Genomic DNA, 57,198 nt, shown 5'->3' with positions numbered 1-57,198 from the left:
GGCACTACCCGACAGGCCACGGTTGATGCGCTGGGACGCTACAGCGTGAAATTTACTGGCGGTGTACTGACTGCGCTGAGTCTCAACAGTATCGTTGCGGTGGCTGCCGTCGATCCAGCCGGTAATCAGGTGTCCACCAGCACCACACTGCTGTTGGGCTCGCTGTTGCCGACAGCATCGGCAACAGCGCTGCTGGCGATGGTGGCCGATGATGCAGGTGCCGTTGCTGCGACGGAAGCCCGGACCAGCAGCGGTGAGGAAACCAACGGTATCATCGTGCAGGCGACGACGGTGGATTCAACGCTGGTTACCGGCAGCGACACTCGTGCTACCGATACGGCCACCAAAGCAGCGGCTACCGCTGAAGAGAGCGTCAGCAGCGGAACGACGCCTGCGGCAGTGGATGACGGAGAATACAGCATCGGTGGGCTGGTCATTATGCTGGCAGATGGGCAAAGCGTGGAGGGTGCTTCAGTAACCGGCAGCAGCGGCGAAGATCTGGTGATGCTGAACACACTTAATTTTGACCATATTGATGGCGGAGCCGGTACCGATACGCTGATGCTGACCGGAGATAACATGGTGCTGGATCTGACCTCGCTCGGATTAAAAATCGAGAATGTTGAAATCATCGACCTGGGCAACGCCGGGAACAACAGTATCAAGCTTGATCTCTACGATGCGCTTAACCTCACCGATAACCCGGAAGAGGATCTCATGATCAAAGGGGTCACAGGCGATCGGGTCACGTTAACTAACGGCGATGAGGGCGTCTGGGCGACGGCAGGGCAGCGTACGGTCGACGGTCAGGTTTATGACGTTTACCACAACTCGGCGCTCTCCTCTGACAATACGCTCGGCGACGTGCTGGTCCAGCATAATCTCCAGGTTCATGTGGTGTAGGGATAATTTCCCCCTGCTGGCGAAGCAGGCTGACAGGGGGATAATTGTTTAGTATGTGTTATGTTTATGCGAGGTGGGACGCAGTCCTTCCGGAAAACAGAGGTGAAAAATGATCGTTCAGCAGACGCTAAAGTGTTATCAGCATTACTTATGTAAATAATCGCATCTGGAAACTGTTTTCCAGATAAATCCGGCTGGTAAATCGCGGGCGCGAAGCATAGCGTAGCTCTCGTCAGCGCCTGCGATAATCCTGTTAATTTTACTTAACATGCTGATTAAAAGGTGAATGGTTGAATTGTGGATCGACTGTGTAAAAGAAGGGTAAGGGCATTTTTTGCCCGTTATGGTTTTTATCACTGCCTGGCTTCTGCCGTTTATTTACTGGATTTTTCTTAACCCATTATCTTTGCTGTGGATTATTTTTTAATCCATTGTCACCGGTTCAGGCTCGAATGCCGCTCCGGCGCTGGCTAACGGACGATTGTAAAAGGTAAAGCTGTGCTTTCCTTTTTCGGCGTCAATTGATTTCTATCCGGTGCATAAGGGGATGACAATGGCAGACTCAAATCTGAGCTATCTTGATAACGCAACACGGGCAAGCGGTAAACCGCTAGATCACTCACAGTCTGCCTCCGTGCAGACGGGACTTAATAGCCAGCCTGTCACCGTCGGGCTGACGGACAATCTGGTGCAGGTAGCAGCGTATCAGCAGCAGGGCGAAGGTCAGAGCCTGGCGTCTGTGGGAGAAGTGCTGCCCAGCGACAGCAATGCTGTTCAGTTTGCTGCCACCGCCATCGCTGAACAGAGCGGCACGCTTTTCACCCAGTCCAGTGTCACTACTGCTGGGCCTGCGCTGTGCGTGAGTGCGCTTTCTGGCGATGACAAACTCAATATGCGTGAGGCGATATATGGGCTGGAAATCCACGGCAAATCCAGCCAGCTGGCGGCAGGCACCCTGATCGACCTGACGCTGGATGGGAAAACCTTTACCGGGATGGTGACGGATAACGCGGGCAACTGGGAGCTATTTCTGGACTCGACCGACGTGGAAGCTATTGCGGACGGCAAGCATACCCTGACCTTTTCGGCACAGGATGCGAACGGCAATACGGTCGTTGCTTCCCGCGATCTCTGGATGATTACGCACCCCGGCAGCGAGCCGCAGTTCATCGTGAATGAGGTCACGCAGAATGATGTCTCTACAGAGAACGGCATCGATTACATCACGCTTTCCGGTACGCTGCTGGGGGATTTCCCGATTATCGCCGCCACGCTCAACCCCTACGACTATCCTCTTTATGACTTTACTGTCGCTGAGGATGGTACCTGGAGTGTAAAAGTGGCCCAGGGCGATCTCGCCACGACGGACGGCTATAACATGATGCTTTTCACCGTTGCCGATATCGCAGGAAATTCATATGAGGTGATGGAACAGGTGGAAATTCATCTGGACCCCACCCTCGCCAACAGCTTCAGGTTAGCGGAAGGCGTCAGCGAGCTGGATTTATCTCTGCTGGGCCTGAATGCAGAGGAGATGACGGAGGAAGCTTCGCTTAGCGCCAGCGCGGAGAGCAAAGGCAGCGCAGCGCTGGCTGAGGTCAACAGTGAGTCTCTGACTACGGCAGATGGTCAGCTTATCAGCCTGAGCACGGTGGATGGCGGTGTCTGGAACGAAACGGCAATCCGGGCACCGGCAGGTGAGCCTGAAGATAACTATGCTTATGGTTATGCCAGCCAGGACAATACGCTGGCGGATTTGCTGGCGCAGCACAACTTACAGGTACAGACAACCTGACATGGATGACCGGGGCGGTGGACGCCGCCCCGCGTTAACAGAGCAAACCGATGATGGAAACAGTGGTGTTTGAATGAAAAAAGTGTGGGTTTCCCTCTGCTTCACGGCATTGTGCGGCGTGGTGGGACAGAACGCGCTGGCAGCGAAAGAACCAAAAGCCGAATTTAACTGGCGGGCGGCGCCTGGCGAGGAGCAGATAGCAACCTTAACCCTGCGCGATGCCATATTACGCGCCTTCGCACGTAACCCTAAGATTTCCGAAGCGGCGGCGCAGATCCGCGTCGGCGTGGCCGATCTGGATGCGGCTAAAAGCGCCTGGTATCCCCAGATCTCCCTTCAGGCTTCCGGGGGACGATCTCATCAGACCGACTCTTCCGGCAGCCTCGATAACAATGGCTCAGGCGGTATCACGCTCAGCCAGCTCCTCTACGATTTTGGCCGGACCGGCAGCGCCATTGACGAACAACATAAACTTTCGGAAGCCTACCGCTACTCGCTCTTCGCCACCATGACCACCGTGGCGCAGGACACCTTACGGGCCTATCTCGAAGTGAAACGCTATCGCTCGCTGGTGGAGGCTTCCCATGCAAATCTCGCCTCGCTTGAGCGGGTGCGGGATATTGCCAGACTACGCGCCGATGCCGGGCTGAGTTCCGACTCCGACGTATTGCAGGCGCAAACCCGAATCGCGGGGATGCGCGCCACGCTTGAGCAGTATCGCGCCCAGGCGCGCTCCGCACAGGCCCAGCTGACCGTACTGACGGGCGTTGTCTCAGATGAACTCCCTGAGTTGCCTGAATCTCTGCTCAATCAGCAAATCACGCTGGACAAGATCGCCTATGAAAACAGCTCGGCGGTGCGCAGCGCTCAGGCAAAGCAGGAAGCGGCGCTGGAGCGGGTTCGTCAGGCGCAGTCCAACCACTGGCCCACCATCCGGGTAGAAGCGGGACGGACGCGTTATGAGAACAGCAGCCGCTCTTACTGGGATGATGAGCTTCAGCTGCGGGTGGAAGCGCCGCTCTATCAGGGCGGACTGGTGAATGCGAGAACCCGGGCGGCGGAAGGCGATCGTGAAGCGGCGGTGGCTGCTATTCAGCAATCAAAACTGGATATCAACCAGCAAGCTTCAACCGCCTACGCTGATATGATCGGCGCCCAGCAGCGGCAGACGGCGGGGGAACAGCAGTTTAACAGCGCCGTGCATACCCGATCGGTCTATGCGGATGAATACAAATTAAATAAGCGCAGCCTCAACGACTTACTGAGCGTGGAGCAGGATGTCTTTCAGGCTGACAGCAGCCGCCTGATGGCGCTGTATGACGGCTGGGACGCCACCGTTCGCTATGCCGCCGCGGTGGACAATTTACTGGACATTATGGGCATCGATCGCCAGGCCACGGCGGGCGAGACTCTGCCTTCGCTCTGACGGCGGCGTAAGAAAACAGCATAAGGCAGTACGATGACAAAAAAAACGGCAAGTACCAAAAACTGGATCGATGCAATGCTTCGTGTGGCGGCGCGTTTTGGCAAACCGGCGGATGGCGCCACGCTTCGCCAGCAGATGCGCTGGTTTGAACATTTGCCCGCCGATAAACAGCTTGACCGTTTAGCCGGTCTGCTGGGGCTTCATCTGATGATGGTGCCGCGAAACAAGATCCGCTGGCGTCAGGAAGTGACGCCGGTGGTGCTGCTGATGGAAAACGGCAGCGTGGTGGTGGTGGAAGCGATTGACGCCGACAACCATGCCCGCTACTGGCTGAGCGACGGCGGCGACGTGGTACGCGAGAGCGATCTGGCTCCGCTGCTGGCGCAGAGCCAGGAAGAGGTCGGTATTATTGGCGTGGCGGCGCGCGGACGCGATGCGCGTATTGATGAGTTTGTGCAGCCTTATAAAAAACACTGGTTCTGGCATAACTTTCGCGGCATGGGACGGCGGATCATGGAGATTTCGCTCGCCTCGGTGGTCGGCAACGTGCTGGCGCTGGCGGGCATTCTCTTTTCCATGCAGATTTACGACCGGGTGATCCCCGCCCAGTCTGAATCCACGCTATGGGTGCTGTTTGTCGGCGTGCTGATCGCGGCGGCTATCGAATACCTTATCCGCCTGATGCGTACTCAGGTCTCCGATATGATGGGAAAACGTATCGATCTGAACGTCTCCTCAATGCTGTTTGCCCGCGCCATGAATATCCGCAATGAAGCGCGGCCGAAATCGACCGGTTCCTTTATCTCACAGCTTCGCGAAATCGATCAGGTCCGGGAGCTTCTGACGTCGACCACCGTGGGCGCGGCGGCAGATATGCCCTTTGTCATTCTGTTTCTCTTTATCATGGCGTTTATCGGCGGACCGCTGGTGATTATTCCGCTGCTGGCGATCCCGCTTATCGTCATCCCTGGCCTGCTGGTGCAAATCCCCATGGCGAAGCTGGCGAAAGAAGGACTGCGCGAAGGGGCGCTGCGTAATGCGGTGCTGGTGGAAACGATTGAGGGGATTGAGGATATCAAATCCCTGCAGGCGGAGCCCTATTTTCAGCGGCAGTGGGAGCAGACGCATGAAGTCAGCGCCACCATCGGCATGCAGCAGCGTCTCTGGGGCGCCAGGCTGACGGGCTGGGCCTCCACCGTCCAGCAGCTGACCTATGCGGGCATGCTGGTTTTCGGCGTCTATCTGGTACTGAACGGTGATATCACTACCGGTACGCTGGTGGCCAGCAGCCTGCTCTCCTCGCGGACGCTTGCGCCGCTGATGCAGCTGACCATGGTCTTTTCGCGCTGGCAGCATGCGAAAAGCGCCATGACCGGACTTGACGAACTGCTGAAGAAGCCGCTCGATCAGCCTGAGGAAGGCGAGATGGCACACTGTCCGACGCTGACGGGCCATTACGATCTGAGAGGGGTGCAGTACAGCTACGATGAAGAGAACGTAAAAAACGTGATTACCGTCGGCCAGCTGCAAATCAAACCCGGTGAGCGTATCGCCATTCTCGGCAAGGTTGGCGCCGGCAAATCAACGCTGCTGCGGCTGCTGGCCGGTCAGGCATTGCCGACCCAGGGGAAAGTTATCGTCGACGGGGTCGATATGCGCCGCATCGACCCGGTTGACCTGCGCCGCCAGCTGGGGTGGCTCTCCCAGGACTCGCGCCTCTTCTTTGGCACGCTGCGGCAAAACCTGATGCTGGGTAATCCGCATGCCAGTGAACAGGAGATGCTAGAGGCGCTGCGCGTCAGCGGCGCGCTCAGCCTCGTTCAGCAGGACGCCGCCAGCCTCGATCGCATCATTAACGAAGGCGGCAGGGGATTATCCGGCGGGCAACGGCAGATGGTGATGCTCAGCCGGATGATGCTGCGCCAGCCGCAGGTCGTGCTGATGGATGAACCGACCGCCTCAATGGATGAGCAGCTTGAACAGCACGTTATCCGGCAAATGCAGGGCTGGCTCACTGGCCGTACGCTGGTACTGGTTACTCACCGGCCAGCACTGCTTAAGCTGGTGGACAGGATCGTGGTGATGGACAATGGCCGGATCATCGCTGACGGCGCACGTGATGAAATCCTCAAGTCCGCGACGGCGCAGACGGCGAAGCAGAACGCGGCGCGGGGAGATGCAGCATGAGCCTGTTACTGATCGACCGCAGCCTGAAGAAGAATGAGCGCCGTACCTCGGCGATCATCTGGCTCTGTACGGCCGCCCTGATCCTGTTTTTTGTCTGGGCGCATTTCGCCATCCTCGATGAGGTGACCGTTGGCACGGGAAAAGTTACGCCGCTAAGCCACGCTCAGGTGATTGAAAGTCTCGACGGCGGAATAGTCAATGAGCTGAACGTTCATGAAGGCGACATTATCGAAAAAGGGCAGGTTCTGGCCAGGCTGGATCCTACCCGTTTCCAGTCCAGCTTTGGCGAGGCGGCCGCGCGGGCGCGTACGCTGCGCGCCTCGGCGGAGCGGTTACGGGCTGAGCTGACCGGCGCACCGCTGAAATTCAGTGCCGAAACGCTCAAAGAGCCTGAACTGGTCGCCAGAGAGACGCAGCTTTACGAGTCGCGACGGCGTAATCTGAGTGAAACGGTGAGTAATCTCAAACAGTCGATGAAGCTGGTTCAGGATGAGCTGCGTATGACTCAGCCGCTGGTTGCGAAAGGCGCGGCGGGAGAAGTGGAAGTGATCAGGCTTCGTCGTCAGGTCAGCGAGCTTCGCGGGAAAATTGACGAGGCGTTAAATGCCTATGCGGTCAGGGCGCGTGAAGAACAGGTCAAAAATAATGCCGATCTGGACGCGCAGCTTCAGGTAATGACCGGAAAAGAAGATCAGTTAACCCGCGCCACGCTCTACTCGCCGGTGCGGGGTATCGTCAAGGATGTGCAGGTGAATACGGTAGGCGGCGTAGTGCAGCCGGGCGGCAAACTGATGGAAATTGTCCCGCTTGAGGATCAGCTGCTGATTGAAACCCGGATTAATCCCCGCGATATCGCCTATATACGGCCTGGCCTGCCCGCGACGGTAAAAGTCACGGCTTATGACTCCTCGATTTATGGGGATCTTGAAGGTCAGGTGGAGACAGTTTCACCGGATACGCTTCAGGATGAGGTGAAGCGCGACCAGTATTATTATCGCGTTTATGTCCGCACCGAAAAGGCGGAGCTGAGCAATAAAGCGGGCAGGAAATTCCCCATTGTGCCGGGCATGGTGGCGAATGTGGAGATCAAAACCGGACAGAAATCGGTGATGGATTATCTGATCAAGCCGCTAAACAAAGTGAAAGAGTCGCTGCGTGAGCGTTAAGAATCAAAGCCGTCTGCGAATGACGCTAATTACCTGCGAAAGTAATCGTGGTTATTTAGCGTTATTTTTTAGCAAATAGTGCTTATTGCTGCCGGAATAAGCTTAGCGGTGAAGATCAGATCGGGGTGGCCGCCTTTACCTGCGGTATAAGTGCAGCGAATAGCGAAAAAAAAAAAGCCGAACACAAGGTCCGGCGGGAAATAGGGATAAAACGGATCATTCAGGATGAATGAAGGTAATAATGAAATAAAATGATGATAGCGGGAGTGATTATATTCTCAGATGACCCGTTTTTTTTATCATTGAGTGCTCAGGGTTTTTATATTTACTTAACTTGATGAAAATAAGCATTTTTTGATAATTTTGACATTTAGTGCGATAATTTTTATCTCTGCGTGCTGTCCAAAAGTTCCCCGTAAGTTACATTTACCTAAGTCTATTTTTCATCCTGAAACATATTCGGAAATTTAGTATCATTTTCTTTATAGATTATTACCCGCCGCGCACTAGTATGGAGTTGCTGAGTGAATATTCGACATTCAAAAGCAGTGGCATATAAAACATAATTAGAGGGTAATAACATGAAACTTCGTCTTCTATCCTTACTGGTGCCCGCGATGCTGATCGCCGGTTCCGCAGGCGCAGCGGAAATCTATAACAAAGATGGCAATAAACTTGACCTCTTTGGCAAACTCGACGGCCTGCACTATTTTTCCGATAACGACGGCTCAGACGGTGACAAGTCTTACGTCCGTTTTGGCTTTAAAGGCGAAACCCAGATCAGCAATGAGCTGACCGGCTACGGTCAGTGGGAGTATCAGGCCGCGCTGAATAACTCTGAAGAGGAAGGCACCGCCGACAGCTTCACCCGCGTGGGCTTTGCCGGTATCAAGTTTGGCGATGCGGGCTCATTCGATTATGGCCGTAACTACGGCGTGGCTTACGACATCGGTGCGTGGACCGACGTGCTGCCTGAGTTCGGTGGCGATACCTACGGCGCGGATAACTTTATGTTCCAGCGTGGTAACGGTATGGCGACTTACCGTAACAACAACTTCTTTGGTCTGGTTGACGGGCTGAACTTTGCCGTGCAGTACCAGGGCAAAAATGATAATCCAACCGAATCCGCCTCTGGCCGTGATGTGCTGGGCGAGAATGGCGACGGCTGGGGTCTGGCGACCACTTACGATCTGGGTTCCGGTTTTGGTATCGGTGCGGCCATGTTTGAATCCGATCGTACCAACCGTCAGAACGCCGGTACGCCTGGCTCTGCGGATATTCTCGGACGTGGCGACAAGGCTTCTGCCTATACGGGCGGCCTGAAATATGACGCGAATAACATCTATCTGGCGGCGATGTATACCCGTTCTTACAACGCAACGCGCTTCGGTGATAGCGATGCGACCGCATACGGCTATGCCAACAAGGCAGATAACTGGGAAGTGGTGGCGCAGTATCAGTTTGACTTCGGCCTGCGTCCGTCTCTGGCCTTTGTCAGCTCACGCGGCAGCGATATCGAAGGTTACGGTTCTCAGAACCTGAAAAAATATATCGATGTAGGCGCGACTTACTACTTCAATAAAAACATGTCCACCTATGTGGACTACCAGATTAACCTGATGGATGACAACAACTTCACCAACGCGACCGGTATCAACACCGATGACGTTGTGGCGCTGGGTCTGGTTTACCAGTTCTAATCCACGCCGGGAGCGCCGCGCCGCTGCGCTCCCCTGTTTCTCTTCCTCTCCTGCTTCCCTTCCCGCGAGCCTTTGGTCTTATCCTTTTCTACCTTGAAGACTGTCGACGATGTGGACGATAGAGCTGTCGGGTGTGAGTGTGCTTGTAATGCTTATAGCCTGAAAAGATAATCAGCCCGATACATACGGCAACCAGCAAGTAGTAGATCATGCTCAATCTCCTGCAAATTTAGGGGAAGGCGGCCTCTCAGTGAGGTGCGAATAGTGACATCCTGGTGAGTGTTGCAGGTAAGATCAAGCGCCCTTATGCGCTGAAAAATGGTAAAAAAGCGCGTTTCCGGACCAATATTTATTACAGGTGAAGTGGCTCTAATGAAGAAGATTTTGCTGTACTGCGTTAATTTGGCAGCATTTATTACCCTGATGGGCTGTGACAATCATAACCAGAGTCCGCGTGATGCCGCGCTGGTGCTGGAAGGACGCACAATGGGAACATTCTGGAGGGTCAGCCTCGCCGGCGTGGCGCCAGAACGTAAGGAAAGTCTGCAAAACGCGATCCAGACGCAGCTTGATGCAGATGATAAAGAGCTGTCCACCTGGAAATCCGATTCGGTACTCTCCCGCTTCAATCAGTATCAGGGAACGGAGCCGCAGCCGATTAGCGACAATATGGCCGATATCGTCACTCTGTCGCTGCGCATCGCCAGAAAGACCGACGGTGCAATGGATATCACCGTCGGCCCGCTGGTCAACCTGTGGGGATTTGGCCCCAACAGGCAGCCGGTAAAAACCCCCACTCAGGGCGAGATTGATGCCGCCAAAGCGCTGACCGGCTATCGTCATCTCTGGGTGACGGAACGGGGAGAGCGCGCCTGGATGCAAAAAGATTTGCCCAGTCTCTACGTTGACCTCTCGACCATGGGAGAAGGGTTTGCCACCGATCATCTGGCGAGGCTGATGGAAAAAGAGGGCATCAAAAGTTATCTGGTCTCCGTTGGCGGCGCCGTGCTGACGCGCGGGCAAAACGCCAGTGGACAGCCCTGGAAGGTGGCTATTCAGAAGCCCACAGACAAGGAAAACGCGGTGCAGGCGGTGGTCGATCTTCAGGGACACGGAATCAGCACTTCCGGCAGCTATCGCAACTATTATGAACTTGACGGCAAGCGCATCTCTCACGTTATCGATCCGGCAACCGGACGGCCGATTCAGCACCGGCTGGTCTCCGCCACGGTGATTGCCACCACGGCGCTGGAAGCGGACGGCTGGGATACCGGACTGATGGTGCTGGGCGAAGAAAAAGCCAAAGCGCTGGCGCTGCGTGAAAAGCTGGCGGTCTATCTCATAATGAAAGAGAACGACGGTTTTACCAGCTGGATGTCACCACAGTTTAAAGCTTTTATTCAACAGCAATAGGGCAGGGTACTGCCTTCAGGAGCCATTATGCTCGATCTGTTTAGTGAAGAAGCCCCCTGGTCAGAACCGCTGGCAGAAGGTGCGGTGATCCTGCGTCGTCGTGTAAGGGACGAGGCGGATGAATTAATGACGCTGGTGGAAGCGATTGCGTCGCAGAATCCGTTTTATCACCGTATTACGCCCGGTGGTCACCGTATGTCCGTTGCCATGACCAACTGCGGCGATTTCGGCTGGTCCACGGATGCCAGAGGCTACCAGTATAGCGGGCGGGACAGCGTGACCGGCAGACGCTGGCCGCCGATGCCTGACCGTTTCCGGTCGCTGGCCGTGGCCTGTGCGCAGGAAGCGGGTTTTACCGGTTTTCATCCGGACGCCTGCCTGATTAACCGCTATGAGCCAGGTGCGAAACTGTCTCTTCATCAGGATAAGGATGAAGAAGATTTTAATCAGCCGATCGTCTCTGTTTCGCTGGGTCTGCCCGCTGTGTTCCAGTTTGGCGGTTTTGAGCGCGGTGAAGCGACCCAGCGCGTACTGCTTGAACATGGTGACGTGGTGGTATGGGGCGGGCCTTCGCGGCTGCGCTACCATGGCATTCTGCCGCTGAAGCCCGGTATCCATCCGCGCACCGGCGGCTTTCGCTTTAATCTGACCTTCCGGCGCGCCTTTCGCTGACGGATTGAACGTTAAATGGGAATTATTATTGATATCGCCCGCTGTCTCATTACACTGCTTGCTGCATTGATACAACCAGGGTGGTTTCATGGAGTTGCTTCGCGTCGTATACCGTCAGTACCGCTGGCCGTTTGTGCTGGTAATTTTACTCAGCCTGCTCAGCGCTGCCTTAGGCATTGGGCTGATTGCCTTCATCAATCAGAAGCTTATCGTTACCCTTAACGCCTCACTGAGCGTGTTGCCGCAGTTTCTGGGATTATTACTGCTGCTGATGGCGATCACGCTCGCCTCGCAGCTGGCGCTGACCCAACTGGGCCATCATTTTGTTTACCGCCTGCGCGGCGAATTTATTAAGCGGATACTGGATACCCGGGTTGAGCGCATTGAGCAGATTGGCAGCGCTCAGCTGTTAGCGGGATTGACCAGCGACGTGCGCAGCATTACTATCGCCTTTGTCCGGCTGCCTGAGCTGATTCAGGGCATTATTCTCACCCTCGGATCGGCAGCTTATCTTGCCTGGCTCTCGCCGGAAATGCTGCTGATCACCGCCGCCTGGGTCGCGATCACCATCATTGGCGGCTGGCTGCTGGTGTCAAAAGTCTATCGTCATATGGCCGTACTGCGCGAAACGGAAGACCGGCTCTACAGTGACTACCAGACCATTATCGACGGACGGAAAGAGTTGGCGCTTAATCGTCAGCGCGCCCAGCTGATTTTTGAAACCGTCTATGAGGAAGATGCCCGTACTTACCGCCACCATATCGTACGGGCGGATACCTTTCATCTCAGCGCCGTCAACTGGTCGAATATTATGATGCTGGGCGCGATAGGCCTGGTCTTTTTTATGGCTAACAGCCTTGGCTGGGCAGATACCGCCGTCGCGGCAACCTACTCGCTGACCTTATTATTCCTGCGTACGCCGCTGCTTTCTGCCGTTGGCGCCTTGCCGACGCTGCTGAGCGCCCAGGTTGCGTATAACAAGCTCAATACTTTTAAGCTTGCAGACTATCAGCCAGCCTTCAGCGTGCCCGTTGCCGTCCGTCACTGGCAGACGCTGGAGCTACGCGATCTTGTTTTCCACTACGGTGATAACGGTTTCGAAGTGGGCCCCATCAATATGACCCTCAGGCGCGGTGAGCTCGTGTTCCTGATTGGCGGCAACGGCAGTGGGAAATCGACGCTGGCGATGCTGCTGACCGGGCTCTACCAGCCAGTTTCGGGTCAAATCCTGCTTGATGGTAAGGCGGTGAATGCCGATAGCATGGAGCAGTACCGTTCCCTGTTTTCTGCCGTGTTCACCGATGTGCACCTGTTTGACCGGCTGATTGACCAGCGCGGAGAGCCTGCCGATCCGGCCGCGGTACAGACGTGGCTCGAAAAGCTGAAAATGCAGGATAAAATCAAACTTGAAGGCAACAAGGTCCTGAATCTGAAACTCTCCAAAGGGCAGACCAAGCGCCTGGCGCTGCTGCTGGCGACCGCGGAACAGCGCGATATTCTGCTGCTGGATGAGTGGGCCGCCGATCAGGATCCGCATTTCCGTCGAATCTTCTACCGTGAGCTGCTGCCCTGGCTGCAGGGAATGGGGAAAACGATCCTGGCGATCAGTCACGACGATCACTACTTTCTCCACGCCGATCGCCTGCTGGAGATGCGTGAAGGGAAGCTGAGTGAACTGACCGGCGAAGAGCGTGAACAGGCGACGCTGGATGCGGTGAAACGTACCGACGTGCTGGCCTGATTATAGGGCGACGGCCCGGCACGCTGTCGGGCCGTTTACAGCGGAACCACCACCCAGCTGAGCAGCTCGTGTGGGCTGTGCCTGCAACCTCCTGTAAATTCCCGTCCCGCCCTGAAATTCGCGGAAAAGTCCCGGTTCAGCCGCAGTACCAGCTGTTCAGCCTCAGGCGCGCAGTGAACAATTCCGGCATCCGCAAAATCCATAAACTGCCCCAGTTGAGGAAACAGCGCCTTGTAAAGGCTCTCTTTCACTGAGAATGCCGCCGTCAGGCCCGTGGCAAACGGCAGGCCGCTTTGCTGTAATGCCCGGCGTTCCTCTTTATCAATAATATGGCTTTGCAGATCTTCTGCCCGCCGATTTTTGAGAACCTTGTTCAGATGCAGGGGAGGGGGGATAGCCATAGCATCAAACAGCGCTTCGCTGTAATAATCCGCGTTATAACTGGCACGAAAAAGAAAAACATCGGGATGTTCAGGAAGCGGGCAGGCGTCTATTTCGCTCAGAAAATGGTGCGCTGGTACGGAAGGGAATAAGGGATCTGACGATCCTGAGGAAGCAAGTGCTACGCGCGCTGTTATATCAATATTTCACCCAATCTGCGTGCCTGTTGGCGGGCGATTTAAGCAGGTTGGGTGAAAAATCGCAAAGGTTCTGCGTTAACTACTCATTGGAAGGAACAGAAAAACCTTTAAGCGAAACAATAAAATGATCGCTGCCGCGGGAGATTTTAGCGCCGCGATCGCACCAGTGGCTGGCCAGCCTGAAGAAATCATCACTGCCGATATCATAGGCCAGCTCGACCTTACTGATGCCGGAATGCAGCATCTCATCTGCATCCTTAAAATTTTTTGCTTTAATCGTCGCCATTTTTTAACCCTGATGATGTGTGGTTATGCGCCAAAAGTGTAGCGACAGAGTATGTTAGCTATATGACGTTTTTGTTACAGCGCTCAGGATTGAGATTTTCGCCACTTTTAGCAAGGCCAGCCATTAATCAATGGCGGTAGTATTAATTCACCCTGTAATACTATGTAGCGAGGAAAAGCGGGAATAGTGCACTGGCTTTCAGTGGCTTAACGATGGCAGATCGGCCAGGCACGTTAACGGCGGCGTCAATGCCTGCCTCAGGGGAGACTGTTACGCCATAATCATAAAAGCGATTAACAGTTTTTTAGCGCAATGAATAAAGTAATAATAGTCAACATCACTGTTAGTTAGCCTCTGCGAACCGGTCAACTATTTTCAGTGAATACGATGGTATTCCGCTTCTCAGTATAAACAGTGCAGTTATCGGGAATGTTTTTATTGATAAATGACATTGCGCCAATCGTGACATTATTGCCAATAATAAGATCGTTGCCGATAATACATGAGCTTGCCCCCACCGTGACATTATCCCCTATCACGATTGTGGTCCAATCGCCTCTGGATTTTGTGGGATTTCCTGGAATACCAATAGTGGTGTTCTGCCTTATTTTAAAATTCTCGCCAATGCGGGTACTGCCGTTAATAACGATACCGTAATGGTGTGAAATGGTCATCCCTGCGCCAATACGCGCCCCTAACTGGATTTCCGTGCCATACTTCAGGGTGATTTTACGGTTAATGCGCTTTGCTAACTTACGGGAATACGGCCTTCCGGTCTGGTAGAGATAAGCGGCAATACGCCACCAGAAAAGATAACGTCGCTCAGGACATTTAACCGCCTTATGCAGCACCTTCCGCCATGAAAAAGGACGGTCTGACATCATCACTTCACGCCTGAGGCACGCTTTCAGATGTTCCAGTAAATCAGCCTGATGCATTCTCACGATCCTTATCCGCTTATCCTCAGTAAACTGACGGAATCTTAACAGATAGGGGGATGAATAAACACGGGCTGTTATGGCGTAGAGCGAACAACGCTATCAGGTGTCGGGCTTTATATGAATTAAAACTCGTCTTGCTGCCTGAAGCGCAGAGGAAGACAATTATAACAACCGTTATTTTGACAAATGTCGTGGTAATCACGGCAGGCGAAGGGCAATTATCCCGGCCATGGGCGCTGCTGACTATACAGGTGCCCATTTTCTGACAATAAGGTTTAAAAATGAAAAAGATAACGATGTTAGCAATTGTTCTTATTTCCGGATGTTCCACCCAGGCTTCACATATGGCCGATTGTGAGGCTCAGGGGGTTAGTCGGGATGCCTGCTATATCTCTGAGCAAAACAGGCAATCGACAATCCGCGCCGCTGCTGAAAAGCAGGCACTGGAAAATGCCCAGACGCAATTTGCCCAAGCAGTGAAAGAAAAAGCCCACACGTGGAAAGGGTATGACGTGGAAGTTAAGCGCGACAGCTTAGGTATAGTGACGCTCGACGGTAAACCCGCCGTTCAGAGCGAAGTCACAGACAAAGCGACAGCCTACCAGCAGGGATTGTTCACCGTCATTTTCTATAAAACCGGCAAAGTTGCATTAATGAAGGAAGGTCAGTTTGTCGGTTATTTGAAATAAAATTTATACCTATCAGTGTGATACCTCACCCCCTGGCCTCGGGCGAGCCTGCTTTAGGCTAGGGAGTGCCTCAACTCAAAAACCACAAAAAATAAATCTGCATTAACATATCCAATATGTGATTAAGATCACTTTAATTTAACAAAAATAAACATTCGTTTAGGCGTCATTGAGATTGATTTGAATCAATATTGCCAAATAGGGGAAGCGTATAAATACGGCGACTTAATTTGGATTGGAAATTAACATGAAGCTCAAGATGAGCCTTGTGGTTGTGCTGCTGTAGCGTTAAAGCAGAAAAGGAGCACGACATAATGACAGTTCCTCCCGCTGCCAGACCGTCTGCCTCTTTTACGCCTGCTTTAACTCCCTCCGCTGCAAGCACTGCCTGGCCCATAGGGTTTCTTCACTGAGAAATAAATAATGAAAATTTCGATGATAGCCTTATCAGTGTGCGCGTTAACCTCGTTATCTGCTACCGCAGATGAATCATTCGGCATCATGAATGACCGGTTAGGCTCAGCGATTCAGGACAATGCAAACAATAATAATGACGGTACACATCAGCTCGTTAATGACGCCTATGACGCTGCAAAACTTTCCCGTCCCAACGGTAAACACAGCGCCTACTGCGACACAAGACGTTTCTGGCCAGGCCGTGCCTTCGCATACTGTGCCATCACAGACAGCGCAGCTGACGCCGCAGATCGCCCCGGCCAAACAGGCCGTGCCTTCTCACACCGTGCCTTCTCACACCGTGCCTTCACAGACAGCGCAGCTGACGCCGCAGATTGCCCCGGCCAAACAGGCTGTGCCTTCTCACACTGTGCCTTCACAGACAGCGCAGCTGACACCGCAGATCGCCCCGGCCAAACAGGCTGTGCCTTCTCACACAGCCCAGCTGACGCCGCAGCTGACGACGGTTAAGCAGGCAGTACCTGCTGCGATCCCTGCGCGGCCACAGTTGACGCCGCAGCGCACGCCGCAGCTGACGCCGGTTAAACAGGCAGTACCTGCTGCGATCCCTGCGCGGCCACAGTTGACGCCACAGCGCACGCCGCAGCTGACGCCGGTTAAACAGGCAATGCCTGCTGCCATCCCTGCGCAGTTACAATTGACGCCACAGCGCACACCGCAACTGACGCCAGCTAAACAGGCAGTACCTGCTGCCATCCCTGCGCGGCCACAGTTGACGCCGCAGCGCACGCCGCAGCTGACGCCGACTAAACAGGCAGTACCTGCTGCGATCCCTGCACAGCTACAATTGACGCCACAGCGCACGCCGCAGCTGACGCCGGCTAAACAGGCAGTACCTGCTGCGATCCCAGCGCGGGCACAGCTTACGCCACAGCGCACGCCGCAGTTGACGCCGGCTAAACAGGCAGTACCTGCTGCGATCCCAGCGCGGCCACAGTTGACGCCGCAGCGCACGCCGCAGCTGACGCCGGTTAAACAGGCAGTGCCTGCTGCGATCCCTGCGAGGCCACAGTTGACGCCACAGCGCACACCGCAGCTGACGCCACAAATTACGGGTGCTTCTTATCGTGCTCAGGTAACCCAACTGCAGGCAGCAGCGAACAAGCAAGCTGTTACTACAGCGGCTTCAGCTAAACAGCCTCAGATTACAGGCGCTTCTTATCGCGCTCATGTAACGCAACTTCAGGCAGCAGCGAACAAGCAGGCTGTAACTACAGCGGCCCCGGCTAAACAGCCTCAGATTACAGGCGCTTCTTATCGCGCTCATGTAACACAACTGCAGGCAGCAGCGAAGAAGCAGGCTGTAACTACGGCGGCACCGGCTAAACAGCCTCAAATTACAGGCGCTTCTTATCGGGCACAGATAACGCAACTGCAGGCAGCAGCGAAGAAGCAGGCTGTTACCACAGCGGCACCGGCTAAACAGGCTCAGTTCACGGCTACTTCTTATAGTACTTATACGACTCAACTTCAGTCGAACTCGACTATCAACGTAGCCGCGGGAAGCCTGAAACCTTCTACACAGGTGCATGTAACAGAGAATGGTGTTACCAAAACCACCACGGCTGGTGCAATCGCTGCGGTTAATCCAACACTACAGATTGCCGTTGCGCATACTCCCGCATTCCAGCGTAATCACACTGGCAACAGCGGCGGTCGTAGCCATGGCGGATCTGTGCATGGGTCAATCGATAACAATGGTAACCAAAACGAACACGACCACGCTATGGGACGTGCTAACGGCGTGGGCGGGCATTCCGAGTTCAGATAATGCCGTTCTGGATGTTGTTCTCTGTGGGATCGCCAGTGCTGCTGCTCTGCCTGGCGATACTGATACTGTTCTTTATGCTGGGATAGTTTTGAAACGAGCATCAAAGTGAAGGGTAAACCCGTAGACATTCTGTGCTGATGTGTATGGCCTGCTTTAGTTGTTGAAGCTTTTGATTATCGTTGCCAGCGTGAAGCCAGCCTCTGGGCTGGCTTACTTTTATCAGTCAGACAGCGATGCCTCATGGAGAATCATTTGCCGTCTATGGGAAACTGACAACCCCATCAGGGAAGGCGTTATGCCGCTTAAGATTAACGCAGCCTTTTACCGGAGTCGCAGTCGCCTTGTGAAAATTTTGGTAGAGCCAGCGATGCGACCGGATGATTCACTTTAATAATTACTTTTCGGGAGATTCAGAATGAAAAAAATGCATGTAACCGGCATCGTATTAGGTGCCTGCCTGGTGATTAGCGGTGCGGTTCCTGCAACTGCTCACACCACGGCTGAACATCATAAAGGCCAGGATGCTACGGTAACGGCAGGCAAGAAAGCACCCAAGCAGTGGAAAGGTTACGGTGTGACGGTCAAACGGGATAGTTTGGGACTCATTACCGTCGATGGAAAACCGGCGGCGCAGGAGGAAGTGACGGAAAAAGCGACAGCCTATCAGCAGGGACTGTTCACCGTCATCTTCTATAAATCAGGCAAAGTTGCGCTGATGAATCAGGGGCAGTTCGTTGGCTATCTGAAATAAGCAGGCATGAATAATATCATCAGCCATTTGGCGGGCTTGCTAATTTGCCAGTCTGGAAAAATCTCATATTGATGTACTACGTGGTGTACATATTGAATTCTGCCTTTAACGGCAGCGTGAGAAACGGGTGTAAACAGACACTTTCAGAGGTAGTTGGCGCATAAATAAAGGGGCTAATCTTTCGATCAGCCCCTTTATTTATCGGAGTAGTTTGGTCGGCACGAGAGGATTTGAACCTCCGACCCCTGACACCCCATGACAGTGCGCTACCAGGCTGCGCTACGTGCCGACATATGGGAGCTTATACTACGCATTTTCACTTGCATTGCAAGCGGCTAAGGCATTGACTGCTCTGAATTTATACAATCGGCTTCAGTTCGCGATAAAGCGCTTCTCTTCCGTCAGCACCTCAAGCAGGAGTGCCAGCTGAGGCTTATGTTCTTTCAGCTCACTCCCTTTACTGTCCCAGACCTGATAGCTGCCGCTGTTATCGAGCGCCAGCGTAACGTCCGGCGTGGTGATAATCAGCTGGCGATCGTGCACGCTGGCCACCCAGTTATGGCGGCGTTTGGCGGCGAACAGGTCTTCGCCTTGCGAATAATCCGCCGGCGCGGTACTGACGTGGAGCAGGCGCTGCATCAGAGTCGTCATAACGTCCTGATGATTTGTCAGCTTATTCACCTGCTGAGCAGGCGTGTCAGGCCAGTGCACCACCAAAGGCACCTGAAGGTTGGCGCGGTTGCCCATGCTGTTATTGTTATCCAGCGCGATACCGTGGCGGGCGGTCACGACCACCACCGTATTGTCGAGCAGGCCCCGCTCCTGCAGGGTCGTCAGGATACGCGAAATTTGCATATCAATATCAGAAGCGTTGCGCGCGTAGCGGCGTGAGGTTTCGCCGGGCTTATCCGTGTTCATACCGGAAAGCGAAAGCCAGGAGAACCACGGCGCCTGATTATTTTTCTGGCTTTCAAGCCAGCGCTGCCACTGCTGCGTGGTCTGCCCGTTGGGCTGATTATGGGGAACCGGCAGTGAGAAATCAGCCAGTAGCGCCTGACGATAGAGTGATGAACTGAAGCCATCAGACGCAAAAAGCCCAAACTGATAACCCTGTTTACCCAGGGCATTAATCAGCGTGGAAGGGATACGTGAAGAGAGCACGCCATCCATATAGCTGGGGGAGATGCCGTAAAACAGGCCAAACAGGCCATCTTCACTGCCGCTGCCTGCGCTGAAATGCTGGGTAAAGTTCACGTTTTCCCCGGCAAATTGTTGCAGCGTTGGCAGGGATTTTGCCATGGAGGCGGCATTCAGACCGTCGACGGTGACAATCAGCAGATTGTTACGCGTACCCGCATCACGGAAGGTAATGTCATTGAGAGGGTAGGCGACCGATACGGCTTCGGGATTTCCACGCTCTGTCAGCTGGCGTTGATAAGCCTGAGCGTCCAGCAGGCCATATTTCTCTAAGAAGCGTCGCGCCGTCATCGGATAGGAGAGCGGCAGGTTAGCGCGCTGCATGGTCACTGGACGGTAGAAGTTAGCATCCGCCCAGATATACATAATATGGCTGGTGAGGAAGGCAAAGATAAAAAAGAGCGCCAGCGGCTTACCGAAGCTGCGTCGGTTCAGGCTGCGCAGCTTCTGCCAGCTCCAGGTAGCAAACAGCATCTCTACCAGGAAAATCGCCGGCACGCTGATAAACATCAGCTGCCAGTCACGCGCCATCTCGCTCTGGTCGGGGTTAACCACCAGCTCCCATACCACCGGGTTAAGGTGCAGGTGGAAACGGTTAAACACCGCGCTGTCGACCAGCAGCAGCGTCAGCCCCGCCGTGGCGACAATCGCTGAGAGGAAGCGCAGCAGCCTCTGGGACATGACCACAAAGGTGAGCGGGAAGATAATCAGCAGATAGGCCGCAAATACCAGGAAGCTGAAATGGCCGATCCAGCTGGTAAAGGCGTAGATACGCCCGGCCAGCGAAGCCGGCCAGTCGGAAACAAACAGGTAACGGCTACCCAGAATAAAAGCGAGGATGATATTAAAGAGGGCGAACCAGTGCCCCCAGCCAATCATCTGGGAGACTTTTTCACGGTAGCGCTGCCGGTTTGTTACCATAACAGAGTCAATTTCATCTCATTAATGCGCTTTATCATCGCGCACAGAGGCCTGAAGCGCCTCGGCGAACGAACGCGCCAGCGTATGACGCTGTGCGGGTGAAACGCTGGTGTTAATCAAATTGGTCACCATATTTCCCAACACCATCAGGGAAAGATCGGTGGGGGCCTTGTCTTTTTCAAGCACGTTGACCATTTCGGCGAGGAGTTTCTCCACGCGGTCGTCGCTGTAGCGGGATGATTGCGGCATAAGAGTCGAATTTATTCACTATTAAAGGGCGATAGCTTACCGTAAAAGCGCGGTTTTTTCTGCACTTTTATCTTCCGTCCGGCGTTAATGTTACTGCCTGTTGATCGCAGCGGCGCTCGGTGATTGAATACGCGCCTACGTTAAAAGGAGAGTCTACCATGAGTCTGGATATTGACCAGATTGCCCTGCATCAGATGATCAAGCGTGACGAACAGACGCTGGAACTGGTGCTGCGTGAATCGCTGCTGCCCGCCAACGCCCCGGTAACGGCGATGATGGAAGAGCTTCACCGCGTTTACAGCGCTAAAAACAAGGCGTACGGCCTGTTTAACGAAGAGAGCGAACTGGCTGAAGCGCTGCGCAACTGCCGTAAAGGCGAGGATGATTTTCTGGCCTTCAGTCGCGCCGCCACCGGTCGCCTGCGCGACGAGCTGGCAAAATATTCTTTTGCCGAAGGGGGGATTGTCCTGTTCGGCCACTACCGTTATCTGGCGGTAGAGTATTTATTGATTGCGGTGCTGAACAGCCAGAACAGTATGCGCGTGAATGAAGAGTTGGATATCAGCAGTACGCACTATCTGGATATCAACCATGCAGATATTGTGGCCCGTATCGATCTGACCGAATGGGAAACCAATCCCGAGTCCACACGCTATCTCACCTTCCTGAAAGGGCGGGTAGGCCGGAAGGTTGCGGACTTCTTTATGGATTTTCTCGGCGCAAGCGTCGGGCTGGACACCAAAGCGCAAAACCGCGGTCTGCTTCAGGCGGTTGACGACTACTGTCAGGAAGCCAGCCTGGATAAAAACGAGCGGCAGAACTACCGCAAGCAGGTCTACAGCTACTGCAACGAACAGCTTCAGGCGGGCGAAGAGATTGAGTTGAAAAGCTTGTCTGAAGAGCTGGCGCCGCTGGGGGAAAAAACCTTTGAGGCTTTTACTCAGGAGCAGGGTTATGAGCTGGAAGATCGCTTTCCCGCCGATCGCAGCACGCTACGCCAGCTGACGAAATTTGCTGGTAGCGGCGGCGGAGTGACCCTTAATTTTGATGCGATGCTGCTGGGTGAGCGGATCTTCTGGGACCCGGCAACCGACACGCTGACCATCAAAGGTACGCCGCCCAATCTGCGCGATCAGCTTCAGCGCCACAGCGGCGGTAAATAATAGGGGCTTGCCCGCCCGCAGTACGCCAAAAAAAACGCCGCATAAGCGGCGTTTTTTACATCATCTCGTTAGTGCGATTAAGCGCGAACGAAGTCGATGTGGTGCAGTTTAGGCTTGAACGGGTGACGCTGAACAGCCTGCACTTTTACTTTGATTTCTTTGCCATCAACAACCAGGGTCAGAACATCGGTGTAGAACCCAGGCTTACCCTGTGTGTTCATCACAGAATCGTGATCCAGTTCGATAGCTACAGCTGCTTCTTTACCGCCATAAATGATGGCCGGGAATTTGTTAGCTGCACGCAGGCGGCGGCTCGCACCCTTACCCTGCTCTTTACGTTCTTCTGCATTGATAGTGAACATTGTTCAGTCTCTTTTATTTGATTATCCTGCTACAGGCGACCCAGCAGCAGGTTGGGGTGTTCAGCTTTTACGACTGTAAAAGCGGGGCGCATTATAGCCCAGGTTTCGCTGTGCGGGCAACGTATTAAACCGCAGGTGGCTAACGAAGCGTATTGGCGCGGCGAAAACGCCCCTGATAATCGAAAACTTTCTCGCGGATCTGCCAGAAATGGCGCTGTTTCCTCGCCACCACAAAATCCGGATGGCGCAGCAGCGGCTGAAGCGCCACCACATCGGCGGCGGTTTGCCAGCCCAGCGGCACGCCGGGGGCGCGCTGATGCGGACGCAGAAAAATCTGCTCGAAGGCAGTGCGCTGAGCAGGCGTTGACAGCCTGAAGCGTTCGCTCACCTCCGTTGCCTCTTCGTCATAATAACGAATTTTCAGCCACTCACCTTTTTCGTCCCGGCCATTTTCCAGCACCATTGCCGCACAGCGCAGCACCAGCGCATCCTTTAATTTCAGCGCCGCTTTCAGCATATCATCGGGATCGACCAGAACAGCATCGCACTGATGGCAGCGGCGGGCGGCAATATCATTCTCCGCATTGCAGTGCGGGCAGCTCTTGAAGCGGAAACGGAAATCGCACTGCTCGCGTTCGCCATCATCATCTTCCAGCACGCCCTGGCAGCGGCGGCCAAAGTGTTCGATCAGCGTACCGTCGGCGGTCGTTTTCCCCCAGAATGTGTTCGCAAAACCGCAGGCAGGACAAAAGACCTGCACCGGCTTATTGTCGCTTTTCCCTTTGGGAGCACCGACCTCCGGCGTATAGATATCATGGGGATTACCGGCATAGTCCAGGATAAGGCAGTCAGTTTTTCCCGGACAGAGCCGCAGACCGCGTCCCACAATCTGCTGATAAAGGCTGACCGATTCGGTTGGCCTTAAAATAGCAATCAGATCCACATGTGGTGCGTCAAAGCCGGTGGTCAGCACCGCGACGTTGACCATGTAGCGCAGCTGACGGGCTTTAAAGGCGGCGATTAGCGCGTCGCGCTCGGCGGCGGGCGTACCGGCGGTAATCAGCGCCTTGCCGTCGGGTAACAGCCCCAGCACCTCTTTGGCATGCTCAACGGTCGCGGCAAAGATCATCACGCCCTGACGCTCCTGAGCAAACTCAACGATCTGCTGGATAATATGCGGCGTAATACGCTGCTGCTGCTTTAACTCGCGGTTAAGGTCCGCCTCGCTGAAGAGGCCGTTTTCATTCGCGGTCAGGCGGCTGAAATCATACTGAACGACCGGCATGTCCAGCCTTTCGGGCGGAACCAGAAAGCCATGTTTAATCATATAGCGCAGCGGCAGTTCATAAATACAGTCACGAAACAGCGCACGCTCATCGCCTCTGACCATACCGTGATAATGGAACTGATAAATCCAGCCTTTGCCCAGGCGGTAAGGCGTGGCGGTCAGCCCCAGCAGGCGGATACTGGGGTTGCTTTGGCGAAGGTGGCTGAGGATTTGCTGATACTGGCTGTCGTCGGCATCGCTGATGCGGTGGCATTCATCGACAATCAGCAAGGTAAATTCGCCATCAAATTGCGCGAGGTTGCGGGCAACCGACTGTACGCTACCGAAGACTACCTTGCTGCGGCTCTCCTTCCGCTGCAGACCGGCGGCAAAGATATCGGCTTCCAGGCCGTAAGCCTGATACTTGCTGTGGTTCTGTGCGACCAGCTCCTTGACATGGGCCAGTACCAGCACACGTCCACGAGCCAGCCGGGCCAGTTCGGCAATCACCAGGCTTTTACCCGCGCCGGTGGGTAACACGATTACGGCTGGCTGGTGGGAGCGGCGAAAGTAGCTGAGCGTGGCATCAACCGCTTCCTGCTGATAGGGACGCAGAGTAAATGACATGAATTCTCAGAAAATCGGGAAGCAAAGCCGCATTATGCCATGAAAGCGACGTTTACGCGTCCCCGCTACTGTGCCTGAGCGCTGACTCTCTATATACTAAGTGTTGTGTTTCATCGGGGCGCCTGTGCGTCCGGACAGAAAACAGCGCTTGATTCCATTCGTGATTCTCTTCAAACGTTCCGGCGTCGGAACGTCGGTTTTTCAACTAAACGGGCAGTACAGATTTAATGCGACTTGATAAATTTTTGTCTCAGCAACTGGAAGTCAGCCGGGCGATCGCGGCACGTGAACTACGGGCGCGCAAAGTCACCGTTGATGGTGAAGTCGTGCGGGAAGGCTCTTTTAAACTCAGCCCGGAAAACCAGGTTGAGTACGACGGCAATCCGTTGCAGCAGCAGTTCGGGCCGCGCTATTTTATGTTGAACAAGCCTCAGGGCTACGTCTGTTCAACGGACGATCCCGATCATCCAACGGTGCTCTATTTTCTGGAAGAACCAACCGCCTATAAACTGCATGCGGCAGGCCGGCTGGATATCGACACCACGGGACTGGTGTTGATGACGGATGACGGGCAGTGGTCACACCGGATCACCTCTCCGCGACATCACTGTGAAAAAACCTATCTGGTCACGCTGGAATCACCGCTTTCCAGCGACACCGCGGCACAATTCTCGGCGGGCGTTCAGCTTCATAATGAAAAAGATCTGACCAAACCGGCCAGGCTTGAGGCGATCAGCGAGTATCAGGTGCGGTTAACCATCAGTGAAGGGCGCTACCATCAGGTGAAGCGGATGTTTGCTGCTGTGGGAAACCATGTGGTTGAACTGCACCGCGAGCGTATTGGCGCTATCGTTCTTGATGAGGATCTGGCACCGGGCGAATATCGTGCCCTGACGGAAGATGAGATCGCCAGCGTGGGCTTACCTAAGCAGAAAAAATAAAACCTACATTTCAGGACAGCGAGGAGCAATAAAGGGTGCGTAAGGAAAAGAATTCATCGGCAGGGCTGGTGGTTATTCTCGGTCTGCTGGCGATGTTGATGCCACTATCAATCGATATGTATTTACCTGCGCTACCGCAAATTGCCCGCGAATTTGGCGTGTCGGCGGGCAGCGTTCAGATGACGCTGAACCTGTATATTCTCGGCTTTGCGCTCGGCCAGCTGATCTACGGCCCGCTGGCGGATAGCTTTGGCCGCAAACCGGTGATTGCGGTCGGTACGCTGGTCTTCGCCGTGGCGGCCGCCGCCTGTGCACTGTCGCAGACCATCGAACAGCTGATCTTTATGCGGCTGCTGCACGGCCTCTCTGCTGCTGCCGGAAGCGTGGTCATCAGTGCGCTGATGCGCGACAGCTACTCGAAGGAAGAGTTTTCACGCATGATGTCCTTTGTGATGCTGGTGACCACTATCGCACCGCTGCTGGCACCGATCCTCGGCGGCTGGATGCTGATTTTGTGGAGCTGGCATGCGATTTTCTGGGCGATCTCGCTGGCGGCCGTGGTGACCACGGTGCTGGTGGTCACTCAAATAAGAGAAACGCTGCCGGTGGAGAAACGTCAGAAATTCAATCTGCGCACAACGCTGCGGAATTTCCTATCGCTGTTTCGCCACAAACGCGTGTTCAGCTATATGCTGGCCAGCGGTTTCTCTTTTGCCGGTATGTTCTCTTTTCTGAATGCGGGTCCGTTTGTTTATATTGAACTTAACCATATCAGCCCGCAGAACTTCGGCTATTACTTCGCCCTCAACGTAGTGTTCCTCTTTTTTATCACCCTGCTTAACAGCCGCTGCGTACGCCGGTTCGGCCCGCTGGCCATGTTCCGGTTAGGTCTGCTGATCCAGTTTGCCATGGGCGTCTGGCTGATGATCGTCAGTGCGCTGAACCTGGGCTTTCTGCCGATGGTGTTTGGCGTGGCGATGTTTATCGGCTGTGTGGCGATGGTTTCTTCCAACGCGATGGCGGTGATCCTCGATGAGTTCCCGCATATGGCGGGCACGGCTTCATCGCTGGCCGGCACGCTGCGGTTTGGCGTCGGCGCGGTGATTGGCGCACTGCTTTCCACGATGCCGTTTAACAGCGCCTGGCCGATGGTGGGGTCGATCTTTCTCTGCGCGACCGTTTCGATTCTGCTGTTTATTTACGCCACCCGCCCGCGGAAAGGCGTAACAGCCTGACATGACAGCCTTTTCAGCCCATCAGAGGAGTCGGCGGGCTGAGCGGATGGCTTTTATGTTAGTCAGATGTAAACATTAAATATAAAAAAAGTTACTTAAGTGAAGCAATAATGATTGTCTTCCCGACACTAACGCGGTAAATATAGGTTCAAAATGAGAGGTTCCTCTCAAAAATAACCTTATTACGTAAAGCGTTGCCCGTTGATCCCGTTTTTGATGCGCCTTATCAAACAACGGAGTGATGAGCGCCCTTACACGGGCCGGGGAGTGGGGATGGATTCGTTACAACATTCAGTAGTACATCGGTTGCCGCAGAGCTATCGCCGGCTGCACGCCTTACCCGGCGGCAGCAAGCTGCAACAGGTGCCGGATTATGCCAGCGACGACCTTATCGGTCTCTGCCTGCTCAGCCACCAGGGCGAACAGGCCTGGCGCGTGATGCAGCAAATCCAGGAAGCGCTGGCTGAGATTCAGCTCAGCTGTAGCGTGGTGGAGTGGGAAGGGGAACCCTGCCTGTTCGTCGCCCGCGAGGATGAGCTCACCACGACCTGCCGGCTGAAAAACTTTGGCGTGAGCATCGCGGAAGCCTTCAGCCAGCCCTCCGCCTGAGCCATTCAGGCCAGCGACAGCAGCTGGCGGGTGTAAGCCTGTTCAGGCGCGGCAAAAACGGCTTCGCATTCGCCCTGTTCCACCACTTCTCCCCGCCGTAAAACCACCACCTGATGGCATAACGATCTGACTACCTGTAAATCGTGGCTGATAAAGATGTAAGCCAGCCGGTGTTGCTGCTGCAATTTTTTCAACAGGGCCAGGATCTGCTTCTGTACCGAGCGATCGAGCGATGAGGTCGGTTCATCCAGAATAATCAGCCGGGGCTGAAGGATCAGCGCCCTGGCGATCGCAATACGCTGACGCTGACCGCCTGAGAACTCTGCCGGATAGCGATGGCGCGTCGCTGCATCCAGCCCAACTTCCTCCATCGCCGCTATCACCCGGGTTTCTCGCTGCATTGCGTTGAGATCGGGATGATGAACCTGAAGGCCTTCCTCAATGATCTGCTGGATGGTAAGTCGTGGGTTCAGGGCTGAGTTTGGATCCTGAAAAACCACCTGAATCTGCCGGCGTACCGGCAGCATCTGTCGCCGATCCCACTGATGAAGAGGCTGGCCATCAAACCAGATCTCGCCGCCGGAAGCGATAAGCCGCAGCAGCGCCAGACCGGTGGTGCTTTTGCCGGAGCCAGATTCGCCAACCAGCCCCAGACTCTCACCCGGGCGCAGCTGGAAACTGAGCGACCGTAATGCATGATGATAGCCTGTCACGCGGCGCAACAGCCCTCGTTTGATCGGGAAAGCCACCTGAAGTTTTTCCACGTTGAGCAGAGGTTGCACCTCATCATCGATCGGATCGGGACGCCCGTCCGGCTCGGCGTCCAGCAGTTTTTGCGTATAGGGATGCTGAGGGCGGCTGAACAACTCCCGGGTGCTGTTACTCTCCACCCCCTGGCCGTTGCACATTACCGTGACGTTATCTGCTAACCGACTGACAATATTCAGATTATGGGTGATAAACAGCAGCCCCATATTCATCTCCTGCTTCAGCTCCTTCAGCAGGCTGAGGATTTGCGCCTGTACAGTCACATCCAGCGCGGTCGTCGGTTCATCCGCAATCAGTAGCTCGGGCTGCGTCAGCAGCGCCATCGCAATCATCACACGCTGGCGTTCTCCGCCCGACAGCTGGTGGGGGAAATCATTCAGGCGACGCGTGGCTTCACGTATTCCGACACGATCAAGACAGGTCAGCATCTCTGCACGAGCGGCCTCTTTACGCATGCCGCGATGCAGCGAGAGCACTTCGTATAGCTGTTTTTCGATGGTGTGCAGAGGATTAAGCGACACCATTGGCTCCTGGAAAATCATCGCCATACGGTTGCCGCGCAGCGAGCGCAGCAGCCGTTCATCGGCTTTCAGCACATCCTGGCCGCTGAACAGGATTTCTCCCTGCGGATAGATGACCGGCGGGGTGGGCAGCAAGCGCATCAGCGACAGCGCGGTGACGCTTTTACCGGAACCCGATTCGCCGACCAGCGCCCGCGTTTCGCCAGCCTCCACGGTAAAAGAGAGATTATCCACCACCTGACGATCCTGACCGGCCTGGCGAAAAGCGATGCTTAAGTCTTTAACGATTAGCAGGGACATAATCAGTACACCTTACTGGGATCGAAGGCGTCGCGGACAGCCTCGCCGATAAAAATAAGTAGTGAAAGCAAAATAGCCAGCGAGAAAAACGCCGTGATGCCGAGCCACGGCGCCTGCAGATTATTTTTCCCCTGAAGCAGTAGCTCGCCCAGGGAGGGCGAGCCGAGCGGCAGGCCAAACCCCAGAAAATCGAGCGAGGTGAGGGTGGTGATCGAACCGCAAAGGATAAACGGCAGCCAGGTCAGCGTGGCGACCATCGCGTTTGGCAACATATGACGGGACATAATGCGACGATCGCTGACGCCCATCGCCTGCGCCGCACGAATGTAGTCAAAATTACGCGCGCGCAGGAATTCGGCACGCACCACGCCTACCAGCTGCATCCAGCCGAACAGCACGGTAATCGCCAGCAGCCACCAGAAGCCGGGCTGGATCACGCTTGACAGCAGGATAATCAGAAACAGCGTCGGCATCCCCGACCAGACTTCAATAAAGCGCTGGCCCCAGAGATCGACCCTGCCGCCGTAATAGCCCTGAGCAGCGCCGACGGCAATGCCTATCACGCTGGAAACCAGCGTCAGCATCAGCCCGAAGAGCAGCGAAATACGCATGCCATACAGAATGCGCGCCAGCACATCGCCGCCGTTCGCGTCGGTGCCAAGCCAGTTTTGCGCCGAAGGGGGAGAAGGGAAGGGAACATCCGTGGCAAAGTTAATGGTGTTATCACCGAAGCGGATCGGCGCCCAGATGGCCCAGCCATCCTGTGCGATACGTTTTTTTAGCCAGGGATCCTGATAATCTGCCGCCGTGGCAAGCGGGCCGCCAAAATCACTCTCGCTGTAGTTCACCAGCAGAGGAAACCAGGTCCTATCCTGGTAGCGTATCAGCAGCGGTTTATCGTTAGCCAGCAACTCGGCGCCAAGGCAGAGCACGAACAGCACGATAAAAATCCACAGCGACCAGTAGCCGCGACGGTTCTGGCGGAATCGCGCCCAGCGCGCCTGGTTAGCAGGACTTAAACGGCTCATTATCGTCCCTCGAAATCGATACGCGGATCGACCAGCGTATAGGTAATATCACTCAAAATATTCAGCAACAGGCCGATCAGCGTAAAGATAAACAGCGTACCGAACATCACCGGGTAGTCGCGCTGAATAGTGGCATCGTAGCCAAGCAGGCCCAGCCCGTTAAGTGAAAACATCACTTCGATCAGCAGCGATCCGGTGAAAAACATACTGATAAAGGTGGCGGGAAAGCCCGCGATAACCAGCAGCATGGCGTTACGGAAAACATGGCGATAGAGAATCTTTTTCTCATCCAGGCCCTTCGCCCGCGCGGTCACCACATACTGCTTGCGGATCTCATCCAGAAAAGCGTTTTTAGTCAGCATCGTCAGGGTGGCAAAACCGCCGATAACCGTGGCGATAACGGGCAGCGTAATATGCCAGAGATAATCGGTGATTTTGCTGTACCAGGGCAGCGTATCAAACTGGGGCGAAACCAGCCCACGAAGCGGGAACCAGTCGAGATAGCTGCCGCCAGCAAACAAAACAATCAGTAAAATAGCGAACAGAAAAGAGGGAATGGCATAGCCGATAATAATCAGCGTGCTGCTCCAGATATCGAAGGCGCTGCCGTTGCGTACCGCTTTTTTAATGCCGAGCGGGATCGAGACCAGGTAAATGATCAGCGTACTCCACAGGCCGAGCGTGATCGAAACGGGAAGGCTGTCTTTGATTAAGGTCGTTACCGAACTGCTGCGAAACAGGCTGTCGCCAAAATCGAAGCGGACATAGTTCCACAGCATATCCAGATAGCGCTGATAAAGCGGCTTGTCGAAGCCGTAGCGGCGGGTGATTTCCGCCACCACTTCCGGATCAAGTCCGCGAGAACCGCGATACTGACTGTCGCCAGGGTTTACGCTGAGCGAACCACGTGCCTGCGTTTCCGCGCCGCCCGTGCCAGGTAATCCCGTCGTCTGTCCAAATTCAATATTAGCCAGCGCCTGATCAACCGGTCCGCCGGGCGCGATCTGCACGATAAAAAAGTTAATGGTGATAATTGCCCACAGTGTGGGAACGATCAACAGCAGTCTGCGTAGCAGGTAAGCACCCAAACTTCACTCCTTAACGACGTTGATCCGGCAACTGCGCGGCTTTGTTGACATCATACCACCAGCTGTCAAAGCCCAGCGAGTAGGTGGGGCGCGTGGCCGGCATCGAAAATTTATTCCAGTAAGCGTAGCGATCGCTGGCGTTGTACCACATCGGGATCATGTAATGACTCCACAGCAGAACGCGATCCAGCGCCCGGCCAAGCGGCAGGAGCGCCGCCTTGTCGCCCTGATGCTGGTTGATCTGCTCCACCAGCTGGTCGATGACCGGATTACTGACGTGCGGCCGGTTATAGCTGGAATCAATAAACGCTGTCGCCCAGTAAAACTGCAGGTTGCTGTCCGGGAAAGCCATGGCCGGGTAAGGGGAGGGCAGCATATCAAAATCACTTTTGCGGACGCGGGCCAGATACTGCGAACTGTCAACCTGGCGAATATTCAGCTGAATGCCAAGCCGGGTGAGCGTGTGCTGGAAGGGAAATACCCACTGGTCGTTGCCACCGCTGCGCAGCAGCAGTTCAAAACGGAAGGGTTGCCCGGTTTTCACATTAACCAGTGTCTGGTTTCTCAGCTCCCAGCCAGCCTGCTTTAACAGCGAGAGCGCTTTCAACAGGTTTGCGCGGTCGTAGCCGCTACCGTCAGATTCCGCTGGCTGATAAATCGCTGTAAAGACCTCTTCAGGCAGCTCGCCCTTCAGGGCATTGAGGATTTTCAGCTCGTCGGCATCAGGAAGCTGGCGCGCGGCATATTCCGTGTTCTGAAAATAGCTGTTGGTGCGCTGATAGGCATTGTAAAACAGCGCTTTATTCATCCAGTTAAAATCAAAGACGAGGGAAAGCGCCTGCCGTACGCGTCGATCGCTGAACTGCGGGCGGGTAACGTTGAAGGCCAGCCAGGTGGTATTGGTGGCAACGTGATTAGGCTCCTCATCTTTGATAATAAAATGGTTATCAAACTGCGTGCCGCGATATTGCGTCGCCCATTTTTTCGCGGAGCCTTCTGCCCGGAAATCAAACGCGCCGGCCTTAAAGGCCTCAAAAGCCACGTTATCATCCATATAGTAGTCATAGCGAATACGGTCGAAGTTAAAGCGCCCTTTGTTGACCGGCAGATCCGCTGCCCAGTAATCTTTAACCCGGGCATAGGTGATGTACTGGCCCACTCTGTATGCACTCACCCGGTAGGGACCACTGCCCGGAGGCGGATAGGCCAGCGGTTCCGACAGCTTATGATTCTGCCAGAATTTTTCGGGGAAAACCGGCGTGGAGAGCATAGAGAGCAGCTTGTCGCGATCGGATGTTGGCAGGTCAAAGCGGACTACCTGCGGAGAGACCTCGCGGGCGGTGACGCCTTTATAAAAAACCCGGTATTGCGGCACGCCTTCCGTCATAAATTTGTTAAAGGTAAAGACCACGTCGCGGGCGGTGATGGGCGAACCATCCTGGAAGCGTGCCCGGGGATTAAGAGTGATTTCAACCCAGCGGTAGCTGTCAGGATAGCGGGCAAACTCGGCAATCAGCGGATAGTAGCTGCCAGGCTCATCTTCCGAAGGGGTAAAAAGGGAATCATAAAGAGTATCTGTTCCCTGGCCCGGGTTACCTCTGGAGGCGAAACGGTTAAAGTTGTCGTAAGTGCCAATGGCGGAAAGCGTGATGCTGCCGCCTTTCGGTGCCTCAGGCGCGGCATAATCGTAATGAGTGAAGCCGTGAGCGTATTTGGGCTCGCCCAGCTGCGCGAATGCATAGCTTTGGGTAATGGTCTCCGCCTGCGCCAGCGAGGTCACTAAGCTGAGTAAAAGAAAAAGATACCCGCGCATTTTCATGATGTTGTTACGCTCCCCGGCGAACAGATCTGGTCCGGCGACAAGCCTACCAGCAGGCAGAAGAAGAAATCAACGTAGCGAAACACGTCGTTACGCTTCCTGACGCCTGGCGGAAAAATCACGCTGGCCGGCGGTGCGTGCGGCGCTGGCGAAATAATCAATCAGCTGCGGCACCCTGAGTGGCGGGCTGTAAAGATAGCCCTGAAGATGAGTGACGCCGCGCTTAATCAGCCACCGGGCCTGTTTTTCATCTTCCACGCCTTCGGCGATAGTTTTCAGCTTCAGCTTTTTCGCCAGGGTAATTACCGCATCCAGCACCGGTGAGGTGACGGTTTCACGGCCGATACTCTGCACAAATCCCCGATCAATCTTAAGGTAGTCGAATTTGAATTTCTCCAGATAAATCAGGGCGCTGTGTCCGGTACCGAAATCGTCGATGGCGATGCCTATGCCCTGCTCATGCAGCCATTCGAAAATCGCCCCGGCGTTACGGTCGCTGACCATGGCACTTTCTGTGATTTCGAACACGTAACAAAAATGATCCTGTGGCATGGCGGAGAGCCAGCGGCGGACATCCTCACAAAATTCACCGTCAGTCAGGTGGAGCGGCGAAAGATTCAGCCCGATGCGGATGCCCTCAGGCAGCGTATCGCGCAGCTGATGCGCATCACGGGCGACCAGCTCAAACAGATGCCGCGTCAGGGGAGCGATCAGGTTCTGTCCTTCGGCATAGCGGATAAACGCCTCCGGCGAAACGGTGCCCACGGTGGGATGCGTCCAGCGTAGCAGCGCTTCCACGCCATAGGGCTGACCCGTAGTGGATTCAATAAGGGGCTGGTATTCCACATAAAAATCACCGCGCCGGATGCCCAGCAGGATCTCCTTTCCGGGACGCCGTCGGTGCGTCAGGAGCAGAAAACAGCCGCAGCCGCTGAGCAGCGCTAACAGTGATCCAAGCAGCAGGGTAATCAGCAAGTCACTCAGGGATAAGAGAGTGCCATACAGCAGGATGCTGACAGGATAGCCGGGAACCGTCAGGGTGCGCAGCGGATGAGTGGGCAGCAAGCTGGCCTTCGTTAACCGTTCATCCGTTAACCTTAGTGCCTGGTCTCCGGCAACAATCGCCATATCGGTGACCGCTTTCTGTCTGGCGATCAGCAGCAGATAAGGGCTCAGATTAATGTTCATCAGCGCCAGAACACCCCGCTCTTGATGGTGTGGGTTCTGCCGCCAGAAAATCAGGGCGGGACGATCGGCCACTTTTGGCGTGCTGGCAACGAGCTGGATATCCACGGCCTTATGAAGATCGGAATGAGGAGAGAACTGGCGAATATCTTTATGCACGAAGCCTGTTGCTGAAGAGCAGAAGGCTATACGGTTTTCCACCAACATGATCGTACGAACGTTACCGGCAAATGCGGCCCGCTGCGTCAGATCGGCTTTTGCGGCGGCACAATCATCTGGCGTGAGGGCTTGTAAGGGTGAGAGCTTTTGCGTCAGGATCGTAAAGGCATTCAGCATATAAGCCTGGGTATCGCTGGCCAGCCGGTCATGTTGTTCATGTCGCCGCTGGCAGACCAGCAGTAGCGTAATGACAATAAACAGAACAGAAACAGTCAGACCGGTTGCTACGCTGGCGCAGATAATCCGGCGCGGCAGAGAGAGATGTCGTCTGAATGTGGTGGAAAGTGGCATTGGGTTGTCTTCCGTAAGTGCCTGTTAATGCATTTTATACCTGCGGGGATGGCCGGAATAACGGCGTGGCAGGATCACTATTGCCTGTCTCTGTTATGAAATCATCCTGTTTTAAGGCTTCACAGTTGCCGGTAGGGAGGCCAGGCGTCAGGTAAAAAAAACGCTGCCGGAGCAGCGTGTTTTTTTCGTTTCGCGGACTTCAGGGAAGCTAAATCAGCTTTGTTTGTTTCCCAGCACCCGACGGGCTTCACGGTAGCGCGGTTTCCAGTAGCTGTCGTTAAGGCTGGAAATCATGACGCCGCTGCTGGTCGAAGCGTGAACGAAATTATCATTGCCGAGATAAATGCCCACGTGGCGTCCTCTCGGACCCGTGCGGAACAGGATAATATCCCCCGCGCGAAGTTTGCCACGCGTAATACTTTTCCCCACATCTTCCTGTCCATAGGTAGAACGGGGCAGATCGAGACCAAACTGTTCACGGAAGGTGGTCTGAACAAAGGCTGAACAATCAATGCCGCGTTTACTGGTACCGCCGAAGCGATAACGTACGCCCTTCCAGTCCGCATATTGATCCATCAGGCGGGATTTAATATCCACGTTCTGGACCAACTGTTCGAATTCATCCTGAGACGCTTGCAGTAAAAAACCGTTGTTCTTAACTGCATGAGTATCAGTTTGTGCATTGTTGTGGCTATTTGTACTACTACAGGCTGACAGTAACGTCGCTAATGCGACCGCGGGAAGCACCCGCCAGATATATCTCAGTATCGGTTGAGATGTGACCATTATGTTTGTGATCCCTTGAAGTCCTTAACGACGATGTCGTCAAATAATTGCGAAGCGAAACGAGAATAATAAGCGCGACCCGGGTAAGACAATTCCTGAATTGTAAAAACGTGTCAGGGAACACAGTTTAAAGTGTAACTCGTGGAAATAGTTTACAACCTGGGACCGAACGAAAATGAGGTTACCCGATTACAAGCCCCATGGCGAGGGGTTTTACTGACTTTTTAATGCTTTTTTTGATGTCAAACAGCATTGCTTTCAGTGGGGCGTTTTATCGGCAAGTATGGAGAAAACTTGAGGAAAAAAATCACTCTTTCTGGTCCGGAGTTTAGCAATTTGTGAAAAATCAGATTAGACCCGCTGGACAATGGGTGAGACAGGTGATGCTGGCATGGGAGGGGATTTAATAATCGTAAGGGCAGTGCCTTTATTAGGAGGCTAATAATACCATTTGGTGAATTTACCTGTCGTCGCCCCGAACTGACGTCCGGGGAGACTATTTCACTTAGCGGACAGGCTTATTTTTACCCGGCATAAAGCGATTCAGGAAATTAACAAGGTAATCACTGGCCGGGGTCATTAACCACCAGCTCATTCCCACCAGCACCACGGAGAGCGAACCTACAACGACATCGGTAAGCCAGTGCGCGCCGATCATAATCCTCGGTGTTGCAAAGACCAGCACAATCGCCACCGCAATAAGAAAAGCCCGGCGGGTGAAATAACGCAGCATGAAGGAGGCAAATATCATCAGCATCATGCCATGATCGCCTGGAAAACTATTGGCGGACGCATCCTTCGTAGGAAAACCTGTCAGCTGGCCTACGTGGTTAACGTTGGGAAAAAATTTGGTTGGGCTGGGATGTGAAACGGGGATAAAGCGGCACAGCTGATTCAGAATGACGGCGCTGATCAGCATGGTTATGCCAATCGCCAGCATACGGCGACGGCCTTCCGGCGTTTCACGACGCCATAAAGAGAGATAAAGTGCCCCCATCGCCAGCAGCGCAACGCCGTCGAAGGCACGGAAGTTGGTAATAGCAAGCATCCATAACAGCGCTTTGTTGGTTACCAGGCGATCGTTGAACCAATAGAACAGGTTTTTATCAACCCCGAACCAAAAACCGTGGTTAGCCGGCAGATACCAGGAGAGAAACAGCGCAAAACCCAGCGCGTTCAGCACCAGGATTTTCAGTAAACGGTTAATTGTCATTTCGGTCCAGAGTTAATAAAGGCATTTTAGCTGCGCAGATTATGGCACAGAGATTAAACGAAGCTTCAACAATGCGCTCTGTAACGTGTTCCAGTCCGCGTCATCCTCATGAATGATTTCAATACGGCTGTCCGGCGGCGCGAGCTGGCGCGTCTCAAAATGAAAATCTTCGCCCTGACGGTTCACGCTCAGCAGGCCTTCCTGAATACGCATCACGCCTTTAATCCGCGTTACCGGCGCCAGACGCACCCACTCCAGCAGGCCGATAGTGTCAAAAACGGTATCGGCATCAAAAACCCAGCCGCAGGCGTGATAGCCCTGTCCCTGATTCAGCGAGCGGCGCCAGCGCGCATTGGGCGTCAGCGAAAGCGCCGCCAGGCCAGATTCAGCCCGGCCGTGATGGTGGTGTGCCGTGGGTAACTCGCGCAAGTTGCGGCGAGGATGAGCCAGCAGCGCCGGATCGATCTCACCAAAACGGGCGGAAACCACTAACCGCCCCTCACCCTTCCGGGCCTGCCAGACCAGCAATGCCTCGCGGTCAGCATCTGCCCAGCGATCTTCTTTATTGGCGACGATGATGTCGGCCGCGGCTAGCTGATCGCGAAAGTTTTCATTTTCCACGATGCGGGTTTCACTGAGCTGGCGAGGGTCCAGCACGCAGAGTGAGGCATCCAGCGTCAGCCAGGGGCGATAAATCTCGGCCGACAGCATATCCAGAATCTGTTTAGGATGGCCGAGCCCGGTGGGTTCAATCAGCAGGCGATCGGGCCTGGCCTGTTTGAGCAGCATATTCAGCCCTACCTGCATTGGCAGGCCGTTGACACAGCACATACAGCCGCCCGGAATTTCCTTCAGCACCGCCCCGGTTTTTGCCAGCAGTGCACCGTCAATACCCACTTCACCAAATTCGTTGACCAGAACCGCCCAGTTCTCTCCTTCAGGCTTATGGGCCAGCAAATGCTGGAGTGTGGTGGTCTTTCCGCAGCCGAGGAATCCGGTGATGAGGTTAACGCGTGTCATTACTCTCTCCTTCAGGAATATCAGAGGGTTATTTACATTGGGTTAAAGGTTAAAAGCGCTGCTAATGACTATCCTTAGCGGGCAAAGCGTGAATTAATGAGGTAAGTATGAACGGCATTAAAGTGATTATTGCTGGACTGTTAACCTCATGGATGAGCAGCGCAATGGCAGCGGAGACTGCGATTCAAAACGGTTCTGGAACGATGCGATTTCAGGGCGCGGTGACAGAGACATCCTGCGAAATGGATCAGCAGCGTAATCAGGTCAACGCTACCTGTTACCGCAACGGGAAGAGGCAGACGGCGTCGCTCCCGCTCGATTCCCGCCAGGCTCTGCCCGCGAATGTTGGCAGCACTGAAGTTCGCTGGCTGAATGAGGCCCATACGATGGGCGAATTGATCGTTAGCTATAAGTGAGTGTTATAACATAACAAAAGCGGCAGCGCACCTGCTGCCTGCCGCTTATAAATCAACTAGTCCGCGCGGCTCATATAGCGGCGTTCGGCGATATGAATACGAATTTTATCACCGCTGCTAAGATATTCCGGCACCTGGACAACCAGACCGGTGCTCATCGTGGCCGGCTTGGTTCTGGCGCTGGCAGAAGCGCCTTTAATGCCGGGCGTGGTTTCGGTTATCACCATATCCAGGGTTTGTGGCAGTTCCAGCGCCAGCACCTGTCCATCCATGGTCAAAACCTGGATCCCCGGAATGCCGCCTTCCGGAATAAACAGCAGCTCTTCTTCAATCTGTTCTTTTTTGAAGACGTAAGGCGTGTAGTCTTCATCATCCATAAAGACGTATTCATCGCCATCAATATAGGAAAAGGTCACCTGGCGGCGGCTCAGGGAGATGGCGTCAATAATATCATCGCCCTTAAAACGCTCTTCTACTTTCAGTCCGGTACGGATATCGGTAAAACGCATTTTATAGAGGGTGGAAGCGCCACGGGCGCTCGGGCTTTGCACGTCAATATCTTTAACTAACAGCAACTTGCCGTTAAAGCTGACCGCCATACCTTTTTTTATCTCATTTGCTCTTGGCATTACATTCTCTCGACAGAAGGGGCCGGTGAAATTTCTCGCGTCAACTTACTCTTGCCGGCGGTTTCAGGCAAGTAGTCACCGGACGCCGGACGCGTAAAACCTGCGTAAAAAAGGACTCACTAAAGGATAGTATTCCCGCAGGCTGCCTGCTATTGTCGCGCTTTCATTGAGGAGGGACGTTATGGAGTGCCGTACTGCCTGCGGGGCCTGCTGTACCGCGCCCTCAATCTCATCGCCTATTCCCGGTATGCCGGACGGCAAGCCTGCCAACACGCGCTGCGTTCAGCTTGATGAGGATATGCGCTGCCGGATATTCTTGTCGCCGCTGCGGCCTGCCGTTTGTGCCGGACTGAAACCCGCTTTTGAGATGTGCCGGACCAGCCGCGCAGAAGCGATGACCTGGCTGCTCGACCTGGAGCAGCAAACCGCGCCAGGCTGATGGAAGGCGCAGTACCGCTCCCTTACTGTTCCGTGCCAGATGATGAGGCCGCCGGAACGTTGCCAGCCGGAGAAACCGCCGCCTTTTGATCCGTCTCTTTTACCTCTTTCAGACCCCATATACAGCCCGTTGCCAGGACCATCATCGCCACGGCGCACCAGAAAACCGTCGCGTAGCCCCAGATTTCTGCCACCGTGCCCGCCAGCGAGCCGCCAATGATCCAGCCCATGCGCGTGGTGTTAGCAAACAGCGTGGTGGCCGCCCCGGCCTGACCCGGCATCAGATCCTGAAAATAGATCATGCCAATCCCCGCCAGAATGCCAATGAAAATGGCATTAAACAGCTGAATAATCAGCAGCGGCAGGGCGGCGCTGAAACAGAGCGTGGCGGCATAAAAGAGTAAACCCGCCAGCGACGCCAGCCGCATCATATTACGTTTACCAACCCGTCTGGCGTAATAACCCGCCAGCAGCATAACCGGAATTTCCAGCCCGGCGGCCAGGCCCATCAGTACACCGGCCAGCTTCTCCGGGAGCAGCAGCGTATTGACCACATAGAGCGGCATAGCGATCAGATAGAGTCCGTTGCAGGCCCACATCAGCGTACAGCCGGTAAAAAGCATCAGCGTATCGCGGCGATTCTGGCGCGGCGTCTGTAATTTCCCGCCCGTCACAACCCGCGTTTTCTGCATCCTGGGCAGATAGCGCCAGACGATAAGCGCGCTGACAATAAAGGCCGCCGCGGCGCAGCAGTACATGGTGCGAAATCCGAAGCCCAGCGCCAGCGCGAAGGCCAGCGGCGGCCCCAGTACCCAGGCCAGAGAGACCTGGGTGCGCATAACGGAGGTGAACATCACGCTGCTGCGTCCGCTCAGATCCCTGTATTCACGTGCGAGCGCAAACAATTGAGGCGTCGCCGTGGAGCCGAACGTTGAAAGTACCACGCCCGGCAGTAGCAGGATCAGATAGTTGCGGTTCCAGGCATAAAGCAGCGAGGCGAGCGCACCGACCAGGCAGCAGATCAGGATTAGCGTTCTCCTGTCGCCCCGGCTGTCGGAGTAGCGTGCCAGAAGCTGGCTCACCAGGATGCCAATCAGCGCACTACCGGTGAAAAACAGACCCACCATAAAAGGCCGGACCTTAACCTCCGTGGTCAGGAACAGGCTCAGCGTTGGCGTTTGTAGCGCCGCGGTCAGGCCGGTGACAAAAGTGACCAGAAGAAACGCCAGCGACTGGCGATCGGGTAGAGAACGTAAAAGAGCAGGCGTTTGCATAAGTGAGAGCCAGGTCGGTGAAAACGGGCAGATTCTACGCTTCGTGGCCGGGTTTAAGAAGTGAATTTACGGCTTATGCACGCCTGAACTGTGCAGGGTTATCACGCCGTTTGTTCGTGTGTCTGTGTTTGCTGAACGAGAACCTGCAGTCCCACCTGCTTGTCAGCATGCCTTCAGCAACGGCGCCGGTTTTTAGCGGTCAGCCTCAGCAAAGTGTGCGTGGCTTCAAATATCTGTAAAACGCCTGACGGTAAAACTTGCATAGCTTACCGTGGACAGACGACACTAATTGAAACGTTTCAGCGTTATCGCCCGGCCCACTGGCATCACCGATAACGCTTTTTTTCTCACAGTAGCTGAAACGATTCAAATTCAGCAGCGAGGAGGCCTATGTTCCAGCTAGATCTGTCCGCTATTCATCCCGGCGCCTCAGCCGGTGATAAAGAGGAAGCCATCCGTCAGGTGGCAGCCGCACTGACCCGTGCGGGCAATGTGGGTGAGGGCTATGTCAACGGCATGCTTGCCCGCGAGCAGCAGACCTCAACTTACCTGGGTAATGGCATTGCTATTCCACATGGCACGACGGATACCCGCGACCTGGTCTTACAGACCGGCGTGCAGGTTTACCAATATCCGCAGGGCATTGCGTGGGGTGACGATCAGACGGCTTATGTGGTGATCGGAATTGCAGCAAAATCGGATGAACACCTCGCGCTGCTGCGTCAGTTGACCCATGTGCTGAGCGATGACAGCGTGGCAGAAGCGCTGAAGACGACAGATTCAGCTGAAATGCTGCGCAGCCTGCTGATGGGCGAAAAACAGGGCACGGAATTTAAGTTCGACGTCTCGCTGATTGCGACCGAGGTGGCCGCCAGCGATCTGATCACGCTACAGGCACTGAACGCCGGACGTCTGCAGCAGGCGGGCGCGGTGGATGCCGCTTTCGTCAGTAGTGTTATCTCCGCCCGCCCGCTCAACCTTGGGCAGGGCATCTGGCTGAGCGACAGCACTGAAGGCAATCTCGGCAGCGCGGTGGCCGTGAGCCGCAGCGCCGCACCTTTTGAGGTGGAAGGCGAAAAGGCAGCGCTGTTGATTACCGTGGCGGTTACCGATGAACAACCGCTGAAGGTGCTGAACTACCTGAGCGATCTGCTGAACAATCAGAAAGCCGGACGCCTGCTGACCGCTGACGCTGCAGGTATTCTGGCGCTGCTGACCAGTGAGGTTTCAGAACAGGCTGAAGTCCTGACTGAAGAGTTTACCATCCGTAATGAACACGGCCTGCATGCCCGTCCGGGTACTGCGCTGGTCAGCGTAATCAAACAGTTTAACTGCGACGTCACCGTCACCAATCTGGATGGCAGCGGCAAACCGGCCAACGGACGCAGCCTGATGAAAGTGGTTGCGCTGGGCGTGAAAAAAGGCCACCGCCTGCGCTTTAGCGCCAGCGGCGAAGACGCCCGTGCGGCGCTGGATGCCATTGGTGAAGCTATCGCTTCTGGTCTGGGCGAGGGCGCAGCATGAGCAGACGCGTAGCCACTATCACCCTCAATCCCGCCTACGATCTGGTGGGCTATACGCCTGAGATTGAGCGGGGAGAAGTCAATCTGGTTAAAACCACCGGCCTGCACGCCGCCGGAAAAGGTATTAACGTTGCCAAAGTACTGAAAGATTTAGGTATTGACGTAACGGTAGGCGGTTTTCTCGGAAAAGAGAATCAGGATGGCTTTCAGCATCTCTTCAGCGACTTAGGTATTGCGAACCGCTTCCAGGTGGTGGAAGGCCGTACCCGCATCAACGTTAAGCTGACCGAAAAGGATGGCGACGTTACCGATCTTAACTTTTCCGGTTTTGAGGTCACGGCACAGGACTGGGAGCGTTTCACCGCCGATTCACTGACCTGGCTTGGCCAGTTCGATATGGTCTGCGTCAGCGGCAGCTTGCCGGCCGGCGTCAATCCGGAGGCCTTTACCGAATGGATGAGCGCGCTGCGCAGCCAGTGCCCGTGCATTATCTTCGACAGTAGCCGCGAGGCGCTGGTTGCCGGACTGAAAGCGGCGCCCTGGCTGGTTAAGCCCAACCGGCGCGAACTGGAAATCTGGGCGGGTCGCAAGCTTCCCACCTTACAGGATGTGATTGAGGCCGCGCACGCGCTGCGCGAGCAGGGCATCGCTCACGTGGTGATTTCGCTCGGCGCGGAAGGCGCGCTGTGGGTGAATGCATCAGGCGAATGGATTGCCAAACCGCCCGCGTGTGAAGTGGTAAGCACGGTAGGGGCAGGGGATTCAATGGTTGGCGGGCTGATCTACGGCCTGCTGATGCGGGAGTCCAGCGAGCATACCCTGCGGCTTGCCACGGCTGTTGCGGCGCTGGCCGTCAGTCAGAGCAATGTTGGCGTTACCGATCGTACCCAGTTGGCCGCAATGATGGCGCGCGTCGACCTGGCACCTTTTAACTGACAGCAGGAGAGGCATAATGAAAACGCTGCTGATAATGGATCCTTCGCTGGGGCTGGCAACGGGCTATCTGGCAAAAAACAACCTGGCCGCGGCGGCAGGTAAACTGGGACTGACCCTGACCGATAACCTGGCCGAAGCGGACCGGATTATTGTGGCGGGCAAAACGGTGCCTGCTGGCGCCGGGCTGGACGGCAAGTCCGTCTATCTGGCGGATATTGAACAGCTTCTGCGCCAGCCGGAAACGGTACTCCAGGCTGCCCAGACCGAAGCCAAAGCCTGGCATGCGCCAGCGGAAGCGGCGCAAAGCACGCCGACTGCCGTATCGGCTGAGCAAAGACCTAAGCGCATCGTGGCGGTCACAGCCTGCCCGACCGGCGTGGCCCATACTTTTATGGCGGCGGAAGCGATAGATACCGAAGCCAAAAAGCGCGGCTGGTGGGTCAAGGTGGAAACCCGTGGTTCAGTCGGTGCCGGTAACGCGATCACGCCGGAAGAAGTGGCCGCCGCCGATCTGGTGATTGTGGCGGCGGATATTGAAGTTGACCTGGCGAAGTTTGCCGGTAAGCCGATGTACCGTACCTCAACCGGGCTGGCGCTGAAAAAAACCGCGCAGGAGCTGGATAAAGCTGTCGCGGAAGCCAGGCCTTATAAGCCTGAAGGTGGGCAGGCCACAGCTGAAGAAGGTAAGAAAGAGCGGGCGGGCGCTTACCGGCATCTGCTGACCGGCGTCTCCTATATGCTGCCGATGGTGGTGGCGGGTGGCCTGAGCATTGCGCTCTCCTTCGCCTTTGGTATTACCGCGTTTAAAGAAGAAGGCACGCTGGCCGCTGCGCTGATGCAGATTGGCGGCGGCAGCGCCTTTGCGCTGATGGTGCCGGTGCTGGCAGGCTTTATCGCTTTCTCCATCGCCGACCGTCCGGGCCTGACGCCTGGCCTGATTGGCGGCATGATCGCCACCAGCATCAACGCAGGCTTTCTTGGCGGCATTATCGCCGGTTTCATTGCCGGTTATGCAGCGAAGTTCCTGAGCTCGAAGGTGAAGCTGCCGCAAAGTATGGAAGCGCTCAAGCCTATTCTGATTATCCCGCTGGTCGCCAGCCTGATCACCGGCTTGCTGATGATTTACGTGGTCGGTACGCCGGTGGCGAAAATCATGGAAGGCCTGACGCACTGGCTGGCTAACATGGGTACCGCAAACGCCGTTCTGCTTGGGGCAATCCTGGGCGGCATGATGTGTACCGATATGGGCGGTCCGGTCAACAAAGTGGCCTATGCGTTTGGTGTGGGGCTTCTGAGTTCGCAAACCTACGCGCCGATGGCAGCCATTATGGCGGCAGGTATGGTGCCGCCGCTGGCGATGGGCTTGGCGACGCTGGTGGCCCGCCGGAAGTTTAATAAAGGCCAGCAGGAAGGTGGCAAAGCGGCACTGGTGCTGGGGCTCTGCTTTATCTCGGAAGGGGCAATTCCGTTTGCCGCCCGCGACCCGATGCGCGTACTGCCTTGCTGCATCGCTGGCGGCGCGCTGACTGGCGCTATCTCCATGTGGGTCGGCGCGAAACTGATGGCACCGCACGGTGGCCTGTTCGTGCTGCTGATTCCTGGTGCCATTACACCGGTTATCGGCTACCTGGTAGCGATTATTGCCGGAACGGCGGTGGCAGGTCTCGCTTATGCGTTGCTGAAGCGTCCTGAAGCGGAACTGGTGAAAGCCTGAGAATAGCGCAGTCACCACTGTGCGCTGAAACAAAAATCCCCCGTACTGCACGGGGGATTTTTTTTGCTTATTTACTCAGCGCAGGCGCCGCATACGGATCTGATTCTGAAGAGATAAAAAGTCTCCTGCCTGATAGTCCGGCCTCTGCTTTATGGCACCCGACTTTGTTCTTCTCTTTTCACGTTTCCCTGACTAACCAGCGGCGGGCAGCATGAAATAAAGCGCCCGCCTCGGGGGCTGGGGAAAGAGAGCAGGGCGCGTGGGCTTTCAGCACCGGAAGCGTCGCCGGCTCCCCGTTAACGCTGTTCTGACTTCAGCCAGGCGATTTCATCTTTCCAGATCGCAGGCTGTATCGTCTCCAGAATCAGAGGGATACCGTCGAAGCGGCTGTCCTTCATCAGCCAGCTGAACAGGGTTCTACCAATATTGCCTTCGCCCAGGCTGTGATGACGATCGACGCGGCTGGCGAACTGGCTTTTGGCATCATTCAGGTGCATACCGCGCAGGTAGCGGAAACCGACCACACGTTCAAATTCGTTGAAGGTTTTGACGCAATCCTCTTCCGTACGCAGATCGTATCCACCCGCGAAGGCGTGGCAGGTGTCGATGCAAACGCCGATGCGGGTTTTATCTTCCACACCGTCAATAATTTCAGCCAGATGCTCAAAGCGGAAGCCGAGATTGCTGCCCTGACCGGCGGTATTCTCAATCACCGCCGTCACGCCTTCCGTTTTATCCAGCACGATATTGATCGATTCGGCAATGCGCTTGAGACAGGCCGTTTCATCAATCTGATTCAGATGGCTGCCGGGATGGAAATTGAGCAGCGTGAGGCCCAGCTGCTGGCAGCGGACAATCTCATCCAGAAATGCCGTGCGCGACTTTGCCAGCGCCTCTTCTTCCGGATGTCCCAGGTTTATCAGAAAACTGTCGTGCGGCAGGATCTGGGCAGAGGTGTAGTGATATTTTTCGCAGGCGGCGCGAAAAGCGCTAATCACTGCCTCACTGAGCGGCGCGGCCCGCCACTGGCGTTGATTCTTGGTGAAGAGGGCAAACGCCGTGGCGTCCAGTTCATGTGCGCGAAGGACCGCCTGGTCCACGCCGCCGGCGGCGCTGACGTGGGCACCGATATATTTCATGCCGTTTCTCCTGTTAAGTTTCTGCATCCGGAGATGCGGGCGCGTCATGATAACCGCAAACCGCAGGAAGTTATGACAACAAATGCTGGACGATCAGATTGATTGCGCCGCCGCCGACGATCAGCCAGATAAACAGGATCAGACCCATCATCAGGGGTTTTATCCCGGCGCGCTTCACGGCGCTGGCGTGTGTCGTCAGACCCAGCGCAGCCATCGCCATCGCCAGCAGCAGGGTATCCAGCTGGTTAATGGTGTTGACCAGCGATGGCGGCAGCAGATGCAGCGAATTAAACAGTGCCACGCCGATAAAGATCAGGGCAAACCAGGGAAAAGTCATTTTTCCCGAGGTGCTGCCGTTTACGCTGGCGGTTGCTCTGATCCGGGCGCTGAGCAGCAGCAGGAAGGGGGCCAGCATCATGACGCGCAGCATTTTCGCAATCACCGCCGCGTTTTCCGTTTCCGGGCTGACGGCATGGCCTGCCGCCACAACTTGCGCCACTTCATGCATGGTGGAGCCGGTAAATACTCCCCATTCCGTCAGTGAAAGCGAGGGCCAGATAGCGCTGGCAAGCGGATAGAGCATGGGGTAGATAAAAATCGCCAGCGTACCGAAGATCACCACGGTCGAAATGGCTACCGCGACTTTTGACGGTTCCGCTTTGATCACCGGTTCCGTCGCCAGAATCGCTGCCGCGCCGCAGATGCTGCTACCGGCACCAATCAGCCAGACGGTATCCCGGTCCAGCCCAAAGAGACGTCGGCCCAGCCAGCAAGCGAGCAAAAATGTGGAGCTGAGCGTCAGCACATCGATCAGCACGCCGCTGATGCCAACATCAGCAATTTGCTGAACGGTGAGACGGAAACCGTACAGGATAATCCCTAACCGCAGCAGATATTGCTTGGCGAACAGCACACCAGCATCACAATGAGTGGCTAAGTGCGAATAAAAGGTGTTACCTATTACCATCCCAAACAGAATAGCCAGCGTCAGCGCACCGAGCCCCAGCGCGGCGATTTGCGGCAGACTGCCCAGCCAGAGTGCGGCGGCGGCGATGGCCAGCGCCAGCAGCAGACCAGGCAGGGGAGCGAGCGGTCCTGAAGCGTGGCGAGAGAGAGTGATTTCAGCCATAGCGTGTCTCCTTATGTAATAGCGGCAGTATGGGGAGAAATGGCTTAAAAGAGAAATTGATTATATATTTATAACTAACCACTATAAGTGATATGGAGTCCGGCATGTTCTGGCGATTGCGCAGATGGGTCAGCCTGTTTAAAAAAGATGTGCTTACGCTCTGGTACGCCTGCCGCGATCCCCGCACGCCGGGATGGATGCCGCTACTGGCGGGCGGACTGGGCGTGTATGCCTTCAGCCCGATCGATCTGATACCGGACCTGATTCCCCTGCTCGGCCTGGCGGACGATGCCATCATCGTTCCGCTGGGTATTCGCCTGCTGTTAAGGCTGCTGCCGGCGGGGGTCAGGTCGGCCAGCCAGCAGCAGGCCGAGCGGCAGCGGGCCAGGGGAAAAACCGCGATCAGCCGGTTTGCGATCCTGTGCGTAGTGCTGCTCTGGGGCGGCGTAATTGTCTATGTTATTCAGCATTATCTGGCATAAGGGACAGCGATGCACATTACCTTAAGGCAGCTGACAGTGTTCTGTGAGGTGCTGAAAAGCGGCTCGACCACGCAGGCGTCGCTGGGACTGGCGCTCTCGCAGTCGGCGGTCAGTGCAGCACTGGCCGATTTGGAAGGACAGCTTGGTGTTCAGCTGTTTGACCGCGTGGGAAAAAGGCTGGTAGTCAATGAGCATGGCCGGCTACTTTATCCGCGGGCGGTTGCGCTACTGGAACAGGCATCGGAAATAGAGATGCTCTTTCGTGAGGATAACGGTGCGTTGCGCGTTTACGCCAGCAGCACCATCGGTAACTACCTGCTGCCGGGCATGATGGCAGGCTGGCGACGAGATTATCCGGATCTGCCGCTTGAACTGAGCGTCGGCAACACGCTGGACGTGATCAATGCCGTAGCGGATTTCCGCGTCGATATCGGCCTGATCGAAGGTCCCTGTCATATGACGGATTTGATCAGCGAACCCTGGCTGGAGGATGAGCTGGTGGTCTTCGCCGCCCCCGGTTCGGCGATCTTTACTCAGCCGGTTACGCTGGCGTCACTGGCCAGCGCGCCCTGGATCCTGCGTGAGCATGGTTCCGGCACGCGGGAGATCGTTGACTATCAGCTGATGTCACATCTGCCGCAGTTCAGGCTGGCGATGGAGCTGGGGAATTCCGAGGCGATCAAACACGCCGTGCGTCACGGTATGGGTATCAGCTGCCTCTCTCGTCGGGTTGTTGAGGAGCAACTCACGCTCGGATCGCTGAAAGAGGTTGCCATACCGCTTCCAAAACTCACCCGTACGCTTTACCGCATCCATCACCGTCAGAAACACCTTTCCCGCTCACTGACGCGCTTTCTGAGCTACTGCACGGAATAAGCGGTTAAGGCCGGATGCGGACAATATCAGGCTGGCGCTTATAATCCGGCAGGGATCATGAAGCTATCTTATAACAGGCCTGAAATTCTGGTCCGTTGGGCGGAGTTTGTTACAATCGCGCATTATTTTTTCCAGGACGCAGCATTTCAAGATGGTTCAGGACACAAAAACAACACAACAACCTGCGCTAAGGCGTGAATTAAAGGCGCGTCATCTGACGATGATCGCCATTGGCGGTTCGATTGGCACCGGCTTATTTGTTGCCTCGGGCGCGACTATTTCTCAGGCGGGACCGGGCGGCGCGCTGCTCTCCTACGCGTTAATCGGCCTGATGGTCTATTTCCTGATGACCAGCCTCGGCGAACTGGCCGCATTTATGCCGGTCTCCGGCTCGTTTTCGACCTACGGCGCCAACTACGTTGAGGAAGGCTTCGGCTTCGCGCTGGGCTGGAACTACTGGTACAACTGGGCAGTTACCATCGCCGTTGACCTCGTCGCCTCGCAGCTGGTGATGACTTACTGGTTCCCCGACACGCCGGGCTGGATCTGGAGCGCACTGTTCCTTTGCCTGATCTTCCTGCTTAACTATATTTCGGTAAAAGGCTTTGGCGAAGCGGAATACTGGTTCTCGCTAATCAAAGTGGTCACCGTCATTATCTTTATCGCCGTCGGCGTGCTGATGATCACCGGTATCCTGCGCGGCGCAGAGACCGCGGGCTGGCAGAACTGGCAAATTGGTGATGCGCCTTTCTCAGGCGGTTTCTCAGCGATGATTGGCGTGGCGATGATAGTGGGTTTCTCTTTCCAGGGCACCGAACTGATCGGCATTGCCGCCGGTGAGTCTGAAGAGCCGGCCAAAAATATTCCGCGCGCGGTGCGGCAGGTGTTCTGGCGTATTCTGCTGTTTTATGTGTTCGCCATTCTGGTGATCAGCCTGATCATTCCTTATACCGATCCCAGCCTGCTGCGTAACGACGTGAAAGATATCAGCGTCAGTCCATTTACCCTGGTGTTCCAGCATGCCGGCCTGCTCTCGGCGGCGGCGGTCATGAATGCGGTGATCCTGACGGCGGTGCTTTCCGCCGGGAACTCCGGCATGTATGCCTCAACGCGAATGCTGTTTACCCTGGCGCGCGAAGGCAAAGCGCCACGCATTTTCGGCAAATTGTCTGAAGGCGGCGTGCCGCGCAATGCGCTTTACGCCACCACGGTAGTGGCGGGACTCTGCTTCCTGACCTCCATGTTTGGTAATCAGACCGTTTATCTCTGGCTGCTGAATACCTCCGGCATGACAGGGTTTATCGCCTGGCTTGGCATTGCCATCAGCCACTACCGTTTCCGACGCGGTTATGTCGCTCAGGGGCACGATCTGGCCGACCTGCCGTACCGCTCCGGTTTCTTCCCGCTTGGGCCAATTTTCGCCTTTGTGCTCTGCCTGATCATCACGCTCGGTCAGAACTATCAGGCTTTTCTGGCCGATCGCATTGACTGGTATGCGGTAGCGGCTACCTATATTGGTATTCCGCTGTTTCTGATCATCTGGTTTGGCTACAAGCTGACCCGGAAATCCCGCTTCGTGAAATACAGCGACATGACGTTTCCGACATTTACCAAATAATGTTATCGCTTCAGCTAAGGCGCGGATTCCGCGCCTTTTTTTTGCCTTTTACGGTATCGTCTTGCAGACGGAAAATCTGTCATAATGTGTGACAGATTTGATTGATAATGATTATCGTTTGCTTTATTGTTACTGCCGTAACTTTTCCGCCGCCGCCTCATCCCCGGGGCGTTCGCTGGGGTATTTCGGATTAACAGGTATTCACATGAGCGTAAGTCACGACACGACCCACTGCGCGGGTCAGCCACCTTTGCAGGGCACAATGGGGCGCTACCATCAGCTGCTGCGTTATCGCTTTATCATCATGGGCGTACTGCTGCTGGCCATCATCGCCTCACTGGTGCTCGATTTCACGCTTGGCCCGGCTGGACTTTCACTGGACGTTTTGTGGCAGGCGCTGCTGTCGCCAGAGCAGGTTGATGCGGGAACGCGGGTCATCGTCTGGGATATCCGTTTGCCTTATGCACTGATGGCGATCGTGGTCGGCCTGGCGCTGGGCCTTGCCGGCGCTGAAATGCAGACCATTCTGAATAACCCTCTTGCCAGCCCCTTTACCCTCGGTGTTTCTTCGGCTGCGGCGTTCGGCGCTGCGCTGGCTATCGTGCTGGGCATTGGCATTCCTGGCATACCCGGTCAGTGGTTTATTTCCGCCAACGCCTTTATTTTTGCGCTTTTTGCCGCCCTGATGCTCGACGGCATTACCCGCTGGACGCGCGTCGCCACCTCGGGCGTGGTGCTGTTTGGCATTGCGCTGGTGTTTACCTTTAACGCGCTGGTTTCGATGATGCAGTTTATCGCCAACGAAGATACGCTGCAGGGGCTGGTATTCTGGACGATGGGCAGCCTTGCCCGCGCCTCGTGGGAAAAGCTGGGCGTGCTGACGCTGGCGCTGGTCATCCTCGTGCCGTTTTCCATGATGAACTGCTGGAAGCTGACCGCGCTGCGTCTGGGTGAAGATCGCGCGGTGAGTTTCGGTATTGATGTGCGCCGTCTGCGGCTGGGAACGCTGCTGCGCATCAGCATGCTTTCCGCGCTGGCGGTCGCTTTTGTTGGCCCCATTGGCTTTATCGGCCTGGTAGCCCCGCACATCGCCCGGATGATTTTCGGCGAAGATCACCGTTTCTATCTGCCCGCAAGCGCGCTGACCGGCGCGCTTATTCTGTCGATGGCGTCAGTGGTGTCGAAAAACCTGATCCCGGGCGTCATTATTCCCGTCGGCATCGTTACGTCGCTGGTGGGCGTGCCGTTCTTTTTGAGTATCATTCTGCGTCACCGGGGGACTGTCTGATGAATGGGGTAGAAATCAGAGGCTTTCATACCGGTTATCCGAAACGCACTATTATCAACAACCTCAACGTGCCTCTGCTACCACGCGGCAAGATCACCGTGCTGCTGGGACCGAACGGCTGCGGCAAATCAACGTTGATGCGCGCGCTGGCGGGGCTGAATCGCGCTCAGGGCGAGCTGTGGCTGAACGGTGAAGATCTGATGGCGCTGCCGTTTGCTCGCCGCGCCGAACGGGTGGTCTATCTGCCGCAATCGCTGCCGGCAGGCGTGCACCTGCACGTGCTGGAGTCGATTATCGTTGCCCAGCGTGCTTCCGGTGGGCGCAGCAACGCGGCAAGTGAAGCGGAAGTGATGGCGCTGCTGGAACAGCTGGGCATTGCGCATCTGGCGCTAAGCTATCTCGATCAGCTTTCCGGCGGGCAGAAGCAACTGGTCGGCCTGGCGCAGTCCCTTATTCGTCGTCCGGATCTGTTATTACTGGATGAACCCCTGAGCGCGCTCGATTTAAATTATCAGTTTCACGTAATGGATTTAGTCCGGCGGGAAACCCAGCTGCGTAATATGGTTACCGTCGTCGTGGTGCACGATATTAATATTGCGCTTCGCCACGCCGAACATGTATTGATGCTGCAAAATGGCGAGTTAATTGCCGATGGATTACCGGAAGAGGTCATCACGCCCGCAAGTCTGGCGCGGGTCTATGGCGTGAGAGGCCGCATAGAGCGCTGCTCTCAGGGGACGCCGCAGGTGCTGATAGATGGTCTGGTCAGCGAACCCGCCATCTGAGCCAGTAAGTAAATAACGGAAGGTGTTAAGCCTTCCGTTAATATAAAAATAAATAACCGGAAACAATACCGGAAATAATGAGCGGAGATCACTCCGCCGTTTTCATGTGAGCAAAATAAATTATTCACGTTTGATTAAAGATATTGCGCCTCAAGGAGATCTAAATGTTCAGGTTGAATCCCATTGTCCGCTGTGGGCTCTGCGCGTCCGCGCTCGCCGTTACTTTTTCGGTTGCTGCAGCGGAGGGTCAGGCAGATGAAGATACGCTGGTTGTAACCGCCTCCGCCGTCGAAGTGAATCTGAAAGACGCCCCCGCCAGCATCAGCGTTATTACCGCTGAAGATATAAAGCGAAAGCCAGTACAGAATCTGCGGGACGTCCTGCGTGATGTGCCCGGCGTGCAGCTCACTAACGAGGGCGACAACCGCAAAGGCGTGAGCCTGCGCGGGCTGGACAGCAGCTATACGCTGATCCTGATAGACGGAAAGCGCGTCAATTCGCGCAACGCGGTATTCCGCCATAACGACTTCGACCTGAACTGGATCCCTGCCGACGCCATTGAGCGTATCGAAGTGGTGCGCGGCCCGATGTCTTCACTGTATGGCTCCGACGCCTTGGGCGGCGTGGTCAATATCATCACGCGTAAGGTAGGCAAAGCCTGGCACGGCATCCTGAGTGCGGATACGACGGTGCAGGAGCACCGCGATCGCGGCGACAGCTATAACGGTAACTTTTTTACCAGCGGCCCGATTATTGATGGCCTACTGGGCGTGAAGATGTACGGCAGCCTGGGCAAGCGCGAGAAGGATAGTCAGCAGGCTTCCTCCACCAGCGACAGCGGCCTGTCGCCACGCATTGAAGGCTATACCGCCCGCGACGGCAACGTTGAGTTTGCCCTGACGCCAACCGAAGATCAGGATATGACTTTCGGCTACGGTTTCGATCGTCAGGATCGTGATTCCGACTCACTGGATAAAAATCGCCTTGAGCGACAAAACTATTCCGTGGGCCATAACGGACGCTGGGGCTGGGGCAATACCGAGCTGCGCTTTTACGGCGACCGCGTGGATAATTACACCGGCGGTGACAATATCGTCGCCAAAAACAACTCGCTTGACGGTAAGCTGATTCTGCCGCTGGGTGATATTAACCAGTTGCTGACCTTTGGTGGTGAAGCCCGCCACGATAAACTGGAAGATCCGGTTAATTTGCAGGGTAGCGGTAGCACGTCGGCCAGCCAGTACGCGCTGTTTGTCGAAGATGAATGGCGGATATTCGACTCGCTGGCACTGACCACCGGCGTCCGTATGGACGATCACCAGACCTATGGCGATCACTGGAGCCCCCGTGCTTATCTGGTGTATAACGCCACCGATACGCTGACGGTGAAAGGCGGCTGGGCAAACGCCTTTAAAGCGCCGTCGCTTCTGCAACTGAGTCCTGACTGGCAGACGAACTCCTGCCGTGGCTCCTGTGCGGTGGTCGGCAGCAAAGATCTGAAACCTGAAACCAGCGAAAGCTTCGAGCTGGGCCTCTATTACGCGGGCGACGAGGGGTTACTGGATGGCGTTACCGGCAGCGTGACCGCATTCCAGAATAATATTGATGACATGATCAATATCGCGCGTACACCAAATGCGGCGCTTGCGCCGACCTACCCGAACTTTGTTGGCTTTGACGAAGATGGTAAAGCGATATTCCGCTATTACAACGTCAATAAGGCGCGCATCAACGGTGTGGAAACCGAGCTGAAAATCCCGTTCTCAGAAGCCTGGAAACTGACGCTCAATTACACCTATACCGACGGGCGTGACTTAAGCGATGGCGGCAACAAACCGCTGCAGGAGCTGCCGTTACATACCGCAAACGGTACGCTGGACTGGTCACCGCTTCAGGACTGGTCTTTCTATCTTCAGGCCAACTATAGCGGTCAGCGTCGTACGCTGAATAATGATGGCGTCACGCCGGGTGGCTATACGATCTGGAATACGGGAGCCAGCTGGCAGGTCAATAAAGCCGTTAAGATCAGGGCAGGGGTGCTTAATCTGGCGGATAAGGATCTGAACAGGGACGACTACAGCTATAACGAAGATGGTCGCCGTTACTTTGCGGCCGTTGACTATACGTTCTGATCAAAAAGCTGGCTGTCTGGCCTGAGGCGCGGGAGAGTGGGGCAGAAAGTTAAGCGGGCCACGCCATGGACGGTGTACCCCGGATTGCCAGGGAGGATGCCTTTTGTCTCTTTTCAATCTGCCCAGGTACCCATGTCTGCACCTTCCGGGTGCCTTTCCAGCCTTTCGCCTGTCCGTAAAACCCCCAGCCTGGCTGGGGGTTTTTACAGCTGTCAGCGTTTAGTTAGCTATCAGGATTTCAGTCGGTTACGCCAGCAGATAGCGGGCGTGAAAGCGCAGATGATCTTCCACAAAGCTGGAGATAAAGAAGTAGCTGTGATCGTAACCGGGCTGGATGCGCACATTTAGCGGAAATGCTTTTTCCTGGGCGATAGCTTCCAGCCGTTCCGGATGGAGCTGATCGGCCAGGAACTGATCGCTGTCACCCTGATCGATCAGCACCGGCAGCTGGTGCGTAGTCTGACGCATCAGCCAGCAGCTGTCATACTCGCACCACGCCTGCTCGTCGTCGCCAAGGTAGGCGCTGAAGGCTTTCTGTCCCCAGGGCACTTCCGCCGGATTGACGATAGGGGCAAACGCCGAGGCCGAGGCATATTTATCCGGATTGCGCAGCGCCAGCATGATAGCGCCATGGCCGCCCATCGAGTGACCCATAATCGCCTGACGATCGCTGATGTGAAAGTTATCCGCAATCAGCGCGGGTAGCTCATCACTGATGTAATCATACATGCGAAAATGCGTGTTCCAGGGTGCCTGAGTCGCATTCAGATAAAATCCGGCGCCCTGACCGAGATCGTAGCTTTCATCATCCGCTACCGCGTCGCCACGCGGGCTGGTATCCGGCATCACCAGAACCAGTCCCAGCTCCGCCGCGATGCGCTGCGCGCCCGACTTGGTCGCGAAATTTTCGTCGCTACAGGTCAGGCCGGCGAGGCACCAGACCACCGGCGGCGGCGTTTCCTGCCTGGGATGCGGCAGGAAAATGCTGAAGGTCATCTCGCAGTTCAGCGCGACCGAGCGGTGCCGGTAGCGCTGCTGCCAGCCGCCAAACTGGCGATGTTCCTCTAAAAGCTCCAGTGTCGATGCCATTTATCCTCCTGATTATTTGCGGAAATGCACCACGGAACGGATCGATTTGCCTTCATGCATCAGATCAAAGGCGTCATTAATCTCTTCCAGCGGCATGGTATGCGTAATGAAATCGTTCAGCTGGAACTCGCCATCCATATAGCGCTGAACGATGCCCGGCAGCTCGCTACGGCCCTTAACGCCGCCAAACGCCGAGCCGCGCCAGACGCGTCCGGTGACCAGTTGGAAAGGTCGGGTGGCGATCTCTTCACCAGCCCCTGCCACGCCAATAATGACCGATTCGCCCCAGCCTTTATGGCAGCACTCCAGCGCTGAACGCATCACATCCACGTTACCAATACATTCGAAGGAGAAGTCCACGCCGCCGTCGGTCATCTCGACAATCACGTCCTGAATCGGCTTATCAAAATCCTTTGGATTGACCAGATCGGTTGCTCCCAGCTTGGTCGCGAGATCGTATTTGCTGGTATTGATATCAACGCCGATGATACGGCCCGCTTTGGCCATTTTGGCCCCGATGATTGCGGAAAGCCCGATGCCGCCGAGGCCGAAGATCGCCACGGTATCGCCTTCTTTCACTTTGGCAGTATTCATCACGGCGCCCATGCCGGTGGTCACGCCGCAACCAAGCAGGCAGACTTCTTCCAGCGGCGCTTCTTTACCGATCACCGCCAGGGAAATTTCCGGGATAACGGTGTATTCAGAGAAGGTTGAAGTGCCCATATAGTGAAAAATAGGCTTGCCGTCTTTATAGAAACGGGTGGTGCCATCTGGCATCAGTCCCTTGCCCTGCGTAGTGCGGATCGCCTGACAGAGGTTGGTTTTACCTGAGAGACAGAACTTACATTTGCCACATTCTGGCGTATATAACGGGATCACATGGTCGCCAACGGCAACGCTGGTAACGCCTTCGCCTACTGCCTCAACGATACCGCCCCCTTCATGGCCGAGGATCGCTGGAAAAACGCCCTCAGGGTCTTTACCCGACAGCGTATAGGCGTCGGTATGGCAGACGCCGGTTGCCACGATGCGCACCAGCACTTCGCCTTTCTGTGGCGGCATCAAATCCACTTCTTCAATTTTTAAGGGTTCACCGGCGGCCCAGGCAACAGCGGCGCGAGTTTTGATCATCTGCATAACAATTCTCTTTTGTTGTAAAGTGGTCCGGCAACGTTTAACGATAACGCCCGGCTAGGGTGATTTGTGATGTCTGGTCGTAAAAGATGACGGCAGGTCATCATGCTCTGACGCCGCATCGGTCTGTTCAATAATAAGATATTTCAGCGCTTCCACGTTGGGCGTAAACCCATCGCGACGCCAGACCAGCCAGGTGGCCGCGTCGGCAATGGATTCCGGCAGGGCGTGGCGAAGAATGCTGCTGGCGGGCAGCTGGTTCAGTACCGATTCCGGCATCAGCGCCACGCCTGCGCCGCTGGCCACACAGGCCAGCATGGCGTGATAGGACTGAATTTCCATAAAGGGGCCAGGCTGCGCGCCGCCGCTGCGAAACCAGCTTTCCAGACGCTGCCGCCAGGCGCAGCCCGATCTGAAGGTAAACAGCGTATCACCAGCCGCATCGGCGGGTTCAGCGATTGGCAAATGGTCGCGGCTTGAAATCAGGATCAGTTTCTCGCGAAAGGCGACGCAGCTGTTCAGCTCATCCGCGGTCGCCGGTCCGTCGGCCAGTGCCGCGGCAAGTTTTCCCTCGCGGACATCCTTTATGATCTCCGTCGAGGTGCCGGTTACCAGCGACAGCGCGACGTCGGGATAGCGCTGATGGTAGGCGGCAAGCAGCCCGGGAAGGTGCGTCGCAGCGGTGCTCTCCATCGAGCCCAGCGCAAAGTTGCCGCCAGGCTCGCCGCTTTGGGCCATGCGCATCGCTTCGTCACTCAGCGCAAGAATACGCTGGGCATAGCAGAGAAAATTATGGCCCATCGGCGACAGGCGCAGGCGCTGCTTTTCGCGGATAAACAGATCGGTTCCAAGCTCATGCTCAAGCTGCCGCAGGCGTGTCGTCAGGTTAGACGGCACACGATGCAGCACTTCCGCGGCACGCACCAGTGAACCGGTTTCGGCCACCAGGCAGAACATTTTCAGCTGGGTTAAATCCATCTGTTCTCTTTTTGTAAGTAAGTTGATCAGGATTATTCACTTTTCGTAAGTGTAGCCATCCGGCATGATAGTCGCAACCATTTATCAAAATGAATCGCTGATAGGGAAGAAAGGGGTGAACAAAATATGGCTTTTCGCGTCGCGCTGAGTGCATTTTTAACGCTGGTTGTGGCGATGGGGATTGGCCGTTTCGCCTTTACCCCGCAGGTGCCGCTGATGATTGCTGAAGATCAGCTTACGCTGACCAGCGCGGGCGTCGTGGCCGCCTTTAACTACCTGGGCTATCTCTGCGGCTCTTTTAATGCCATGC

Annotated in this window: 52 protein-coding genes and 1 tRNA gene (2 of these 53 only partly in view); 28 read left to right on the top strand and 25 right to left on the bottom strand. The window is 55.3% G+C overall.

What is annotated here, in order from left to right:
* The 6 genes from EA20_RS0101420 to ompC all read left to right on the top strand — a co-directional run.
* Positions 1-903 carry the final stretch of an Ig-like domain-containing protein gene (locus EA20_RS0101420; RefSeq protein WP_024965131.1) on the top strand. It extends 17,277 nt beyond the left edge of the window, so 903 of the gene's 18,180 nt are visible here — the last part of the coding sequence; the start codon falls outside the window, past its left edge; it ends in the stop codon at positions 901-903.
* Positions 904-1,456: 553 nt separating this feature from the next.
* On the top strand, positions 1,457-2,698 hold the full coding sequence (locus EA20_RS0101410; RefSeq protein WP_024965130.1) for a hypothetical protein: 1,242 nt from the start codon (positions 1,457-1,459) through the stop codon (positions 2,696-2,698).
* Between the two features lie 73 nt (positions 2,699-2,771).
* Entirely contained in the window at positions 2,772-4,124 is a 1,353-nt protein-coding gene (locus EA20_RS0101405; protein WP_024965129.1) for a TolC family outer membrane protein, read from the top strand.
* A 33-nt stretch (positions 4,125-4,157) separates the two neighbouring features.
* Positions 4,158-6,311 carry a type I secretion system permease/ATPase gene (locus EA20_RS0101400; RefSeq protein WP_024965128.1) on the top strand — a complete coding sequence of 718 codons (2,154 nt, stop codon included), beginning with the start codon at positions 4,158-4,160 and terminating at the stop codon, positions 6,309-6,311.
* A complete protein-coding gene (locus EA20_RS0101395; protein ID WP_024965127.1) occupies positions 6,308-7,477 on the top strand; it encodes an HlyD family efflux transporter periplasmic adaptor subunit in 1,170 nt (389 codons plus the stop codon). The genes EA20_RS0101400 and EA20_RS0101395 overlap by 4 nt, the downstream gene beginning before the upstream one ends.
* A 581-nt stretch (positions 7,478-8,058) precedes the next feature.
* On the top strand, positions 8,059-9,177 hold the full coding sequence (gene ompC, locus EA20_RS0101390; RefSeq protein ID WP_024965126.1) for a porin OmpC: 1,119 nt from the start codon (positions 8,059-8,061) through the stop codon (positions 9,175-9,177).
* Between the two features lie 88 nt (positions 9,178-9,265).
* On the opposite strand, the gene EA20_RS21215 is transcribed toward ompC, so the two are convergent.
* On the bottom strand, positions 9,266-9,388 hold the full coding sequence (locus EA20_RS21215; protein ID WP_255342863.1) for a hypothetical protein: 123 nt from the start codon (positions 9,386-9,388) through the stop codon (positions 9,266-9,268).
* 161 nt (positions 9,389-9,549) lie between these two features.
* Here EA20_RS21215 and apbE point away from each other — a divergent pair, with 161 nt between their 5' ends.
* From apbE to EA20_RS0101375, 3 genes are all read left to right on the top strand, one after another.
* On the top strand, positions 9,550-10,590 hold the full coding sequence (gene apbE / locus EA20_RS0101385) for an FAD:protein FMN transferase ApbE (protein WP_024965125.1): 1,041 nt from the start codon (positions 9,550-9,552) through the stop codon (positions 10,588-10,590).
* A gap of 27 nt (positions 10,591-10,617) precedes the next feature.
* Positions 10,618-11,262, top strand: a complete 645-nt coding sequence (alkB, locus tag EA20_RS0101380) for a DNA oxidative demethylase AlkB (protein ID WP_024965124.1) — start codon at positions 10,618-10,620, stop codon at positions 11,260-11,262.
* A gap of 88 nt (positions 11,263-11,350) precedes the next feature.
* On the top strand, positions 11,351-13,003 hold the full coding sequence (locus EA20_RS0101375; RefSeq protein ID WP_024965123.1) for a multidrug ABC transporter permease/ATP-binding protein: 1,653 nt from the start codon (positions 11,351-11,353) through the stop codon (positions 13,001-13,003).
* A 35-nt stretch (positions 13,004-13,038) separates the two neighbouring features.
* Here EA20_RS0101375 and EA20_RS0101370 read toward each other — a convergent pair whose 3' ends face one another.
* The 3 genes from EA20_RS0101370 to EA20_RS0101360 all read right to left on the bottom strand — a co-directional run bounded on the left by EA20_RS0101370 (position 13,039) and on the right by EA20_RS0101360 (position 14,808).
* Positions 13,039-13,404: a 4'-phosphopantetheinyl transferase gene (locus EA20_RS0101370; protein ID WP_024965122.1), complete on the bottom strand. Its 366-nt coding sequence runs from the start codon at positions 13,402-13,404 to the stop codon at positions 13,039-13,041.
* Between the two features lie 259 nt (positions 13,405-13,663).
* Positions 13,664-13,870: a hypothetical protein gene (locus EA20_RS0101365; RefSeq protein ID WP_024965121.1), complete on the bottom strand. Its 207-nt coding sequence runs from the start codon at positions 13,868-13,870 to the stop codon at positions 13,664-13,666.
* 365 nt (positions 13,871-14,235) lie between these two features.
* Entirely contained in the window at positions 14,236-14,808 is a 573-nt protein-coding gene (locus tag EA20_RS0101360) for a serine acetyltransferase (protein ID WP_038381466.1), read from the bottom strand.
* Between the two features lie 284 nt (positions 14,809-15,092).
* On the opposite strand from EA20_RS0101360, the gene EA20_RS0101355 reads away from it, so the two are divergent.
* Positions 15,093-15,500 (top strand): hypothetical protein, encoded by a 408-nt coding sequence (locus EA20_RS0101355; RefSeq protein WP_024965119.1) that lies wholly within the window; start codon positions 15,093-15,095, stop codon positions 15,498-15,500.
* A 166-nt stretch (positions 15,501-15,666) separates the two neighbouring features.
* Here EA20_RS0101355 and EA20_RS0101350 read toward each other — a convergent pair whose 3' ends face one another.
* Positions 15,667-15,897 (bottom strand): hypothetical protein, encoded by a 231-nt coding sequence (locus EA20_RS0101350; RefSeq protein ID WP_024965118.1) that lies wholly within the window; start codon positions 15,895-15,897, stop codon positions 15,667-15,669.
* A 138-nt stretch (positions 15,898-16,035) separates the two neighbouring features.
* Between EA20_RS0101350 and EA20_RS0101345 the strand changes: the two genes are divergently transcribed.
* Together EA20_RS0101345 and EA20_RS19945 are read left to right on the top strand one after the other, a co-directional pair.
* Positions 16,036-17,748: a hypothetical protein gene (locus tag EA20_RS0101345; RefSeq protein ID WP_161635077.1), complete on the top strand. Its 1,713-nt coding sequence runs from the start codon at positions 16,036-16,038 to the stop codon at positions 17,746-17,748.
* A 415-nt stretch (positions 17,749-18,163) separates the two neighbouring features.
* On the top strand, positions 18,164-18,499 hold the full coding sequence (locus tag EA20_RS19945) for a hypothetical protein (protein ID WP_024965116.1): 336 nt from the start codon (positions 18,164-18,166) through the stop codon (positions 18,497-18,499).
* A gap of 212 nt (positions 18,500-18,711) precedes the next feature.
* On the opposite strand, the gene EA20_RS0101335 is transcribed toward EA20_RS19945, so the two are convergent.
* The 3 genes from EA20_RS0101335 to EA20_RS0101325 all read right to left on the bottom strand — a co-directional run bounded on the left by EA20_RS0101335 (position 18,712) and on the right by EA20_RS0101325 (position 20,866).
* Positions 18,712-18,788 (bottom strand) — tRNA-Pro (locus EA20_RS0101335).
* Between the two features lie 83 nt (positions 18,789-18,871).
* Entirely contained in the window at positions 18,872-20,617 is a 1,746-nt protein-coding gene (gene yejM, locus EA20_RS0101330) for an LPS biosynthesis-modulating metalloenzyme YejM (RefSeq protein WP_024965115.1), read from the bottom strand.
* 21 nt (positions 20,618-20,638) lie between these two features.
* Entirely contained in the window at positions 20,639-20,866 is a 228-nt protein-coding gene (locus EA20_RS0101325; protein ID WP_024965114.1) for a YejL family protein, read from the bottom strand.
* Positions 20,867-21,024: 158 nt separating this feature from the next.
* On the opposite strand from EA20_RS0101325, the gene yejK reads away from it, so the two are divergent.
* On the top strand, positions 21,025-22,029 hold the full coding sequence (gene yejK / locus EA20_RS0101320; protein ID WP_024965113.1) for a nucleoid-associated protein YejK: 1,005 nt from the start codon (positions 21,025-21,027) through the stop codon (positions 22,027-22,029).
* Positions 22,030-22,106: 77 nt separating this feature from the next.
* On the opposite strand, the gene rplY is transcribed toward yejK, so the two are convergent.
* Both rplY and EA20_RS0101310 read right to left on the bottom strand, forming a co-directional pair.
* On the bottom strand, positions 22,107-22,391 hold the full coding sequence (rplY, locus tag EA20_RS0101315) for a 50S ribosomal protein L25 (RefSeq protein ID WP_024965112.1): 285 nt from the start codon (positions 22,389-22,391) through the stop codon (positions 22,107-22,109).
* Between the two features lie 139 nt (positions 22,392-22,530).
* Positions 22,531-24,285, bottom strand: coding sequence for a DEAD/DEAH box helicase (locus EA20_RS0101310; protein WP_024965111.1), 1,755 nt, complete (start codon positions 24,283-24,285; stop codon positions 22,531-22,533).
* A gap of 227 nt (positions 24,286-24,512) precedes the next feature.
* Between EA20_RS0101310 and rsuA the strand changes: the two genes are divergently transcribed.
* The 3 genes from rsuA (at position 24,513) to EA20_RS0101295 (ending at position 27,070) form a co-directional block, all read left to right on the top strand.
* Complete coding sequence (gene rsuA, locus EA20_RS0101305; RefSeq protein ID WP_024965110.1) at positions 24,513-25,226, top strand: 16S rRNA pseudouridine(516) synthase RsuA; 714 nt, start codon at positions 24,513-24,515, stop codon at positions 25,224-25,226.
* A 35-nt stretch (positions 25,227-25,261) separates the two neighbouring features.
* The gene (locus EA20_RS0101300; protein WP_024965109.1) at positions 25,262-26,461 is read left to right on the top strand and encodes a Bcr/CflA family multidrug efflux MFS transporter; all 1,200 of its coding nucleotides are present in this window, start codon (positions 25,262-25,264) and stop codon (positions 26,459-26,461) included.
* A gap of 273 nt (positions 26,462-26,734) precedes the next feature.
* On the top strand, positions 26,735-27,070 hold the full coding sequence (locus tag EA20_RS0101295) for a hypothetical protein (RefSeq protein WP_024965108.1): 336 nt from the start codon (positions 26,735-26,737) through the stop codon (positions 27,068-27,070).
* Between the two features lie 5 nt (positions 27,071-27,075).
* Here the strand turns inward: EA20_RS0101295 and yejF are convergent, their stop codons facing one another.
* The 8 genes from yejF to EA20_RS0101255 all read right to left on the bottom strand — a co-directional run bounded on the left by yejF (position 27,076) and on the right by EA20_RS0101255 (position 37,308).
* Positions 27,076-28,659: a microcin C ABC transporter ATP-binding protein YejF gene (yejF, locus tag EA20_RS0101290; RefSeq protein ID WP_024965107.1), complete on the bottom strand. Its 1,584-nt coding sequence runs from the start codon at positions 28,657-28,659 to the stop codon at positions 27,076-27,078.
* A gap of 2 nt (positions 28,660-28,661) precedes the next feature.
* Positions 28,662-29,687: a microcin C ABC transporter permease gene (locus EA20_RS0101285; RefSeq protein ID WP_024965106.1), complete on the bottom strand. Its 1,026-nt coding sequence runs from the start codon at positions 29,685-29,687 to the stop codon at positions 28,662-28,664.
* Positions 29,687-30,775 carry a microcin C ABC transporter permease YejB gene (locus EA20_RS0101280; RefSeq protein ID WP_024965105.1) on the bottom strand — a complete coding sequence of 363 codons (1,089 nt, stop codon included), beginning with the start codon at positions 30,773-30,775 and terminating at the stop codon, positions 29,687-29,689. The genes EA20_RS0101285 and EA20_RS0101280 overlap by 1 nt, the downstream gene beginning before the upstream one ends.
* Before the next feature lie 10 nt (positions 30,776-30,785).
* Complete coding sequence (locus EA20_RS0101275; RefSeq protein ID WP_024965104.1) at positions 30,786-32,594, bottom strand: extracellular solute-binding protein; 1,809 nt, start codon at positions 32,592-32,594, stop codon at positions 30,786-30,788.
* Between the two features lie 90 nt (positions 32,595-32,684).
* Positions 32,685-34,289 (bottom strand): cyclic di-GMP phosphodiesterase, encoded by a 1,605-nt coding sequence (locus EA20_RS0101270; protein ID WP_024965103.1) that lies wholly within the window; start codon positions 34,287-34,289, stop codon positions 32,685-32,687.
* A 213-nt stretch (positions 34,290-34,502) separates the two neighbouring features.
* Complete coding sequence (gene mepS, locus EA20_RS19470) at positions 34,503-35,075, bottom strand: bifunctional murein DD-endopeptidase/murein LD-carboxypeptidase (protein ID WP_024965102.1); 573 nt, start codon at positions 35,073-35,075, stop codon at positions 34,503-34,505.
* A gap of 505 nt (positions 35,076-35,580) precedes the next feature.
* Entirely contained in the window at positions 35,581-36,288 is a 708-nt protein-coding gene (locus tag EA20_RS0101260; protein ID WP_024965101.1) for a phosphatase PAP2 family protein, read from the bottom strand.
* Positions 36,289-36,327: 39 nt separating this feature from the next.
* Positions 36,328-37,308: a GTP-binding protein gene (locus tag EA20_RS0101255; RefSeq protein WP_024965100.1), complete on the bottom strand. Its 981-nt coding sequence runs from the start codon at positions 37,306-37,308 to the stop codon at positions 36,328-36,330.
* Between the two features lie 107 nt (positions 37,309-37,415).
* Between EA20_RS0101255 and EA20_RS0101250 the strand changes: the two genes are divergently transcribed.
* Complete coding sequence (locus tag EA20_RS0101250) at positions 37,416-37,724, top strand: hypothetical protein (RefSeq protein WP_024965099.1); 309 nt, start codon at positions 37,416-37,418, stop codon at positions 37,722-37,724.
* Positions 37,725-37,780: 56 nt separating this feature from the next.
* On the opposite strand, the gene yeiP is transcribed toward EA20_RS0101250, so the two are convergent.
* Entirely contained in the window at positions 37,781-38,353 is a 573-nt protein-coding gene (gene yeiP / locus EA20_RS0101245) for an elongation factor P-like protein YeiP (protein WP_024965098.1), read from the bottom strand.
* Between the two features lie 181 nt (positions 38,354-38,534).
* On the opposite strand from yeiP, the gene EA20_RS0101240 reads away from it, so the two are divergent.
* Positions 38,535-38,792: a YkgJ family cysteine cluster protein gene (locus EA20_RS0101240; protein ID WP_024965097.1), complete on the top strand. Its 258-nt coding sequence runs from the start codon at positions 38,535-38,537 to the stop codon at positions 38,790-38,792.
* Positions 38,793-38,814: 22 nt separating this feature from the next.
* On the opposite strand, the gene EA20_RS0101235 is transcribed toward EA20_RS0101240, so the two are convergent.
* On the bottom strand, positions 38,815-40,065 hold the full coding sequence (locus EA20_RS0101235) for an MFS transporter (RefSeq protein ID WP_024965096.1): 1,251 nt from the start codon (positions 40,063-40,065) through the stop codon (positions 38,815-38,817).
* A gap of 390 nt (positions 40,066-40,455) precedes the next feature.
* On the opposite strand from EA20_RS0101235, the gene fruB reads away from it, so the two are divergent.
* Genes fruB through fruA form a run of 3 tightly spaced genes read left to right on the top strand, consistent with a single transcriptional unit; the run spans position 40,456 to position 44,238 of the window.
* Entirely contained in the window at positions 40,456-41,589 is a 1,134-nt protein-coding gene (gene fruB / locus EA20_RS0101230) for a fused PTS fructose transporter subunit IIA/HPr protein (RefSeq protein WP_024965095.1), read from the top strand.
* Positions 41,586-42,524 carry a 1-phosphofructokinase gene (gene fruK, locus EA20_RS0101225; RefSeq protein ID WP_024965094.1) on the top strand — a complete coding sequence of 313 codons (939 nt, stop codon included), beginning with the start codon at positions 41,586-41,588 and terminating at the stop codon, positions 42,522-42,524. Before fruB ends, fruK begins: the two co-directional genes overlap by 4 nt.
* A 16-nt stretch (positions 42,525-42,540) precedes the next feature.
* Positions 42,541-44,238, top strand: a complete 1,698-nt coding sequence (gene fruA / locus EA20_RS0101220) for a PTS fructose transporter subunit IIBC (RefSeq protein WP_024965093.1) — start codon at positions 42,541-42,543, stop codon at positions 44,236-44,238.
* A gap of 296 nt (positions 44,239-44,534) precedes the next feature.
* Here fruA and nfo read toward each other — a convergent pair whose 3' ends face one another.
* Complete coding sequence (nfo, locus tag EA20_RS0101215) at positions 44,535-45,377, bottom strand: deoxyribonuclease IV (protein ID WP_024965092.1); 843 nt, start codon at positions 45,375-45,377, stop codon at positions 44,535-44,537.
* A gap of 70 nt (positions 45,378-45,447) precedes the next feature.
* The gene (locus tag EA20_RS0101210) at positions 45,448-46,506 is read right to left on the bottom strand and encodes a YeiH family putative sulfate export transporter (RefSeq protein ID WP_024965091.1); all 1,059 of its coding nucleotides are present in this window, start codon (positions 46,504-46,506) and stop codon (positions 45,448-45,450) included.
* A 104-nt stretch (positions 46,507-46,610) separates the two neighbouring features.
* Here EA20_RS0101210 and EA20_RS0101205 point away from each other — a divergent pair, with 104 nt between their 5' ends.
* The 6 genes from EA20_RS0101205 (at position 46,611) to cirA (ending at position 53,687) form a co-directional block, all read left to right on the top strand.
* The gene (locus EA20_RS0101205; protein ID WP_024965090.1) at positions 46,611-46,988 is read left to right on the top strand and encodes a YkvA family protein; all 378 of its coding nucleotides are present in this window, start codon (positions 46,611-46,613) and stop codon (positions 46,986-46,988) included.
* Between the two features lie 9 nt (positions 46,989-46,997).
* Positions 46,998-47,864, top strand: a complete 867-nt coding sequence (gene yieE, locus EA20_RS0101200) for a DNA-binding transcriptional regulator YeiE (protein WP_024965089.1) — start codon at positions 46,998-47,000, stop codon at positions 47,862-47,864.
* A gap of 151 nt (positions 47,865-48,015) precedes the next feature.
* Positions 48,016-49,482: an amino acid permease gene (locus EA20_RS0101195; protein WP_024965088.1), complete on the top strand. Its 1,467-nt coding sequence runs from the start codon at positions 48,016-48,018 to the stop codon at positions 49,480-49,482.
* A 205-nt stretch (positions 49,483-49,687) separates the two neighbouring features.
* The gene (locus EA20_RS0101190; RefSeq protein ID WP_024965087.1) at positions 49,688-50,770 is read left to right on the top strand and encodes an iron ABC transporter permease; all 1,083 of its coding nucleotides are present in this window, start codon (positions 49,688-49,690) and stop codon (positions 50,768-50,770) included.
* Positions 50,770-51,555 (top strand): ABC transporter ATP-binding protein, encoded by a 786-nt coding sequence (locus EA20_RS0101185; protein WP_038381464.1) that lies wholly within the window; start codon positions 50,770-50,772, stop codon positions 51,553-51,555. Before EA20_RS0101190 ends, EA20_RS0101185 begins: the two co-directional genes overlap by 1 nt.
* Positions 51,556-51,719: 164 nt before the next feature.
* Positions 51,720-53,687: a catecholate siderophore receptor CirA gene (cirA, locus tag EA20_RS0101180; protein WP_024965085.1), complete on the top strand. Its 1,968-nt coding sequence runs from the start codon at positions 51,720-51,722 to the stop codon at positions 53,685-53,687.
* A gap of 246 nt (positions 53,688-53,933) precedes the next feature.
* Here cirA and fghA read toward each other — a convergent pair whose 3' ends face one another.
* The 3 genes from fghA to EA20_RS0101165 are packed head-to-tail and all read right to left on the bottom strand — an operon-like array spanning position 53,934 to position 56,888.
* Positions 53,934-54,776 carry an S-formylglutathione hydrolase gene (gene fghA, locus EA20_RS0101175; protein WP_024965084.1) on the bottom strand — a complete coding sequence of 281 codons (843 nt, stop codon included), beginning with the start codon at positions 54,774-54,776 and terminating at the stop codon, positions 53,934-53,936.
* Positions 54,777-54,788: 12 nt separating this feature from the next.
* Positions 54,789-55,913, bottom strand: a complete 1,125-nt coding sequence (locus EA20_RS0101170; protein WP_024965083.1) for an S-(hydroxymethyl)glutathione dehydrogenase/class III alcohol dehydrogenase — start codon at positions 55,911-55,913, stop codon at positions 54,789-54,791.
* 54 nt (positions 55,914-55,967) lie between these two features.
* Positions 55,968-56,888, bottom strand: a complete 921-nt coding sequence (locus EA20_RS0101165) for a LysR family transcriptional regulator (protein WP_024965082.1) — start codon at positions 56,886-56,888, stop codon at positions 55,968-55,970.
* Between the two features lie 126 nt (positions 56,889-57,014).
* Between EA20_RS0101165 and EA20_RS0101160 the strand changes: the two genes are divergently transcribed.
* Positions 57,015-57,198, top strand: the 5' portion of a protein-coding gene (locus tag EA20_RS0101160) for a YbfB/YjiJ family MFS transporter (protein ID WP_024965081.1). The gene runs 953 nt beyond the window's last position; the window shows 184 of its 1,137 coding nt (coding positions 1-184); it begins with the start codon at positions 57,015-57,017; its stop codon lies off the right edge, out of view.

The organism is Pantoea sp. IMH, from assembly GCF_000599885.1.
GTDB lineage: Bacteria > Pseudomonadota > Gammaproteobacteria > Enterobacterales > Enterobacteriaceae > Erwinia.
The sequence above is the reverse complement of the archived record's forward strand: the minus strand, read 5'-3'. Positions and strand labels throughout refer to the sequence as shown.

Excerpts from the sequence above, each read along its gene's own strand:
- EA20_RS0101410 (WP_024965130.1), top strand. The coding sequence starts at position 1,457 with ATGGCAGACTCAAATCTGAGCTATCTTGATAACGCAACACGGGCAAGC.
- EA20_RS0101405 (WP_024965129.1), top strand. The coding sequence starts at position 2,772 with ATGAAAAAAGTGTGGGTTTCCCTCTGCTTCACGGCATTGTGCGGCGTG.
- EA20_RS0101400 (WP_024965128.1), top strand. The coding sequence starts at position 4,158 with ATGACAAAAAAAACGGCAAGTACCAAAAACTGGATCGATGCAATGCTT.
- EA20_RS0101395 (WP_024965127.1), top strand. The coding sequence starts at position 6,308 with ATGAGCCTGTTACTGATCGACCGCAGCCTGAAGAAGAATGAGCGCCGT.
- ompC (WP_024965126.1), top strand. The coding sequence starts at position 8,059 with ATGAAACTTCGTCTTCTATCCTTACTGGTGCCCGCGATGCTGATCGCC.
- EA20_RS21215 (WP_255342863.1), bottom strand. The coding sequence starts at position 9,388 with ATGATCTACTACTTGCTGGTTGCCGTATGTATCGGGCTGATTATCTTT.
- apbE (WP_024965125.1), top strand. The coding sequence starts at position 9,550 with ATGAAGAAGATTTTGCTGTACTGCGTTAATTTGGCAGCATTTATTACC.
- alkB (WP_024965124.1), top strand. The coding sequence starts at position 10,618 with ATGCTCGATCTGTTTAGTGAAGAAGCCCCCTGGTCAGAACCGCTGGCA.
- EA20_RS0101375 (WP_024965123.1), top strand. The coding sequence starts at position 11,351 with ATGGAGTTGCTTCGCGTCGTATACCGTCAGTACCGCTGGCCGTTTGTG.
- EA20_RS0101370 (WP_024965122.1), bottom strand. The coding sequence starts at position 13,404 with ATGGCTATCCCCCCTCCCCTGCATCTGAACAAGGTTCTCAAAAATCGG.
- EA20_RS0101365 (WP_024965121.1), bottom strand. The coding sequence starts at position 13,870 with ATGGCGACGATTAAAGCAAAAAATTTTAAGGATGCAGATGAGATGCTG.
- EA20_RS0101360 (WP_038381466.1), bottom strand. The coding sequence starts at position 14,808 with ATGCATCAGGCTGATTTACTGGAACATCTGAAAGCGTGCCTCAGGCGT.
- EA20_RS0101355 (WP_024965119.1), top strand. The coding sequence starts at position 15,093 with ATGAAAAAGATAACGATGTTAGCAATTGTTCTTATTTCCGGATGTTCC.
- EA20_RS0101350 (WP_024965118.1), bottom strand. The coding sequence starts at position 15,897 with ATGGGCCAGGCAGTGCTTGCAGCGGAGGGAGTTAAAGCAGGCGTAAAA.
- EA20_RS0101345 (WP_161635077.1), top strand. The coding sequence starts at position 16,036 with ATGCAAACAATAATAATGACGGTACACATCAGCTCGTTAATGACGCCT.
- EA20_RS19945 (WP_024965116.1), top strand. The coding sequence starts at position 18,164 with ATGAAAAAAATGCATGTAACCGGCATCGTATTAGGTGCCTGCCTGGTG.
- yejM (WP_024965115.1), bottom strand. The coding sequence starts at position 20,617 with ATGGTAACAAACCGGCAGCGCTACCGTGAAAAAGTCTCCCAGATGATT.
- EA20_RS0101325 (WP_024965114.1), bottom strand. The coding sequence starts at position 20,866 with ATGCCGCAATCATCCCGCTACAGCGACGACCGCGTGGAGAAACTCCTC.
- yejK (WP_024965113.1), top strand. The coding sequence starts at position 21,025 with ATGAGTCTGGATATTGACCAGATTGCCCTGCATCAGATGATCAAGCGT.
- rplY (WP_024965112.1), bottom strand. The coding sequence starts at position 22,391 with ATGTTCACTATCAATGCAGAAGAACGTAAAGAGCAGGGTAAGGGTGCG.
- EA20_RS0101310 (WP_024965111.1), bottom strand. The coding sequence starts at position 24,285 with ATGTCATTTACTCTGCGTCCCTATCAGCAGGAAGCGGTTGATGCCACG.
- rsuA (WP_024965110.1), top strand. The coding sequence starts at position 24,513 with ATGCGACTTGATAAATTTTTGTCTCAGCAACTGGAAGTCAGCCGGGCG.
- EA20_RS0101295 (WP_024965108.1), top strand. The coding sequence starts at position 26,735 with ATGGATTCGTTACAACATTCAGTAGTACATCGGTTGCCGCAGAGCTAT.
- yejF (WP_024965107.1), bottom strand. The coding sequence starts at position 28,659 with ATGTCCCTGCTAATCGTTAAAGACTTAAGCATCGCTTTTCGCCAGGCC.
- EA20_RS0101285 (WP_024965106.1), bottom strand. The coding sequence starts at position 29,687 with ATGAGCCGTTTAAGTCCTGCTAACCAGGCGCGCTGGGCGCGATTCCGC.
- EA20_RS0101275 (WP_024965104.1), bottom strand. The coding sequence starts at position 32,594 with ATGAAAATGCGCGGGTATCTTTTTCTTTTACTCAGCTTAGTGACCTCG.
- EA20_RS0101270 (WP_024965103.1), bottom strand. The coding sequence starts at position 34,289 with ATGCCACTTTCCACCACATTCAGACGACATCTCTCTCTGCCGCGCCGG.
- mepS (WP_024965102.1), bottom strand. The coding sequence starts at position 35,075 with ATGGTCACATCTCAACCGATACTGAGATATATCTGGCGGGTGCTTCCC.
- EA20_RS0101260 (WP_024965101.1), bottom strand. The coding sequence starts at position 36,288 with ATGACAATTAACCGTTTACTGAAAATCCTGGTGCTGAACGCGCTGGGT.
- EA20_RS0101255 (WP_024965100.1), bottom strand. The coding sequence starts at position 37,308 with ATGACACGCGTTAACCTCATCACCGGATTCCTCGGCTGCGGAAAGACC.
- EA20_RS0101250 (WP_024965099.1), top strand. The coding sequence starts at position 37,416 with ATGAACGGCATTAAAGTGATTATTGCTGGACTGTTAACCTCATGGATG.
- yeiP (WP_024965098.1), bottom strand. The coding sequence starts at position 38,353 with ATGCCAAGAGCAAATGAGATAAAAAAAGGTATGGCGGTCAGCTTTAAC.
- EA20_RS0101240 (WP_024965097.1), top strand. The coding sequence starts at position 38,535 with ATGGAGTGCCGTACTGCCTGCGGGGCCTGCTGTACCGCGCCCTCAATC.
- EA20_RS0101235 (WP_024965096.1), bottom strand. The coding sequence starts at position 40,065 with ATGCAAACGCCTGCTCTTTTACGTTCTCTACCCGATCGCCAGTCGCTG.
- fruB (WP_024965095.1), top strand. The coding sequence starts at position 40,456 with ATGTTCCAGCTAGATCTGTCCGCTATTCATCCCGGCGCCTCAGCCGGT.
- fruK (WP_024965094.1), top strand. The coding sequence starts at position 41,586 with ATGAGCAGACGCGTAGCCACTATCACCCTCAATCCCGCCTACGATCTG.
- fruA (WP_024965093.1), top strand. The coding sequence starts at position 42,541 with ATGAAAACGCTGCTGATAATGGATCCTTCGCTGGGGCTGGCAACGGGC.
- nfo (WP_024965092.1), bottom strand. The coding sequence starts at position 45,377 with ATGAAATATATCGGTGCCCACGTCAGCGCCGCCGGCGGCGTGGACCAG.
- EA20_RS0101210 (WP_024965091.1), bottom strand. The coding sequence starts at position 46,506 with ATGGCTGAAATCACTCTCTCTCGCCACGCTTCAGGACCGCTCGCTCCC.
- EA20_RS0101205 (WP_024965090.1), top strand. The coding sequence starts at position 46,611 with ATGTTCTGGCGATTGCGCAGATGGGTCAGCCTGTTTAAAAAAGATGTG.
- yieE (WP_024965089.1), top strand. The coding sequence starts at position 46,998 with ATGCACATTACCTTAAGGCAGCTGACAGTGTTCTGTGAGGTGCTGAAA.
- EA20_RS0101195 (WP_024965088.1), top strand. The coding sequence starts at position 48,016 with ATGGTTCAGGACACAAAAACAACACAACAACCTGCGCTAAGGCGTGAA.
- EA20_RS0101190 (WP_024965087.1), top strand. The coding sequence starts at position 49,688 with ATGAGCGTAAGTCACGACACGACCCACTGCGCGGGTCAGCCACCTTTG.
- EA20_RS0101185 (WP_038381464.1), top strand. The coding sequence starts at position 50,770 with ATGAATGGGGTAGAAATCAGAGGCTTTCATACCGGTTATCCGAAACGC.
- cirA (WP_024965085.1), top strand. The coding sequence starts at position 51,720 with ATGTTCAGGTTGAATCCCATTGTCCGCTGTGGGCTCTGCGCGTCCGCG.
- fghA (WP_024965084.1), bottom strand. The coding sequence starts at position 54,776 with ATGGCATCGACACTGGAGCTTTTAGAGGAACATCGCCAGTTTGGCGGC.
- EA20_RS0101170 (WP_024965083.1), bottom strand. The coding sequence starts at position 55,913 with ATGCAGATGATCAAAACTCGCGCCGCTGTTGCCTGGGCCGCCGGTGAA.
- EA20_RS0101165 (WP_024965082.1), bottom strand. The coding sequence starts at position 56,888 with ATGGATTTAACCCAGCTGAAAATGTTCTGCCTGGTGGCCGAAACCGGT.